Origin of the sequence: Klenkia soli (genome assembly GCF_900103975.1) — a bacterium.
GTDB lineage: Bacteria > Actinomycetota > Actinomycetes > Mycobacteriales > Geodermatophilaceae > Klenkia > Klenkia soli.
This window is the reverse complement of record NZ_FNIR01000006.1, coordinates 169,727-226,753: the sequence shown is the minus strand read 5'-3', so window position 1 is coordinate 226,753 and position 57,027 is coordinate 169,727. Positions and strand designations below refer to the sequence as shown.

Annotated in this window: 54 protein-coding genes, 1 tRNA gene and 1 pseudogene (2 of these 56 only partly in view); 16 read left to right on the top strand and 40 right to left on the bottom strand. The window is 75.0% G+C overall.

Going from position 1 to position 57,027, the window contains the following annotated elements; genetic code table 11:
* Positions 1-1,165: the 5' portion of a glycine--tRNA ligase gene (locus BLS67_RS11325; RefSeq protein WP_091244783.1), read on the bottom strand. 230 nt of this gene lie to the left of the window's left edge; only the first 1,165 of its 1,395 coding nucleotides appear in the window; it begins with the start codon at positions 1,163-1,165; its stop codon lies off the left edge, out of view.
* A gap of 63 nt (positions 1,166-1,228) precedes the next feature.
* Positions 1,229-1,489, bottom strand: coding sequence for an antibiotic biosynthesis monooxygenase (locus BLS67_RS11320; protein WP_165617546.1), 261 nt, complete (start codon positions 1,487-1,489; stop codon positions 1,229-1,231).
* A gap of 58 nt (positions 1,490-1,547) precedes the next feature.
* On the opposite strand from BLS67_RS11320, the gene BLS67_RS11315 reads away from it, so the two are divergent.
* From BLS67_RS11315 to BLS67_RS24080, 3 genes are all read left to right on the top strand, one after another.
* The gene (locus BLS67_RS11315; protein WP_242653998.1) at positions 1,548-1,889 is read left to right on the top strand and encodes an ArsR/SmtB family transcription factor; all 342 of its coding nucleotides are present in this window, start codon (positions 1,548-1,550) and stop codon (positions 1,887-1,889) included.
* Positions 1,889-2,287, top strand: a complete 399-nt coding sequence (locus BLS67_RS11310) for a Fur family transcriptional regulator (protein ID WP_091244778.1) — start codon at positions 1,889-1,891, stop codon at positions 2,285-2,287. The genes BLS67_RS11315 and BLS67_RS11310 overlap by 1 nt, the downstream gene beginning before the upstream one ends.
* A gap of 111 nt (positions 2,288-2,398) precedes the next feature.
* A complete protein-coding gene (locus BLS67_RS24080) occupies positions 2,399-4,231 on the top strand; it encodes a serine/threonine-protein kinase (protein ID WP_207500493.1) in 1,833 nt (610 codons plus the stop codon).
* 9 nt (positions 4,232-4,240) lie between these two features.
* Here the strand turns inward: BLS67_RS24080 and BLS67_RS11300 are convergent, their stop codons facing one another.
* Positions 4,241-5,059 carry a serine/threonine-protein kinase gene (locus BLS67_RS11300; RefSeq protein WP_091244776.1) on the bottom strand — a complete coding sequence of 273 codons (819 nt, stop codon included), beginning with the start codon at positions 5,057-5,059 and terminating at the stop codon, positions 4,241-4,243.
* 148 nt (positions 5,060-5,207) lie between these two features.
* Here BLS67_RS11300 and BLS67_RS11295 point away from each other — a divergent pair, with 148 nt between their 5' ends.
* Positions 5,208-7,277 carry a cation:proton antiporter domain-containing protein gene (locus tag BLS67_RS11295; protein WP_091244773.1) on the top strand — a complete coding sequence of 690 codons (2,070 nt, stop codon included), beginning with the start codon at positions 5,208-5,210 and terminating at the stop codon, positions 7,275-7,277.
* Positions 7,278-7,353: 76 nt separating this feature from the next.
* Here the strand turns inward: BLS67_RS11295 and BLS67_RS11290 are convergent, their stop codons facing one another.
* The 3 genes from BLS67_RS11290 to BLS67_RS11280 are packed head-to-tail and all read right to left on the bottom strand — an operon-like array spanning position 7,354 to position 10,806.
* Positions 7,354-8,808: an FHA domain-containing protein gene (locus tag BLS67_RS11290; protein WP_091244772.1), complete on the bottom strand. Its 1,455-nt coding sequence runs from the start codon at positions 8,806-8,808 to the stop codon at positions 7,354-7,356.
* On the bottom strand, positions 8,808-9,242 hold the full coding sequence (locus BLS67_RS11285; RefSeq protein WP_091244769.1) for a hypothetical protein: 435 nt from the start codon (positions 9,240-9,242) through the stop codon (positions 8,808-8,810). Before BLS67_RS11285 ends, BLS67_RS11290 begins: the two co-directional genes overlap by 1 nt.
* A gap of 34 nt (positions 9,243-9,276) precedes the next feature.
* Positions 9,277-10,806 (bottom strand): FAD/NAD(P)-binding protein, encoded by a 1,530-nt coding sequence (locus BLS67_RS11280; RefSeq protein ID WP_207500491.1) that lies wholly within the window; start codon positions 10,804-10,806, stop codon positions 9,277-9,279.
* Between the two features lie 175 nt (positions 10,807-10,981).
* Here BLS67_RS11280 and BLS67_RS11275 point away from each other — a divergent pair, with 175 nt between their 5' ends.
* Complete coding sequence (locus BLS67_RS11275; protein WP_207500489.1) at positions 10,982-12,559, top strand: serine/threonine-protein kinase; 1,578 nt, start codon at positions 10,982-10,984, stop codon at positions 12,557-12,559.
* Positions 12,560-12,588: 29 nt separating this feature from the next.
* On the opposite strand, the gene BLS67_RS11270 is transcribed toward BLS67_RS11275, so the two are convergent.
* Genes BLS67_RS11270 through era form a run of 3 tightly spaced genes read right to left on the bottom strand, consistent with a single transcriptional unit; the run spans position 12,589 to position 15,014 of the window.
* The gene (locus tag BLS67_RS11270) at positions 12,589-13,353 is read right to left on the bottom strand and encodes an isoprenyl transferase (protein WP_091244765.1); all 765 of its coding nucleotides are present in this window, start codon (positions 13,351-13,353) and stop codon (positions 12,589-12,591) included.
* On the bottom strand, positions 13,350-14,099 hold the full coding sequence (gene recO / locus BLS67_RS11265; protein WP_091244762.1) for a DNA repair protein RecO: 750 nt from the start codon (positions 14,097-14,099) through the stop codon (positions 13,350-13,352). The genes BLS67_RS11270 and recO overlap by 4 nt, the downstream gene beginning before the upstream one ends.
* Positions 14,100-15,014 carry a GTPase Era gene (gene era, locus BLS67_RS11260; protein ID WP_091244760.1) on the bottom strand — a complete coding sequence of 305 codons (915 nt, stop codon included), beginning with the start codon at positions 15,012-15,014 and terminating at the stop codon, positions 14,100-14,102.
* 60 nt (positions 15,015-15,074) lie between these two features.
* On the opposite strand from era, the gene BLS67_RS11255 reads away from it, so the two are divergent.
* Both BLS67_RS11255 and trpS read left to right on the top strand, forming a co-directional pair.
* Positions 15,075-15,671 carry a hypothetical protein gene (locus BLS67_RS11255; RefSeq protein ID WP_131801720.1) on the top strand — a complete coding sequence of 199 codons (597 nt, stop codon included), beginning with the start codon at positions 15,075-15,077 and terminating at the stop codon, positions 15,669-15,671.
* A 129-nt stretch (positions 15,672-15,800) separates the two neighbouring features.
* On the top strand, positions 15,801-16,847 hold the full coding sequence (gene trpS, locus BLS67_RS11250) for a tryptophan--tRNA ligase (RefSeq protein WP_091244756.1): 1,047 nt from the start codon (positions 15,801-15,803) through the stop codon (positions 16,845-16,847).
* A gap of 29 nt (positions 16,848-16,876) precedes the next feature.
* On the opposite strand, the gene BLS67_RS11245 is transcribed toward trpS, so the two are convergent.
* The 9 genes from BLS67_RS11245 to hrcA form a co-directional block, all read right to left on the bottom strand.
* Entirely contained in the window at positions 16,877-17,209 is a 333-nt protein-coding gene (locus tag BLS67_RS11245) for a cytidine deaminase (RefSeq protein ID WP_091244754.1), read from the bottom strand.
* Complete coding sequence (locus BLS67_RS11240; protein WP_091244750.1) at positions 17,206-18,663, bottom strand: hemolysin family protein; 1,458 nt, start codon at positions 18,661-18,663, stop codon at positions 17,206-17,208. Before BLS67_RS11240 ends, BLS67_RS11245 begins: the two co-directional genes overlap by 4 nt.
* Complete coding sequence (ybeY, locus tag BLS67_RS11235; protein ID WP_091244747.1) at positions 18,660-19,151, bottom strand: rRNA maturation RNase YbeY; 492 nt, start codon at positions 19,149-19,151, stop codon at positions 18,660-18,662. Before ybeY ends, BLS67_RS11240 begins: the two co-directional genes overlap by 4 nt.
* 3 nt (positions 19,152-19,154) lie before the next feature.
* Complete coding sequence (locus BLS67_RS11230) at positions 19,155-20,210, bottom strand: PhoH family protein (RefSeq protein WP_242653997.1); 1,056 nt, start codon at positions 20,208-20,210, stop codon at positions 19,155-19,157.
* Between the two features lie 87 nt (positions 20,211-20,297).
* Entirely contained in the window at positions 20,298-21,122 is an 825-nt protein-coding gene (locus tag BLS67_RS11225) for an enoyl-CoA hydratase/isomerase family protein (protein WP_091244745.1), read from the bottom strand.
* 19 nt (positions 21,123-21,141) lie between these two features.
* Positions 21,142-21,501, bottom strand: coding sequence for an HIT domain-containing protein (locus BLS67_RS11220; RefSeq protein WP_242653996.1), 360 nt, complete (start codon positions 21,499-21,501; stop codon positions 21,142-21,144).
* Between the two features lie 17 nt (positions 21,502-21,518).
* Entirely contained in the window at positions 21,519-22,274 is a 756-nt protein-coding gene (locus tag BLS67_RS11215; RefSeq protein WP_091244741.1) for a 16S rRNA (uracil(1498)-N(3))-methyltransferase, read from the bottom strand.
* Positions 22,271-23,413, bottom strand: coding sequence for a molecular chaperone DnaJ (gene dnaJ, locus BLS67_RS11210; RefSeq protein ID WP_091244739.1), 1,143 nt, complete (start codon positions 23,411-23,413; stop codon positions 22,271-22,273). Before dnaJ ends, BLS67_RS11215 begins: the two co-directional genes overlap by 4 nt.
* A 16-nt stretch (positions 23,414-23,429) precedes the next feature.
* Positions 23,430-24,476 carry a heat-inducible transcriptional repressor HrcA gene (hrcA, locus tag BLS67_RS11205; RefSeq protein ID WP_091244736.1) on the bottom strand — a complete coding sequence of 349 codons (1,047 nt, stop codon included), beginning with the start codon at positions 24,474-24,476 and terminating at the stop codon, positions 23,430-23,432.
* Here hrcA and BLS67_RS25055 point away from each other — a divergent pair.
* Positions 24,468-24,953, top strand: coding sequence for a type II toxin-antitoxin system VapB family antitoxin (locus tag BLS67_RS25055; RefSeq protein WP_479723815.1), 486 nt, complete (start codon positions 24,468-24,470; stop codon positions 24,951-24,953). The genes hrcA and BLS67_RS25055 overlap by 9 nt on opposite strands.
* A 163-nt stretch (positions 24,954-25,116) precedes the next feature.
* On the opposite strand, the gene BLS67_RS11195 is transcribed toward BLS67_RS25055, so the two are convergent.
* Positions 25,117-25,905 (bottom strand): endonuclease domain-containing protein, encoded by a 789-nt coding sequence (locus BLS67_RS11195; protein ID WP_242653995.1) that lies wholly within the window; start codon positions 25,903-25,905, stop codon positions 25,117-25,119.
* Between the two features lie 346 nt (positions 25,906-26,251).
* Complete coding sequence (locus BLS67_RS11190) at positions 26,252-27,256, bottom strand: LacI family DNA-binding transcriptional regulator (protein ID WP_091244733.1); 1,005 nt, start codon at positions 27,254-27,256, stop codon at positions 26,252-26,254.
* Between the two features lie 224 nt (positions 27,257-27,480).
* On the opposite strand from BLS67_RS11190, the gene BLS67_RS11185 reads away from it, so the two are divergent.
* Positions 27,481-29,256, top strand: coding sequence for a YhgE/Pip domain-containing protein (locus BLS67_RS11185; protein ID WP_091244730.1), 1,776 nt, complete (start codon positions 27,481-27,483; stop codon positions 29,254-29,256).
* 71 nt (positions 29,257-29,327) lie between these two features.
* Here BLS67_RS11185 and BLS67_RS11180 read toward each other — a convergent pair whose 3' ends face one another.
* From BLS67_RS11180 to BLS67_RS11165, 4 genes are read right to left on the bottom strand one after another with little or no spacing between them, the layout of a single operon-like run.
* Positions 29,328-29,933 (bottom strand): response regulator transcription factor, encoded by a 606-nt coding sequence (locus BLS67_RS11180; protein ID WP_091244727.1) that lies wholly within the window; start codon positions 29,931-29,933, stop codon positions 29,328-29,330.
* A complete protein-coding gene (locus BLS67_RS11175; RefSeq protein WP_091244724.1) occupies positions 29,930-31,051 on the bottom strand; it encodes a sensor histidine kinase in 1,122 nt (373 codons plus the stop codon). Before BLS67_RS11175 ends, BLS67_RS11180 begins: the two co-directional genes overlap by 4 nt.
* A 17-nt stretch (positions 31,052-31,068) precedes the next feature.
* The gene (locus BLS67_RS11170; RefSeq protein ID WP_091244722.1) at positions 31,069-31,812 is read right to left on the bottom strand and encodes an ABC transporter permease; all 744 of its coding nucleotides are present in this window, start codon (positions 31,810-31,812) and stop codon (positions 31,069-31,071) included.
* Complete coding sequence (locus tag BLS67_RS11165) at positions 31,809-32,696, bottom strand: ABC transporter ATP-binding protein (RefSeq protein WP_091244718.1); 888 nt, start codon at positions 32,694-32,696, stop codon at positions 31,809-31,811. Before BLS67_RS11165 ends, BLS67_RS11170 begins: the two co-directional genes overlap by 4 nt.
* Positions 32,697-32,793: 97 nt before the next feature.
* Between BLS67_RS11165 and recQ the strand changes: the two genes are divergently transcribed.
* A complete protein-coding gene (gene recQ, locus BLS67_RS11160) occupies positions 32,794-34,605 on the top strand; it encodes a DNA helicase RecQ (RefSeq protein WP_278247127.1) in 1,812 nt (603 codons plus the stop codon).
* Here the strand turns inward: recQ and BLS67_RS11155 are convergent.
* The gene (locus BLS67_RS11155; RefSeq protein ID WP_091244712.1) at positions 34,569-35,486 is read right to left on the bottom strand and encodes an oxygenase MpaB family protein; all 918 of its coding nucleotides are present in this window, start codon (positions 35,484-35,486) and stop codon (positions 34,569-34,571) included. The two genes, recQ and BLS67_RS11155, sit on opposite strands and share 37 nt — an antisense overlap.
* A 68-nt stretch (positions 35,487-35,554) precedes the next feature.
* Entirely contained in the window at positions 35,555-36,787 is a 1,233-nt protein-coding gene (gene hemW, locus BLS67_RS11150; protein ID WP_091244706.1) for a radical SAM family heme chaperone HemW, read from the bottom strand.
* Positions 36,788-36,827: 40 nt separating this feature from the next.
* On the opposite strand from hemW, the gene BLS67_RS11145 reads away from it, so the two are divergent.
* Together BLS67_RS11145 and BLS67_RS23790 are read left to right on the top strand one after the other, a co-directional pair.
* Entirely contained in the window at positions 36,828-37,601 is a 774-nt protein-coding gene (locus tag BLS67_RS11145; protein WP_165617545.1) for an enoyl-CoA hydratase-related protein, read from the top strand.
* A 38-nt stretch (positions 37,602-37,639) separates the two neighbouring features.
* Positions 37,640-37,792: a hypothetical protein gene (locus BLS67_RS23790; protein WP_165617544.1), complete on the top strand. Its 153-nt coding sequence runs from the start codon at positions 37,640-37,642 to the stop codon at positions 37,790-37,792.
* A gap of 124 nt (positions 37,793-37,916) precedes the next feature.
* Here the strand turns inward: BLS67_RS23790 and BLS67_RS11140 are convergent, their stop codons facing one another.
* The 5 genes from BLS67_RS11140 to BLS67_RS23785 form a co-directional block, all read right to left on the bottom strand.
* Positions 37,917-38,309 (bottom strand): GNAT family N-acetyltransferase, encoded by a 393-nt coding sequence (locus tag BLS67_RS11140; protein WP_091244702.1) that lies wholly within the window; start codon positions 38,307-38,309, stop codon positions 37,917-37,919.
* The gene (locus tag BLS67_RS11135) at positions 38,309-38,683 is read right to left on the bottom strand and encodes a PH domain-containing protein (protein ID WP_091244701.1); all 375 of its coding nucleotides are present in this window, start codon (positions 38,681-38,683) and stop codon (positions 38,309-38,311) included. The genes BLS67_RS11140 and BLS67_RS11135 overlap by 1 nt, the downstream gene beginning before the upstream one ends.
* Before the next feature lie 48 nt (positions 38,684-38,731).
* Positions 38,732-40,462: a selenocysteine-specific translation elongation factor gene (selB, locus tag BLS67_RS11130; RefSeq protein WP_091244698.1), complete on the bottom strand. Its 1,731-nt coding sequence runs from the start codon at positions 40,460-40,462 to the stop codon at positions 38,732-38,734.
* A 4-nt stretch (positions 40,463-40,466) separates the two neighbouring features.
* Positions 40,467-41,747, bottom strand: coding sequence for an L-seryl-tRNA(Sec) selenium transferase (gene selA, locus BLS67_RS11125; protein WP_091244695.1), 1,281 nt, complete (start codon positions 41,745-41,747; stop codon positions 40,467-40,469).
* A gap of 19 nt (positions 41,748-41,766) precedes the next feature.
* Positions 41,767-41,859 (bottom strand) — tRNA-OTHER (locus tag BLS67_RS23785).
* Positions 41,860-41,886: 27 nt separating this feature from the next.
* Here BLS67_RS23785 and selD point away from each other — a divergent pair.
* Together selD and BLS67_RS11115 are read left to right on the top strand one after the other, a co-directional pair.
* The gene (gene selD, locus BLS67_RS11120) at positions 41,887-42,882 is read left to right on the top strand and encodes a selenide, water dikinase SelD (protein WP_091244692.1); all 996 of its coding nucleotides are present in this window, start codon (positions 41,887-41,889) and stop codon (positions 42,880-42,882) included.
* 33 nt (positions 42,883-42,915) lie between these two features.
* On the top strand, positions 42,916-43,884 hold the full coding sequence (locus BLS67_RS11115; RefSeq protein ID WP_091244689.1) for a zinc-binding dehydrogenase: 969 nt from the start codon (positions 42,916-42,918) through the stop codon (positions 43,882-43,884).
* Between the two features lie 50 nt (positions 43,885-43,934).
* Here BLS67_RS11115 and BLS67_RS11110 read toward each other — a convergent pair whose 3' ends face one another.
* From BLS67_RS11110 to lepA, 4 genes are all read right to left on the bottom strand, one after another.
* Positions 43,935-45,689, bottom strand: a complete 1,755-nt coding sequence (locus BLS67_RS11110; RefSeq protein ID WP_091244686.1) for an MFS transporter — start codon at positions 45,687-45,689, stop codon at positions 43,935-43,937.
* On the bottom strand, positions 45,658-46,350 hold the full coding sequence (locus tag BLS67_RS11105) for an LppX_LprAFG lipoprotein (RefSeq protein WP_091244683.1): 693 nt from the start codon (positions 46,348-46,350) through the stop codon (positions 45,658-45,660). The genes BLS67_RS11110 and BLS67_RS11105 overlap by 32 nt, the downstream gene beginning before the upstream one ends.
* A 62-nt stretch (positions 46,351-46,412) precedes the next feature.
* Complete coding sequence (locus BLS67_RS11100; protein WP_091244680.1) at positions 46,413-47,057, bottom strand: MOSC domain-containing protein; 645 nt, start codon at positions 47,055-47,057, stop codon at positions 46,413-46,415.
* A 2-nt stretch (positions 47,058-47,059) separates the two neighbouring features.
* Entirely contained in the window at positions 47,060-48,898 is a 1,839-nt protein-coding gene (gene lepA, locus BLS67_RS11095) for a translation elongation factor 4 (protein WP_091245047.1), read from the bottom strand.
* Between the two features lie 217 nt (positions 48,899-49,115).
* On the opposite strand from lepA, the gene rpsT reads away from it, so the two are divergent.
* On the top strand, positions 49,116-49,376 hold the full coding sequence (gene rpsT / locus BLS67_RS11090) for a 30S ribosomal protein S20 (protein ID WP_091244677.1): 261 nt from the start codon (positions 49,116-49,118) through the stop codon (positions 49,374-49,376).
* A 74-nt stretch (positions 49,377-49,450) separates the two neighbouring features.
* Here rpsT and holA read toward each other — a convergent pair whose 3' ends face one another.
* The 4 genes and pseudogenes from holA to BLS67_RS11070 form a co-directional block, all read right to left on the bottom strand.
* A complete protein-coding gene (gene holA / locus BLS67_RS11085; protein ID WP_242653994.1) occupies positions 49,451-50,467 on the bottom strand; it encodes a DNA polymerase III subunit delta in 1,017 nt (338 codons plus the stop codon).
* 340 nt (positions 50,468-50,807) lie between these two features.
* A pseudogene (locus tag BLS67_RS24415) lies at positions 50,808-52,178 on the bottom strand (ComEC/Rec2 family competence protein); the annotation flags it as partial.
* An 807-nt stretch (positions 52,179-52,985) separates the two neighbouring features.
* Positions 52,986-53,618, bottom strand: coding sequence for a 5,6-dimethylbenzimidazole synthase (gene bluB / locus BLS67_RS11075; protein ID WP_091244675.1), 633 nt, complete (start codon positions 53,616-53,618; stop codon positions 52,986-52,988).
* 22 nt (positions 53,619-53,640) lie between these two features.
* A complete protein-coding gene (locus tag BLS67_RS11070) occupies positions 53,641-54,534 on the bottom strand; it encodes a ComEA family DNA-binding protein (RefSeq protein ID WP_242653993.1) in 894 nt (297 codons plus the stop codon).
* A 144-nt stretch (positions 54,535-54,678) separates the two neighbouring features.
* Here BLS67_RS11070 and BLS67_RS11065 point away from each other — a divergent pair, with 144 nt between their 5' ends.
* Complete coding sequence (locus tag BLS67_RS11065; RefSeq protein WP_091244672.1) at positions 54,679-56,202, top strand: hypothetical protein; 1,524 nt, start codon at positions 54,679-54,681, stop codon at positions 56,200-56,202.
* A 52-nt stretch (positions 56,203-56,254) separates the two neighbouring features.
* Here BLS67_RS11065 and BLS67_RS11060 read toward each other — a convergent pair whose 3' ends face one another.
* Positions 56,255-57,027, bottom strand: the 3' portion of a protein-coding gene (locus tag BLS67_RS11060) for a DegV family protein (protein WP_091244670.1). It continues 94 nt past the right edge of the window; only the last 773 of its 867 coding nucleotides appear in the window; the start codon falls outside the window, past its right edge; it ends in the stop codon at positions 56,255-56,257.

The following is a 57,027-nucleotide window of genomic DNA, read 5'->3' as shown; positions in this document are numbered from 1 at the left end:
GGTCGCGGGCCTTGGGCGACAGGTCGGCGTTGCGCGACAGCGGGAGGACGGCGGCCTTGACCGGGGCCAGCCGCGGGTCCAGCGCCAGCATGGTGCGGGTGTCGACGCCGCCCTTGGCGTTGGGGGCCTCGTCCTCGCGGTAGGCCTCGACCAGGAAGGCCATCAGCGAGCGGGTGAGGCCGGCTGCGGGCTCGATGACGTAGGGCGTCCAGCGCTCGTTGGTCGTCTGGTCGAAGTACGAGAGGTCGGTGCCCGAGTGCTCCGAGTGGGTCTTCAGGTCGAAGTCGGTGCGGTTGGCGATGCCCTCGAGCTCGCCCCACTCCGAGCCCTGGAAGCCGAAGCGGTACTCGATGTCGACCGTGCGCTTGGAGTAGTGCGACAGCTTCTCGGCCGGGTGCTCGAAGTGCCGCAGGTTGTCGGGGCTGATGCCCAGGTCGGTGTACCAGCGGGTGCGCTCGGCGATCCAGTACTCGTGCCACTCCTCGTCGTCGCCGGGCTTGACGAAGAACTCCATCTCCATCTGCTCGAACTCGCGGGTGCGGAAGATGAAGTTGCCGGGGGTGATCTCGTTGCGGAAGCTCTTGCCGATCTGGCCGATGCCGAACGGCGGCTTCTTGCGGGCCGCGCCCATGACGTTGGCGAAGTTCACGAAGATGCCCTGCGCGGTCTCGGGGCGCAGGTAGTGCAGCCCGGACTCGTCCTCGACCGGGCCCAGGTAGGTCTTCAGCATCATGTTGAAGTCCCGCGGCTCGGTCCACGAACCGGTGACCCCGCAGTTGGGGCAGCTGATCTCGGCCAGGCCCTCGGGGGCGCGGCCCTTCTTGGCCTCGAACCCCTCCTCGAGGTGGTCGGCGCGGAACCGCTTGTGGCAGTTCTGGCACTCGGTCAGCGGGTCGGTGAACACCCCGACGTGGCCCGAGGCGACCCAGGTCTGGCGCGGCAGGATGACCGAGGAGTCCAGGCCGACGATGTCCTCACGGCTCTGGACGACGGTGCGCCACCACTGCTTCTTGATGTTCTCCTTGAGCTCGGTGCCCAGCGGCCCGTAGTCCCAGGCGGAGCGGGTGCCGCCGTAGATCTCCCCGGCGGGGAAGACGAACCCCCGGCGCTTGCAGAGGTTGACCACCTTGTCGAGGCGGGCGGGGTCGTGCGGGGCGGTGCTCACGGAGGATCTCCATCCGGCTGGCGGTCGGCGGTTGCCCCGCAACGCTAGACGGGGCCCGCGACCTCATTCCGGGAGGTACACCCCGGGCTCGTCGAGCGCGTGCACCCAGACCGGTGCACCGGCGATCTTGACCTCGGCCGCGGACAGCGCCCGGCGGTAGGCGCCCACGCCGTCCCAGGTGGTGAGCAGCGCGTACAGCCCGTCGTCGTCGGCGGCCGCGCCGAACTCCCCGGAGCGGAAGCCGGGCCGGGCGCGCAGCGCGGCGAGCAGCACCGCCGCGTCGGCGAGCAGCGCCGTCCCGTCGTCGGTCCGGAACCTGGTCACCGCGAACACGGACACCTCCACGTTGACAATGGTTCTCACATGCAGGGACGATGGTGGCATGTCGGCCGCCCCGCTCCCGCTCCCCCGCCGGCACCCCGAGGACGTCGCCGCGGCCAGCGAGCTGCTGTCGGCGCTGGCCGCGCCCCTGCGCCTGTCGATCGTCGCCCTGCTCGACGAGCACGGCACGTTGTGCGTCCACCAGCTCGTCGACGCCCTCGCCGTCCCCCAGCCGTTGGTGTCCCAGCACCTGCGGGTGCTGCGCGGCGCGCGGCTGGTGGTCGGTGACCGCAAGCACCGCGAGGTGCACTACCGGCTGGTCGACAACCACGTGGGCCACATCGTCCGCGACGCGATCGAGCACGCCGCGCACTCCGCGGCCCCGTCGGTCACCATCGCCTGATGGTCCGCACCACGCGTCAGCGCACCGCCGTCGCCGCCGTCTTCGACGAGCTCGAGGGCTTCCACAGCGCGCAGGAGGTGCACGCCCGGCTGCGTGCCGGCGGTGACTCCGTGGGCCTGTCGACGGTCTACCGGGCCGTGCAGGCCCTGGCTGACGACGGTGAGCTCGACTCCATCCGCACCGACTCCGGCGAGGCGCTCTACCGCCGGTGCAGCACGCAGCACCACCACCACCTGGTCTGCCGCAGCTGCGGGCGCACGGTCGAGGTGGCCGGCCCCGCGGTCGAGCGGTGGGCCGACCGGGTCGCCGACGAGCACGGCTTCGCCGACATCAGCCACACGCTGGAGATCTTCGGCACCTGCGCCGCCTGCCGGAACGCCGTCGTCCCGGAAAGCTGATCACGGCGGGGTCACGGCCGTTGGCCGCAGGCCGCCCGGTCCCTAGACTCCCTGCGCGGTGGGCCGAGGAGTCCTCGCCGGATGTTGGGCCGGATCCTGAGGGGGCGCGCGGTGGAGTCCGAGCAGTTCGGGAGCTACCGCATCGAGGCCCTGATCGGGCGCGGCGGCATGGGCGAGGTCTACCGCGCCTACGACACCGAGCACGAGCGGACCGTGGCCCTCAAGGTGCTGTCCGAGCACCTGGCCGCCGACCGCGGCTACCGCGAGCGCTTCCGCCGCGAGGCGCACCTGGCCGCCCGGCTCAACGAGCCGCACGTGGTGCCCATCCACCGCTACGGCGAGATCGACGGCCGGCTGTTCCTGGACATGCGCCTGGTGCGCGGCGACGACGTCGCCCAGGTGCTCGCCCGCGACATGCGGTTCACCCCCGAGCGGGCGGTGTCGGTCGTCAGCCAGGTCGCCCAGGCGCTGGACGCCGCGCACGCCGACGGCCTCGTGCACCGCGACGTCAAGCCCTCCAACGTCCTGCTGACCGGCAGCGGCGACGCCGAGTTCGCCTACCTCGTCGACTTCGGCATCGCCCGGTCCACCACCGACTCCCAGGGCCCGTCGCTCACCCAGACCGGTGCGGCGCTGGGCTCGTTCGACTACATGGCCCCCGAGCGGTTCCTCGAGCGCGAGATCGACCTGCGGGTCGACGTCTACGCCCTGGCCTGCGTGCTCTTCGAGTGCCTCACCGGCCGCCGCCCGTTCCCCCGCGACGGCCTGGGTGCGCAGATGTTCGCCCACGTCAACACCGAGGTCGACCCGCCGTCCTCGCTGGTGCCCGGGCTGCCCGCCGCGCTGGACGCCGTCGTGTCCCGCGGCTTGGCCAAGGACCCCGACGCCCGGTACGCCAGCGCCGGCGAGCTCGCCGCCGCGGCCCGCGCCGCGCTGGCCGGGGCCGGTGGCCGACCCCGGCCCGAGGTGGTGGTGCCCCAGGCGCCGCCCACGACCATCCAGGACCTCCGCAACGTGCCCCCGCACACCGTCGGGTTCACCGACCCCTCCGGTGGCCGCGGTACCGGCGGGGGCACGGGCGGGGGCACCGGAGGGGGCTTCGCCCCGGTCGGGCCCGGCACCGGCGGCGGGTTCGCCCCGGTGGGCCAGGGCACCGGGGGCGGGTTCGCCCCGTCGCTCGGCGGCACGGGCGGCGGCTTCGGCCCCGGACCCGGGTCGTGGACCGGGGCACCCTCCTACCCCGCCGGTCCGGGCACCGGCGGTGGGTTCGGTCCGCCCACCGGCGGCGGGACCTGGGGCGGCCAGCAGCCGGTCCCGCCGCCGCGGAAGTCCTCCGCCGTGCTGTGGATCGCGCTGGCCACCACCGTCGTCGTCGCGGTGATGGTGGTCGTCGCCGTCGCGGTGACCCGCGGCGGCGGGGACGACGTCGTGGCCACCACCACGCCGACCACGACGGCGCCGTCCAGCGACGTCGTCACCGACTCGCCCACGGCCGTCGACGACCTCCTCGGGCGGCTGCCCGCCGACTTCGCCGTCGACGACTGCGACGAGTACGAGATCCCCTCCGACGGCGCCGACTCGGCGGTGGAGTGCGGTGCAGCCATCTCCGGCGGCCCCGACCAGTCCTTCTTCTACGGCTACCCCGACGAGCGCAGCCTGCAGGACGCCTTCGCCGGCGACGTGTCGCGGCTGGGCCTGGACCGGGTCGGCACGACCGACGGGTGCCCGGACAACCCCGGGTGGCTGGACTACAACGACTCCGAGGGCAACGAGGCCGGCTCGGTCGCCTGCTACCTGGAGGACGACGGCCGCGGGGTCATCTTCTGGACCCAGGACGACGCACGGGCCGAGGGGTACGTCGCCGTGACCGACGGCGCGAACGACCTCGACGACCTGTGGGACTGGTGGCAGGACGCCTCCAAGAGCGACTTCCAGGTCGGCTGAGCCGGCGGCTCAGCCCGCGAGCCGCCGCAGCATCTCGCTGACCTCGGCCGTCGTCCCCAGCCGTTGGCCCAGCGGCGCCAGGCAGGCCTGCACCACGGCTGCCTCGTCGGCGGTCATGCCCGGACCGAGCACCGGTTCGGCGGCCAACACCCTCCGGATGGCCAGCAGGGGCTCGTTGGCCGGCAGCTCGCCGTACAGCCCGACGCCGGTGAGCGCCCGGTGCAGCGTGGCGCCCAGGGCGAAGACCTCGCTGGCGCGCGAGGGGCGCTGGCCCTGCAGGATCGCCGGGTCGACGTACTCGACCGACGCCGCGCCGGCCATGCCGGTCATGGTGACCCCGGGGGCCAGCACCCGGCTGAGCCCGAGGTCGGACAGCTTGCCCCCGGTCTCGGTGACCAGCACGTTGGCCGGGGTGACGTCGCCGTGGGTCAGCCCGGCCTCGTGGAGGGCGTGCAGGGCCAGGCCGGCGTCGGCGACCGCGCGCAGCACCTCGGGCCGGGCCAGCGGCCGGGCCGGCGCGGCCAACGAGCCCAGCGGGCACCACTCCATCGCGTACAGGAAGCTGTCCTCGAGCACGGCGTCGTACACCCGCACCAGGTAGGGCGAGGAGACCTGGGCGAAGGCCCGCAGCTCGCGCACGCCCCGCTCGTAGGCCTGCTCGCTGTGCGTGCCGGTGAAGACCTTGACCGTGACGAACTCGTCGGCCAGCCCCAGCCGGGCCGGGGGCCGGGCCAGGTAGTAGCGGCCGTTGTTGCCCTCGCCGAGCAGGCGCACGACCGGGTAGTCGGCGACGTGCGCGGGCGTGCTGCTCCGGGTCGAGACGTCCATCGCCGGCTCCTGGGCTGAGGTCCTGGGCCACCCCCACGGGCGGCGGGCGAAAGGCTCCCACGTCCGCCCGGCCGTCGCTAGGCTCCGGCGGACGCGGAGACGGACCGAGCCGTTCCGCCTGCCCTGCGACCTGTCCCGGGAGCCGTCCGTGGAGCACACACCGGCCGAGGTCGTCGCCTACGTCTTCGTCGGCCTCGCCGTCATCGTCGTCGTGGCCCGCCTCGTCGGCCGGCTGGCCGTCCGCCTGGGACAGCCCGCGGTGGTCGGCGAGATCATCGCCGGCATCGCCCTGGGGCCCAGCCTGCTGGGGGCGCTGCCCGGCGACCTGGACCAGCTGCTCTTCCCGGCCGACGTGCGCCCCTACCTGAACGTGCTGGCCCAGCTCGGGCTGGTGCTGTTCATGTTCATCGTCGGCCTCGAGGTCGACCTGTCCTTCATCCGCGGCCGCGAGCGGATCGCGTTCACCGTCTCGGCCGCCTCGATCCTGCTGCCCTTCGCCCTCGGCATCGGGCTGGCCTTCCTGCTGCACCCCCGGCACGACGTCGTGGGCGGCGACGCGGTGGGGTTCGTGGCGTTCGCGCTGTTCCTGGGCGTGGCCATGTCGATCACGGCGTTCCCGGTGCTGGCCCGCATCCTCGGCGAGCGCGGCATGCACCGCACCCCCACCGGGGTGCTGGCCCTGGCCTGCGCCGCGGTGGACGACGTCTTCGCCTGGGCGCTGCTGGCCGTGGTCGTCGCGGTGACCGTCGGCGGCACCTTCACCGGCGTCGCCCAGATCCTGCTGCTCACCGTGGCGTTCGCGCTGGTGGTCTTCCTGGTGCTGCGCCCGCTGCTGCGCCGGCTGGTGGCCCGGTACGAGCACCACGGGCGGCTGACCCCGGACATGCTGGCGCTGGTGCTGGTCGGCGTGCTGGCCAGCGCGTTCGTGACCGAGGAGATCGGCATCCACTTCATCTTCGGCGCATTCCTGTTCGGGGTGGCCATGCCCCGCACGGGCGCCGCCGCGCTGAACCGCGAGGTGCTGGACCGGATCGAGCAGGTCAGCGTGCTCCTGCTGCTGCCGGTGTTCTTCGTGGTCACCGGGCTGGGCGTGGACATCGGCGGGCTGTCGGCGCAGAACCTGGTCGAGCTGGTCCTGGTGCTGCTGGTCGCCGTCGCCGGGAAGTGGGTCGGCGCCTCGGTGGCCGCGCGCTCGCAGGGGGTACCGCGCCGGCAGGCCACCTCGCTCGGCGTCCTGATGAACACCCGCGGGCTGACCGAGCTGGTCATCCTGAACATCGGCGTCGGCCTGGGCGTCCTCGACGGCACGATGTTCACGCTGCTGGTCCTGATGGCCGTGGTCACCACCGTGATGACCGCCCCGCTGCTGCGGGTCACCTATCCCCCGCGCGCCGTGCAGCGGGACATCGAGGCGGCCGAGCGCGCGGCGCTGGGGCTGCCCGACGCCTTCACCGTGCTCGTCGTGGTCGGCGACCCCGAGGCCGACGCCCCGCTGGTCCAGCTGGCCGGCGACCTGGCCGGGCACGAGCGACCCGCGCACCTGGTGCTCAGCCGGGTGCTGCCCGCCCGGCCGGGTCTCGAGGTCGCCAGCGGCCTCGGCCAGGAGCTGGGCCTGATCGCCGCCTCCGGCGACCAGCTGCGGCGGCTGTGCCGGCCGGCGGAGGAGCGCGGGCTGACGACGTCGGTCAGCGCCCGGTTCAGCGACGACCCGTGGCAGGTGGTCCGCGCCCAGGCCGCGACGACGGCCGCCGACGTCGTGCTCGTGCGGGCCGGGTGGGGCTCCCCCGGCGGGGCTCCCACCGCGGACGACGAGCTGGCCGCCGCCGTCGTCCAGGTGCACGGGGACGGCGCGGAGGACGGCGTCTGGCTGCACGTCGACGGTTCCCCCGACGCCCGCACCGCCGTCCGGCTGGCCGCGCAGCTCGTGACCGCGCGCGGGGTGCCGCTGGGTCTCGTGGCCGGCGACGGCTGGCGGTCCCGCCGGCAGGCCGACGGCGTCGCCGAGCTGCTGGAGAAGGCCGGGCTGACCGTGCACCGGGTGGCCGCCGCGCCGTCCACCGGCCTGCACCTGGGGCCCGCCGGTCTGGCCGGGGTCGCCGAGGACGGCGTGCTGCTGGCGGTGCTGGCCGGCACCGACGACCGGGACCGCGACCTCACCGAGACCGTCGCCGGGGTGGAGACCGCCCCCGCCCTGCCGCCCGGTGATCAGGTCACCTGATCACCGGGTCGCCGTCCACACCAACGGTGGTGAGGGTGGAACCACGGTGATCAGGTCACCTGATCACCGTGGGCGATCAAAAACCGCCGTGCGGCGACTGGAAGGCGAACTGGCGACCGCCGAGCCGGACCGCCGTCCCCGGGGTGAGGCGCACGGCCTGCCCGGGCACGAGCGATGACCACCCGGGTGCGCCGGCCGCCGCGACCAGCGTGCCGTTGGCCGACCCGGCGTCGATGACCAGGACGTCCCACTCGTGCAGCCGGACCTCGAGGTGGTGCCGGCTGACCCCGCCGGTGGTGTCGACGACCAGCAGGGGGCGCAGCTCCCCGGCCAGCACGCGCTCGTCGCTGTCGGGTTCACGGCCCAGGAGGTAGTCGGCGTCGAGGTTCACCGTGGCGCCGTTGTCGAAGACCAGCAGCCCCAGCGGCGGCCGGACCCCCTCGAGGAACACCCCGGTGCGCTCAGCCATGCGGATGCCGCACAGCGCGCAGAAGTGCACCCGGGGGTCGTTGAGGTGGCCCCGCGAGCAGAGGAAGCCGTGCACCCGCGGGCGGTCGTCGGCCTCCTCGGCCACCAGCGGCGTGACCGGCTGAGCCGAGCTCACCACGGGCAGCGGGGCGGCGACCGGCAGCGGCTCGGCCGGGGCGAGCAGGTTGGCCGAACGGGCCGGGGCGGGCAGCGGTGCCGGCGGCTCGCTGGGCCCGGCGGGCCGCGGGGGCGGTGCGCTGGACACCACCGGCGGGGTGGGGGCGTCGGTGGGCCCGGACACGGCACCGGGCGGGGGCAGCCGGACGGCGGTGGTGGAGGGACCGAAGGCCCCGGTGCTGCTGGGCGCGGCCACCGGGGACAGGACGGCGGCACCCCCGGGCACCGAACCGCTCTCCAGGTCGGCCAACGGGTGCGGCGACCCCCCGGGATCGGTGCCCGCGGACAACCGCAGCGCCGCGGGGGGCCAGTCGACGGTGCGCTCGAGCCGGGGGGTGCCGTCGGGCAGCGGGTCGCCCTCGTCGGCGGACAGCCGCAGGCCCAGCTCGGGCACCTGGGCCAGGGCGCTGCCGACCAGCGTGATGGCCAGGCCGTCCTCGGTGGCGGCGGCGACCGCCAGCGAGGGCATGGCGCTCTGCCCGTCCAGCCAGCCGCCCAGGGTCTCCTGCAGGCGTCGACCGGGGGCCCGGCTGCCCTCGGCGGAGACCTTGCGGCACAGCCCGACCAGCTCGGCGAGCCGGTCGGGGCCCGGGGCCCCGAGCGCGACGGGGTGCCCGGCCTGCCGGACTCCGGGTGACCTCCCCCAGCCGTCCAGCCCGGCGGAGGCGCGCGGTGCGGGCGGGGCCGACTCGGGCACGACGACCAGCAGCAGCCCGGGCATGCGCACGACCAGGTCGGAGCCGGGGACGACGGAGACGGCGACCTGGTCGAAGGCCGGCACGGTCGCGGCGCCGGCCGACGCCGGGGCGGGGAGGGCGGGCGCCGCCCGGCCCGGTGCCGGCGGTCCGGACCGGCCCGGGATGGGGGGCAGCGGGGACGACGGCATCAGACCAGCCGCCCGCCGTTGAAGCGCCAGTGCACGAACGGCACCCGTATCGGTCCGTTGGCGATGACGAACACCCACATCCAGGTCGTGACGAAGTGGACCAGGAAGGCCCAGCCGGGCAGCGAGCCGATCCACGGGATGGCCCCGCCGGCGAACAGGAACCACACGAGCAGGCCCTCGGGGACCATGGTCACCAGGCCGAACAGCGTGGGCCAGTCCTTCTCCCACCGGAACTGCTGGATGCCGTGGTAGACCAGCTCCCAGAGCACACCGAGCACCGTGACCACGAGCAGCACCGAGAAGGTGGCCCCGTACGAGGCGCCGAGGCCGACGCCGGTGGGCAGCAGCGGGGTGATCAGCAGGGTCCAGACGGACCCGACGACGACCAGCAGCGCGACCCGGGTCTGGATCCGGCCGTTCAGGGTGGGCAGCACGAAGGGCTCCGGGGTTCTCAGGGGTTCGGGCGGGTCAGATCTGCTGGTTGCGGAACCACTTCCACCACTGGCTGGTGGAGCGGCCGGGGCCGAGCTTGCTGCCGAACCCCTGCGCGTGCAGGTCGTCGGCGATCTCCTGCGCGGCGATCTGCAGGCCGAGGAAGGTGTCGACGCCCGGGAAGTAGCCACCGAGGGTGGCGCTGCCGGAGGCGTAGATGCGGCCGTTCCCGTTGCGGGTGCCGCGGACCTCGAAGGTGCGCTCGACGTCCAGCCGCCCGACGGGGTTGCGGCCGGCGCCCGAGTGGTCGAGCAGGTCGGCCAGCACCCGGTGCTCGCGGATGTCGGCCTCCAGGCCCGTGCAGTCGACCACCGCGTCGAACGAGCCCAGCTGCGGACCCTGGTCGCTGGCCACGGCCACCTCGACCAGCTCGCCGGTCTTCGTCATCCGGTCGATCTGCCCGATCATCACGCGGTACCAGCCCTGGGCACGGCCGCGGGACAGCTGCTCCTGCCAGTCCCGCCGCACCGGGGTGTTGGTGCCGCCCATCTCCTTGTACAGCCGGGCGCGCTCGGCGCCCTCGGTCTTGCGGACCTGCTGCTTGAGCTGGCCGCCCCACACCGACTTCGGGTAGTTGAACCCCTGGTAGGCCCAGCCGTCGGCGCCCTTGCGGCGCTTGAGGATGCCCGTGCCGTGCGGGGTGGCGGTGTAGGTGCGGAACAGGTGCACGATCTGGGTGTCGAGCCGGAACCGGTCGCGGTCGTCGATCAGCCGCTGCAGCACGCGCGAGGCGACGATCCCGCCGCCGCGGACCAGCACGACGCCGGGCTTGGCGCGCAGCTTCTCGTAGACGTGCTCGTGCGGCTCGTAGGCGTTGACGACGCTGCCGTAGTCGTTGGTCTGCTTCCGGTACTCCTGCAGGTCGTCGAGGAACTTCAGCCCCGGGTAGCCGACGGCCACGTGCACCCACTGGCTGCGGTAGGCGATCCGCCTGGTGGGCGCGGCGCCCTGCGGCGGGGTGAGGATCGTGAAGTACCCGCCGCCGGCCCGACGGCGGACCATGCGCACCTGGCCGCGCACCACCATCTCCGGGTAGCGGATGCGGTGCATCTCCTTCTCCATCGCGGTGAAGGCCGCCCCCGCCCTGGGCGTGTAGTAGTTCGCCCAGATCGGCTCGACCAGGACGTTCCACAGCTGCTTGAGGTCGCCCTGCAGCCCCTCGCGGAGGGCGTAGCTGGGGAAGCCCCAGATGTTGTCCGGGGTGGATGCGGAGTCCGAGCGCAGCCGCTCGGTGCGGGGGATCTGCGAGACGGTGGTCAGGTACTCGTAGCTCTGCCACGGCGTCTCGAGCGGCGTGAGGACCCGGATCGCCGAGGTGGGCACCCCGCAGATGCGCAGGTAGTCGGCGGTGACGAAGGAGCCGATGCCGCCGCCGAAGGTCACCAGCGGGACGTCGACGACGGGGATGCCGTGCTCGGCGAGCATGCCGTCGGTCCACACGTCGGTGGCCACCAGGCGGTCGCTGAGGTCACCCGCCACGGGTGGCGGGGCGAGGGGTTGGCCCACCGAGGGCACCTCCGGTACGTCGGGGCGGACGTCGTCCGGGGAACTGTCTTGCGCCTGGGTCCCGGTGTCAACGCCCCGCGGCACGGCACCGATCAGTTCCGGACCGCGTCGTCGCTCTACCATCGTCGCGACCCCCGCATCCCCCGGGCGTCGTGGCACGCTGACGAGGAGGCCCGTGGAGTCCGGTCGGTTCGGGCCCTACCGCATCGAGCAGCTGATCGGGCGCGGCGGCATGGGCGAGGTCTACCGGGCCCACGACACCGAGCACCGCCGCACCGTCGCGCTGAAGGTGCTGTCCTCCGGCCTGGCCGGGGACGACGGCTACCGCGAGCGGTTCCGCCGCGAGGCGCACGCCGCGGCCCGGCTGTCCGAGCCGCACGTCGTGCCGATCCACCGCTACGGCGAGATCGACGGCCGGCTCTTCCTGGACATGCGGCTGGTCCAGGGCATCGACCTCGGCGAGCTGCTGCACGCCCAGGGTGGTCTCGAACCGGCCCGGGCGGTGTCGGTCGTCGGGCAGGTGGCGAAGGCGCTGGACGCCGCCCACGCCGAGGGCCTGGTGCACCGCGACGTGAAGCCCTCCAACGTGCTGGTCACCGGCGAGCCGGGCGACGAGTTCGTCTACCTGGTCGACTTCGGCATCGCCTGGTCGACCACCGACACGCAGGGCCCGTCGCTGACCCAGACCGGCATGGCGGTGGGCTCGTTCGACTACATGGCCCCCGAGCGCTTCATGGAGCGCCCGATCGACGCCCGGGCCGACGTGTACTCGCTGGCCTGCGTGCTCTTCGAGTGCCTGGCCGGTCGACGGCCGTTCTCCGGCGACAACCTGGCCACGATGATGTACGCCCACCTGAACACCACCCCGCCGCCGGTGTCGGCGCTGCGGGTCGGGTTGCCGCCGGGCCTGGACGCCGTCGTCGCCCGGGGGCTGGCCAAGGACCCCGCCGACCGGTGGCCCAGCGCCGGCGCCATGGCCGCGGCGGCGCGGGCGGCACTGACCTCGGGCGGGGTGGCCCCGCAGCAGGAGGCCCGGTTCGCGCCCGGCCCACCCCCGCCGCAGCCGCAGGCCGTGGGCATGTCCGGCCCGGGCTGGTCGCCCGCGCCCGCCTGGGCCGGCCCCCCGGTGGCGCCGGTGACCGACCCCGGGCGGCCGACCCGTCGCCGGTGGGTGCCCTGGGCCGCCGCGGCCGCCGTCGCCGTGCTGGCCGCGGGCGTGGTGGGGTTCGTGCTCACCCGCGACGGGGACGCCGACCCGACGTCGTCCCCCACCACCTCGGCCGCCCCGACCACCTCGGCCGACGACGCGGAGCTGCTGGCGCTGCTGCCCAGCGCGATCGACGGCTGCACCCCGGCGGCCACCTCGGCCCTGGGGGAGGTGGCCGCCCTGGACTGCGGCGCGAGCCCGCTGCAGCCGGGCCCGTCGCGGGTCGAGGTGTCCCGGTTCGGCGACGCGGGCGCGGCCGACGCCGCGTTCCTCGCCCGGGTCGACACCGACGGGCTGACCCCGCTGCCCGCCCGCGAGACGTGCCCCGCCACGCAGGGCTACTACTACTGGCTCGACGACCAGCGGCAGACCGCCGGGCGGGTGGGCTGCCGCACCACCACCCGCGGGGACGCCGTCCTGTTCTGGACCGAGAGCGCCGGCCGGGTGCTGGTGACCGCGACGTCGAGCGGCACCGGTACGCAGGGGCTGGCCGACCTGGTCACCTGGTGGTCCGGCGACCGCACCACGACGACCTTCGCGGACTAGGAAAGGACCCGGGAGACTGGAACAGGGTTCTACGCGGAGCCGAACCGGCGCTGGCGCGAGGCGTACTCCTCGCAGGCCGCCCAGAGGTGGCGGCGGTCGAAGTCGGGCCACAGGACGTCCTGGAACACCAGCTCGGCGTAGGCCGACTGCCAGAGCAGGAAGTTCGACGTGCGGTTCTCCCCCGAGCTGCGCAGGAACAGGTCGACGTCCGGCATGTCGGGCTCGTCGAGGAACCGCGCCACCGTCTTCTCGGTGATCCTGCCCGGGTCCAGCCGACCGGCCGCGACCTCGCGACCGATGGCCGCCGCGGCGTCGGCGATCTCGGCCCGACCGCCGTAGTTGACGCACATGGTCAGGGTGAGGACGTCGTTGTCCCGGGTCAGCTCCTCGGCGATCTGGAGCTCCTTGATCACCGACCCCCACAGCCTGGGACGACGACCGGCCCAGCGCACCCGCACGCCGAGCTCGTGCATCTCGTCGCGGCGGCGCCGGATGACGTCGCGGTTGAAGCCCATGAGGAAGCGCACCTCCTCGGGGCTGCGCTTCCAGTTCTCGGTGGAGAAGGCGTAGGCGCTGATCGCACCGATGCCCAGCTCGATGGCGCCCTCGACGCAGTCGAACAGCGACGCCTCGCCGGCCTCGTGACCCCTGGTGCGGGGCAGCCCGCGCTGCTTGGCCCAGCGGCCGTTGCCGTCCATGACGACGGCGACGTGGTGGGGCACCTTGTCCCGCGGGATCGCCGGCGGGCGGGCGCCCGAGGGGTGCGGGTCGGGCGCCCGGACGGCGCGCTTCACGAGCGGTCCACCAGCGCCAGCGAGCGCAACCCGCGCTCGAGGTGCCACTGCAGCAGCGCGGCCACGAGCCCGCTCCCCTCACGTCGGTTGATGCCCTGGCTGGCCTCGGCGGTGGCCCAGTCACCGCTCAGCAGGGCCTCGAGCAGCCCCACGGTGACCGGGCTGGGCAGCGACGAGCCGGTCGGCCGGCACGCCGGGCACACCATGCCGCCGCCGGGCACCGAGAAGTGCCGGTGCGGTCCGGGCTCGGCGCAGCGGGCGCAGTCGGTGAGCGCGGGCTCCCACCCGGCCACCGACATCGCCCGCAGCAGGAAGGCGTCGAGCACCAGGCCCGGCGGGTGCGCCTGCTCGGCCAGGGCGCGCAGCGCCCCGATGACCAGCAGGAACATGCGCAGCGAGGGTTCCTTCTCCTCGGCGGTGAGCCGGTCGGCGGTCTCGAGCACCGCGGTGCCGGCGGTGTAGGCCTTGTAGTCGGCGACGATCTTCGGCCCGTAGGAGTGCAGCGACTCGGCCTGGCTGACGATGTCGAGGTTGCGGCCGGTGTAGAGCTGCAGGTCGACGTGGCTGAACGGCTCGAGCCGGGCGCCGAACTTGCTCTTGGTGCGCCGCACGCCCTTGGCCACCGCACGCACCTTGCCGGTGCGCCGGGTGAGCACGGTGACGATGCGGTCGGCCTCGCCGAGCTTCTGCACCCGCAGGACGACGCCCTCGTCGCGGTAGAGCGCCTTGGGGGTGTGGGCCGACACCTAGTAGCCCAGCCGCTGCAGCTTCTTGGGGTCGTCCTGCCACTCCCCCAGCACCGTGACGTGCAGCGACAGGTGCACCCGACCGCCGAGCAGGTGCTCCAGGCCCACCCGGGCCTCGCTGCCGATCGCCTTGATCGTGGCCCCGCCCTTGCCCAGCAGCATGGGCTTCTGGCTGGGCCGCTCGCAGTGCAGCAGCACGTGCAGCTCGGTGAACACGGCGTCGGGGTCGCGCGGGTCGGGCTTGCGGATGATCTCCTCGACGCTGACCGCCAGGGAGTGCGGCACCTCCTGGCGCACCTTCTCCAGCGCCGCCTCGCGGACCAGCTCGGAGATCTGCCGCTCGAGGTCGTCGTCGGTCAGCTGGTCCTCGGGGTACAGCGGCGGGCCCTCGGGCAGCATGCCGACCAGCAGGTCGGCCAGCAGGTCGACCTGGTCGTCGGCCACGGCGCTGACCGGCACGACCTCGCGGGCCTCGACCAGCTGGGAGGCCGCGACCAGCTGCGCGGTGATCGCCTTCTTCGACGCCGCGTCGGTCTTGGTCACCACCAGGACGACGGGGGTGCTCACGTTCTTCAGCTGGCGGGCGATGAACGCGTCGCCGGCGCCGACGGGCTGGTCGGCCGGGATGCAGAACACGACGACGTCGACCTCGGCCAGGGTGTCGCGCACGACGTCGTTGAGCCGCTGGCCCAGCAGGCTCTTGGGCTTGTGCAGCCCGGGGGTGTCGACCAGCACCAGCTGGCCCTCGGGCCGGTGCACCACCCCGCGGATGGCGTGCCGGGTGGTCTGCGGCCGGTTGCTGACGATGCCGACCTTGTCGCCGACCAGGCGGTTGGTGAGCGTGGTCTTGCCCGCGTTGGGGCGGCCGACCAGCGCGACGAAGCCGCTGCGGTACGGGCCGGGAGAGGTGCTCACCCCGACATCCTCCCACCGCGGTACGACAGCTCCCGGACGGCGGCTGGGACGATGGTCGCCATGGCCCGCCGAACCCGACGCCCGAACGAGGAGCCGCCCGCGGTGCGCGCCGCCCGCGACCGGGAGCGGCACATCAGCCAGGTCACCAGCTACGGGTTCCTCGCCCGCCGCGGCCCCAAGCGGTCGGTCACCGTCGTCCCGGCGCCGTTGCGGTACTGGCAGTACGTCGCGGTCAGCCCGGGGGTCGCGCTGGCCACCGTCGCCGCCGTCGTGGTCTGGCTGGTCGCGCTGGGGCTGATCAGCGGTTGGCCGGCGGCGCAGGACGAGGTGCCGCTGGCCGTCGGGCTGGGTCTCGCCGTCCTCGTGCTGGCCACCAGCCGGTTCACCGTCTCGGACGCCGCGGTGTCCAACGACATCGCGGGGCTGCGCCAGACCTCGTCGTTCGGCATCGTGCCGCTGGTCCTCGTCGAGGACGTCGTGGTCGCCCCCGCGCCGGCGGGCTGGCCGCGGGCCAAGCGGCGCGGGGGCTGGTGGCCCGGTCGCACCCGGGTCGTCGTCCGGCACCTGGGCACGGACGGCGTGCAGGACCGGGCCTTCACGATCTGGGTCCGCGACGCCGAGGCGTTCGCCGACGCCCTGGACCGCCCGCTAGCCTGACCGCGTGTTCGCCCGACCGACCACCTGGTGGCAGCTGCTCGCGCAGCTGTGACCTGACCCGTCCCGAGCTGCCCGTCGGCAGCTCGCAGGACCCCGCCACGGGCAGCTCCCTCCACCCAGGAGAGCACCGTGCACGACTCCTCGTTCCACCAGGCCGCCACCCGCTCCGCGGAGGTCGAGGCCGACCTGCGCCTGCACCCGGACCGGTACCGGGTGCTGACCGGCGACCGGCCCACCGGCGCCCTGCACCTGGGCCACTACTTCGGGACCCTGGCCAACCGGGTCCGGTTGCAGGACCTCGGTGTCCAGGTGCTGCTCGTGGTCGCCGACTACCAGGTGATCACCGACCGCGACGACCCCGGCGACCTGCGCGCGTCGGTGCTGGACCTGCTGGCCGACCAGCTCGCCGCGGGCATCGACCCGGCCCGCACGCCGGTCTTCGCCCACAGCGCCGTCCCCGCGCTCAACCAGCTGCTGCTGCCCTTCCTCAGCCTGGTCAGCGTCGCCGAGCTGGAGCGCAACCCCACCGTGAAGGACGAGGTCGAGGCCACCCACGGGCGCACCGTCTCGGGGCTGATGCTCACCTACCCGGTGCACCAGGCCGCGGACATCCTGTTCTGCGGCGCGAACCTGGTGCCGGTGGGTCGGGACCAGCTGCCGCACCTGGAGGTGACCCGGGACGTCGCCCGCCGCTTCGGGGCCCGCTACTCCCCCGTCTTCGAGGCACCGGACGCCCTGCTCAGCGACACCCCGCTACTCCTGGGGCTGGACGGCCACAAGATGAGCAAGAGCCGGGGCAACACCATCCGGCTCCGGGACGACGAGGACACCACCGTCCGGGCCGTCCGCGGCGCGCTGACCGACGGCCGGCGGGACATCACCTACGAGCCGGCCACCCGGCCGGGCGTGGCCACGCTGCTCGAGCTGGCCGCCCTGTGCACCGACCGCGACCCCGCCGACCTGGCCGTGGGGCTCGACGGTGCCGCCGCGCTCAAGGCGCTGGTCGCCGAGGCGGTGAACGAGCGGTTCCGCGGGCTGCGGGCGCGCCGCCGGGAGCTGGCCGCCGACCCGGGGTACCTGCTGGGGGTGCTGGCCGACGGCAACGCGCACGCGAACGCCCTGGCCCAGGCCACCCTCGACCAGGTCCGCGAGGCCATGGGCACGGTCTACCGGTGACGCCTCCCGATCACGGGATGGTCCGCGGATCAGGTGGTGGTGACGAGGGTGCCGTCGGGGGCGACGAGGTGGACCGGCGCGCCGGTGGTGAGGTCGTGGACGGCGGCCAGGCCGGCCTCCTCCACCGCGCCGGCGGCGGACACCACCGCGGCCGCCTCCAGGCCCTCGACGCCCGAGGACACCGCGGCGGCGACGGCGGCCTGCAGGGCGGACAGCTGCAACGAGGGCAACGCCACGGTGGCGGCGAGGTAGGTGCGACCGTCGGTGTCGCGGACGGCGGCCCCCTCGGGCGCCCCGGTGCGGCCGCGGGCCGAGCGGGCGAGGGTGACGAGCTTCTGGTCCTCGGGCTGCAGGTCGGTCACCCGGGCAGTTTCCCAGCCGCGTCCGGTTCGGCCTCCTCCGCCCCTGCCTCCTCGGCGGCGGCGGCAGCGGCGGCAGCAGCCGCCTCCTTCTTCTCCCGCTTGCGGCGGGCCCGCCGCTCGGCGCGCTCCTCCTCCTCGGGGTCGACGGCCGGCTCCACGGGTTCGGGCTCGTCGGCCTCGGCGGGCTCCTCGACCCGGCGCACCAGCATCGTGTCGATCTGGTTGCGTCGGCCGCCGGTGCTCTCGGCGAGCAGGTGCAGCTCGCCGACGACGGTCGCGGAGCCCTCGATCGGCACCCGGCCGATGGCCCGGGCGAGGAGACCGCCGACGGTCTCGACGTCGTCGTCCTGCGGGAGCTCGACGCGGAACAGGTCGGCGAGGTCCTCGACCGGCAGCCGGGCGGTGATCCGGTAGGACCCGTCGGGCAGCTCCTCGACCGGCGGCCGCTGCACCGCGTCGTGCTCGTCGTCGATCTCGCCGACGATCTCCTCGAGGATGTCCTCGATGGTCAGCAACCCGGCGAAGCCGCCGTACTCGTCGACCACGACCGCCATGTGGATCCGGCGGGCCTGCATGTCGCGCAGCAGCTCGTCCACCGGCTTGGACTCCGGCACGAACGCCGCCGGCCGCATGAGGTCCTCGACCCGGATGCGGCTGACGTCCTGGTCGCCCTGGGTCCGGCGGACGAGGTCCTTGAGGTAGACGACGCCGACGATGTCGTCGACGTTCTCGCCGATCACGGGGATGCGGCTGAACCCGCTGCGCAGCGCCAGGGCCAGCGCCTGCCGGACCGACTTGGTGCTCTCCACGAACACGACGTCGGGCCGGGGCACCATCACCTCGCGGGCGATGGTGTCGCCCAGGGAGAACACCGACTGGATCATGTCCCGCTCGCCGGTCTCGACCACGCCGCGCTCCTGCGCCAGGTCGACCAGCTCGCGCAGCTCGACGTCGGTGGAGAACGGACCCTCGCGGAAGCCCCGCCCGGGCGTGATGGCGTTGCCCAGCAGGATCAGCAGGGTCGACACCGGCCCCAGCACCCGGCCCAGCAGCCGGGTGGGGCCGGCTGCCCGCAGGGCGATCCGGTAGGCGTGCTGGCGACCCAGCGTGCGCGGCCCGACGCCGACCAGCACGTAGCTGACCACCGTCATCACCACCGCGGCCGTGACCAGGCCGGCGCCGACCTCGTCGAACTGGACGAAGAGGATGACGCCGACCAGCACCGCCGCCGTGGTCTCGCAGGCGATCCGGAGCAGCAGGAGGAGCGAGACGTGCCGCGCGCGGTCCTCGACCACCTGCAGCAGGGCCGCCGCCCCCCGGGCGCCGTCGCGGCGCAGCGCGTCGACCCGGGCCCGGGACAGGCCCTGCAGCGCGGCGTCGACGGCGGCGAACACCCCGGCGACGGGGACCAGCAGGAGTGCGATCACCAGGAGGGTGATCGCGGTGGAGCTCATCGCGGCGCGGTCTCCTCGCCGGTCACCTGGTCCCGCGGTGCGGCGGCGAAGGTGGCCAGCAGCTCGGACTGCAGGCCGAACATCTCCTTCTCCTCGTCGGGCTCCATGTGGTCGTAGCCCAGCAGGTGCAGCACGCCGTGGGTGGCCAGCAGCAGCAGCTCGTCGTCCATGGTGTGGCCGGCGGCGCGGGCCTGGCGGATCGCCACGGCCGGGCACAGCACGACGTCGCCGAGCAGCTCGGGACCCGGGTCGGGGTCGTCGGGCCGCTTGGTGTCCAGCTCGTCCATGGGGAAGGCCAGCACGTCGGTGGGGCCCTTCTCCCCCATCCACCGCTCGTGCAGGCTGGCCATGTAGTCGACGTCGACGCACAGCACCGACAGCTCGGCCAGCGGGCTGACGCCCATCTGGCCCAGCACGAACCGGCAGATGCCGGTCAGCGAGGTCTCGTCGACGGCGATCTCGGACTCGTTGGCGACCTCGACGGCCACGGGTCAGCTGCCCTTCTGCCGCCGCGGCCCGGAGCCGCGCACGGGGTCGGTGGTGCGGGGGGCGGTGGCGACGTCGTAGCGCTCGTAGGCCTCGACGATGTCGCCGACCAACCGGTGCCGGACGACGTCGGAGCTGGTCAGCTCGGAGAAGTGGATGTCGTCGACGTCACCGAGGATGTTGCGGACCACCCGCAGGCCCGACGGCGCACCACCGGGCAGGTCGACCTGGGTGACGTCGCCGGTGACGACCATCTTCGAGCCGAACCCGAGCCGGGTGAGGAACATCTTCATCTGCTCGGCGGTGGTGTTCTGCGCCTCGTCGAGGATGACGAACGAGCTGTTCAGCGACCGGCCGCGCATGTAGGCCAGGGGGGCCACCTCGATCGTGCCGCTCTGCATGAGCCGCGGGATCGACTCGGGGTCGACCATGTCGTGCAGCGCGTCGTACAGCGGCCGCAGGTAGGGGTCGATCTTCTCGCTGAGCGTGCCGGGCAGGAAGCCCAGCCGCTCGCCGGCCTCGACCGCGGGCCGGGTCAGGATGATCCGGTCGACCTGCTTGGTCTGCAGCGCCTGCACGGCCTTGGCCATGGCCAGGTAGGTCTTGCCGGTGCCGGCCGGGCCGATGCCGAAGACGATCGTGTTGCGGTCGATGGCATCGACGTAGTGCTTCTGGTTCAGCGTCTTGGGCCGGATGGTGCGACCCCGGCGGCTGATGATGTCGAGGCTGAGCACCTCGGCGGGGCGTTCGCTGCCCCCGGCGCGGAGCATGCCGACCACCCGCTGCACCTCGTCCGGGCGCAGCGTCTGCCCCCGGCGCACCAGGGCGATCAGCTCGTCGAACACCCGCACGGCGAAGGCGGTGTCACCGGGCTGCCCGGTCAGCGAGATCTGGTTGCCGCGCACGTGGACGTCGGCGGCGAGCTCGGTCTCGACCAGCCGCAGCAGCTCGTCGCCGGAGCCCAGCAGGGCGACCATGGCGACGGACTCGGGGACGGTGATCGACGTCCGGACCGGGTCGGTGCCCTCGGTCGGGGTGGAGCTCGGTGAGGTGTCGGGCAAGAACGCTCGACCCTGCCTTCCTGCGACGGGAGTGGGACCCCGGTGAGCTTACGCCGGGCGCGGGGGCCCGGCGTCCGCATTCCCGGGTCAGCGCCCCCGGTGGGTGGCCTTGCCCGGCCCGTCGGCCAGGAACGAGGCGACCGCACCGCGCAGGTCGTCGGTGTCGAACAGCGCACCGGAGACCGCCGGGACGACGTCGTCCGCTGCCCGCACGCCCTCGCGCACCGTCGTGGCCACGATGGTCTTGGTGGCCGCGTGCGCCACCGTCGGTCCGGCGGCGACCTGCCGGGCCAGGGCCAGGGCGGCGTCGGCGAAGCCCTCGACCGGCAGCACCCGGTTCACCACCCCCCAGCTGTGCAGGGTGGTGGCGTCGTACCGCTCACCGGTGAAGATCAGCTCCTTGGCGCGGGCGGACCCGGCCCGCTCGGCCAGCCGCTGCGGCCCACCCATCGACGGCGTCAGGCCCACGACGATCTCGACTAGCCCGAACGAGGCCTTCTCCGTGGCCACCAGCAGGTCGCAGGCCAGCGCGATCTCGAAGGCGGCGGTGAGCGTGAGCGCGTGCGCGGCGAACACCGTGGGCACCGGCAGGTCCTCGAGCGTCTGCTCGACGCGCAGCAACCGGGCCCACAGCTCACCGCCCACCCGCGCGGCGTCCGGGCCGTCGGCGACCCCGGCGAACACCCCGACGTCGACGCCGCCGGAGACGACCCGGCCCTCGGCCCGCACCAGCACCGCCCGGGCCCGGTCGGCCCGAGCCGGGTCCGTCACGCCGACCAGCTCGTCGACGCAGCGCTCGAGGGCGTCGAAGGTGGCGGCGTCGAAGAGGTTCAACGGCGGGTTGTCCAGCAGGAGGACGGCGACGTCGCCGTCCCGCTCGATCCGGACGGGGGCTGCGGTGCGCTCGGTCACGCACCGATCATGCAGCAGCTCAGCCGGGCGGCCAGCCGAGGTCCCGGCCGCCGAGCACGTGGCCGTGCACGTGGTGCACCGTCTGGCCGGCCTGCGGCCCGGAGTTGAACACCAGCCGGTACCCGGGCTCGGGCGCCTCGGCCGTGGCCAGGCCCTCCTGGACGGCGACCGCGTGCGCCGCGGCGACCACCTCGGCCAGCAGGCCCGGGTCGGCGCCGACCAGCAGCCCGGCGGTCGCGTGGTGGTCCTTGGGGATGACCAGCACGTGGGTGGGGGCCTGCGGGTTGATGTCGCGGAAGGCGAGGGTGCGCTCGGTCTCGTGGACGACGTCGGCCGGGATCTCCCCGGCGACCATCCGGCAGAACAGGCAGTCGGTCACCGGGCCGACCCTAGGACCTACCGCCAGCGCGTGCGGGCCGACAGGGCGGCGAGGGCGGCCGGGCCGGCGGTCGAGGTGCGCAGGACCTCGTCGCCCAGCCGGACGACGAGCGCGCCGGCCGCGCGGAAGGCGACCGCCTCGCCGTCGGTGATGCCGCCCTCGGGGCCGACGACGACCGCCACGACACCCTCGGCGGGCACCTCGAGGCCGGCGAGGGGACGGCGGGCCTGCTCGTGCAGCACCAGCGCCAGGTCGGTGTCGCCGAGCAGCCCGCACACCTCGCGGGTGCTCATCGGCCCGGTGACCTCGGGCACGCGCGGCCGGCGGGCCTGCTTGCTGGCCGCCCGGGCAGCTGCCCGCCACTTGGCCAGGCCCTTGTCGACCCGGTCGTCGCGCCAGCGGGTGACGCAGCGGGAGGCCGTCCACGGCACGATCCGGTCGACGCCGAGCTCGGTGGCCAGCTCCACGGCCAGCGGCCCCCGGTCACCCTTGGGCAGGGCCTGCACCAGCACCAGCTCGGGGGCCGGCGGGGGCACCTCGTGCCGGGCGAGCACCTCGACCTGCAGCCCCTCGGGCCCGGCCGCGGTGACGACGCCCTCGACCACGGTGCCCTCGCCGTCGGCGACCCGGACCCGCTCGCCCGCGGTCAGCCGCAGCACGTCGACGGCGTGCCGGGCCTCGTGGCCGGTCACCAGCACCGTGGCCGACTCGGGCAGCTCGTCGACCAGGAACAGCGGAGCGCCGTCCGGGACGAGGGTGTCCGGCTCGCTCATCGGCCGTTGAAGGCGTCGCGGACCCGGGAGAACAGACCGTTGTGCTGCGCCCGGCTGGCCTCGGGGTGGTCCTCGCCGCGGGCCGTGGCCAGCTTGCGGAGCAGCTCCTCCTGCTCGCCGTCCAGGCGGGTGGGGGTCTGCACGTCCACGTGCACCATCAGGTTGCCGCGCCCGGTGGCCCGCAGCCGGGGGGCCCCGTGCGCGCGCAGCGTCAGCACCGAGCCCGACTGGGTGCCGGCCTTGATGTCCAGCGGCTCGTCGCCGTCCAGGGTGCGCAGCGTGAGCGTGGTGCCCAGCGCGGCGGCGGTCATCGGCAGCGTGACCCGGCAGTGCAGGTCCTCGCCGTCCCGGGTGAACACGTCGTGCGGCCGCTCGTGGACCTCGACGTAGAGGTCGCCGGCGGGCCCGCCGCCGGGGCCGACCTCGCCGTGCCCGGTCAGCCGGATCCGCATGCCGTCCTCGACCCCGGCCGGGATCTTGACCGGGATGGTGCGGCGGGCCCGGACGCGCCCGTCGCCGGCGCACTGCGGGCACGGCTCGGGGATGGTCTGGCCGGTGCCCCCGCAGGTCGGGCAGGGCCGGGAGGCGACGACCTGGCCGAGGAAGGAGCGCTGCACGCTCTGCACCTCGCCGCGGCCGCCGCAGGTGGTGCAGCCGGTCGGGTGGGTGCCCGGGGCCGTGCCGGCACCGGTGCAGCTGGTGCAGAGCACGGCGGTGTCCACGGTGATGTCGGTCGTCGTGCCGAAGACCGTCTCGTCCAGGTCGAGGTCGACCCGGATGAGGGCGTCACCGCCGGCGCGGGTGCGGCTGCGCGGGCCGCGCGTGGTGCCGCCCCCGCCGAAGAAGGCGTCCATGATGTCGCCCAGGCCGCCGAAGCCGGCGCCGCCGCCGAACGGGTTGCCGCCGCCACCCCCGCCACCGGTGGAGAAGGGGTCTCCGCCGAGGTCGACGATGCGCCGCTTCTCGGGGTCGGTCAGCGCCTCGTAGGCCCGGCTGACCTGCTGGAACTCCTCCTTGGCCCCGGGGTCGGGGTTGACGTCGGGGTGCAGGTCGCGGGCCTTGCGGCGGTACGCGCTCTTGATGTCCTTGTCGCTGGCCCCCTGGGAGAGCCCGAGCACGCCGTAGTAGTCCGTTGCCATCTGGTGTTCTCAGTCCTCAGCTCTCGGCCAGCAGTTGGCCGACGTAGCGGGCCACGGCGCGCACCGCGGCCATGGTCCCGGGGTAGTCCATGCGGGTGGGCCCGACGACGCCGAGACCTCCGAGCGCCAGGTCGGCGGTGCCCCCGGCCGACCCGTAGCCCACGGAGACCACCGACGCACCGGTGAACCCCTCGTGCGCGTTCTCCTCGCCGATGCTCACCAGGACGTGGCTGGGGGCCACCTCGCCCATGAGGCGGAGCACGACGACCTGTTCCTCGAGCGCCTCCAGCAGCGGACGCAGGGTGCCCGGGAAGTCCAGGGCCCCGCCGCGGGTCAGGTTGGCCGTGCCGCCCACCAGCAGCCGGTCCTCACCGGGTTCGGCGAGGGTCTCGACCAGGGTGGCACTGACCGCGGCCACCAGCCCGCGCAGGTGCGCTGGCGCGGTGTCCAGCAGGTCGGCGACCTTGAGCCCTGCCTCGGCCAGCTTGGCGCCGACGAACGCCGCGTTGAGCAGCGTGCGCAGCTCGGCGACCGGGTCCGCGCCGGCCGGGGCGTCGGTGACCACGGGGATCTCGACCACCCGCTGCTCGACCCGGCCGGTGTCGGTGATGAGGACGACGAGCAGCCGGTTGCTGGCCAGCTGCACGACCTCCAGGTGCCGGACGGCGGAGCGGGCCAGCGTCGGGTACTGGATCACCGCGACGTTGCGGGTCAGCTGGGCCAGCAGCCGCACGGTGCGGGCCAGCACGTCGTCCAGGTCCAGGGCTCCGTCCAGGAACCGCTCGATCGCCCGGCGCTCGGCCGCCGACAGGGGCTTGACCTGCGAGATCCGGTCGACGAAGAACCGGTACCCCTTGTCGGTGGGCACCCGCCCGGCGCTGGTGTGCGGCTGGGTAATGTACCCCTCCTCCTCCAGCACCGCCATGTCGTTGCGGATGGTGGCCGGCGACACGCCCAGGTCGTACCGGGCGGCCAGGGCCTTGGAGCCGACCGGGTCGTTGGTGGAGACGTAGTCCTGCACGATCGCTCGCAGGACCTGCAGCCGGCGGTCCTCGTGGGCCACGTGCCACCTCCCGTCCGCTGGTCCGTCTGGCACTCACTGCTCCCGAGTGCCAGCGTTCAGCATACGACCGGGCAGGGTCGCCGTCGCGCACCGCGGAGCCCACTAGGGTGGGGTCGGTCGAGCTGCTCCGGGGTCCCGGGGTGCGGATCCGAGAGGAGTCGGGCACTGATCTTCAAGGCGGTGCGCGACGGGCGGCCCTACCCCGACCACGGGTTCTCCACCCGCGACTGGGCGATGATCCCGCCCCGCCAGATCAGGTTGGACACGCTCGTGACCACCAAGCGCCAGCTCGAGCTGGACGCCCTGCTGGCCGACGACTCCACCTTCTACGGCGACCTCTTCCCGCACGCCGTGCAGTGGCACGGCGAGCTGTTCCTGGAGGACGGCCTGCACCGGGCCCTGCGCGCGGCCCTGCAGCAGCGCAACGTCATCCACGTCCGCGTCCTGGACCTCGACTCCCTGATGCCCACGTCCTGAGCCCGCCCGCGGCCGCTGGATCGCTCCGCCGCGCACATCCGTCGCCGGTGCGCGTCCACGCCGCTCAGCGGTTGCGGTGACCCGTCTGGGCGCGCAGCCAAGCCACGACCGCGCCGGGAGACCGCTGCACCGCCCCCTTGCACCGCGCGGTCGGCACCACGGGTCACCGCAGGCAGTCGGCCATCGCGGCGGCGATGCGCAGCACGAGCCGCTCCGGGTCGCGCATGTCCGCGGCGGTGACGAAGAAGACCCTCCACCCCGCTGCCTGCAGTGCGTTGAGCCTTCTCCGGTCGTGGGCCAGGCGATCGACGTGGCCGGCACCGTCGTACTCGACCGCGAACCGCAGCTCCGGCCAGCCGAAGTCGACCCGGGCCACGAACCGCCCACCGCGGTCGCGGACCTCGACCTGGGCGACCGCGGGGGGAAGCCCGGACCCTCCCAGCAGCAGCCGCAGCGTGGTCTCGGGAGGGGAGCCGGCCAGCCCGTCGGCCGCTGACGCGGCACGCCGAGCCCGGGCCGATCCGGGGCCCGACCTCCTGGCCGCCTCGGCGCGCAGCGCCTCGAGCCCGGCCAGCCTGGCCGCCACGAACTGGTCCAGCACCCGGACGGCGGAGCCGTACGGCAGCCGTGCGGCCAGATCCACGGCGGTGACGACCGGCGACGTCACCTGCACCCCGTCGACCAACGAGACGGACCCGTCGGGCAGGTCCCGCCGACGGACCCGGATCCCCGGGACGGACCAGCCGCCCTGGGTGCTGGGCACGGTCAGCTCGACGGGCTCCCCACCCAGCGGACCGAGGTCGAGGCCGAGCAGCCGTGCTGCCGTCCGACCGCTGACCACGGCACCGGGGACCAGGGCGATCGCGGACCGAGCGCGGACGAGCAGCGTGAGCTCGGTGCCGGCCGCGACGTACACGTCGCGGTGGACCCGCAGCCAACCCGGTCCGGCCAACTCATGACGTGTGAGCAGCCCTGCGGTGACCGCGGCGCTTCCGCGGAACGGGCGGTGGCCGAGCTCGGGGACGCTGCGCGGTCGACGGGGCACGGCACCGGAGCATCGGCGTCGGCCGACCGCGGCGTGCCGCGCCGTCCACACCCACGGACGTCGTCCACAGATCGGCTGCACCTCTGGCCGGCAGCTTCGGGACCAGCTACTACGTGCGCACCCCGTCAGCGGGTGCGCGCCCGCACCGCCGCGAGGGCGCGGTGACCGGCCTGGGCGCGCTGCTCCTGGGCCGGTGCGCGCCCCAGCTGTCGGCCCGGGCGACGAGGCGGCCCGGGCGCCAGCTGGGCGCCGTTCAGACCGAGGAGCGCTCCACCAACCGGGCGACCGACGGTCCGGGGCCGGGCGCCTCCTCTCCCGCCAGCAGCGCGGTCACCACCGCCACCATGTACTCGGCGGTGCGCCCGGGGTCGAGGTCGACCATGGTCAGCGGCGGATCCGCGACGGCCGCGGCCGGGACGTCGTCCACCCCGACCAGCGCCAGGTCGGCCGGCACCGCGAGCCCCAACCGGTGGGCGCCGGCGAGCACCGAGAGCGCCGTCGTGGCGTCGTGCGCGCAGACCCCGGTCACCTGGGGCGCGACGGTCCGCCAGCCCGCGACGGCATCGGCGGCGGCCCGCGGTTCGGCCGGCACCACCGCCTGGACGGGGTCGGGCAGACCCAGCTCGCCGCACGCGTCGCGCAACCGGCGGGAGCGCAGCCGCACGTGCTCGGCGGTCCGCTCGTCGTCGGGCACCGCGTAGCCCAGGTGCCGGTGGCCGGCCTGCGCCAGGCGCTGCACCTGCAACCGGGCGACCTCGGCCTCGCGGGCGCCGGTGACCCAGCTGCCGATGACGTCGGACCCGGTGAACGAGGCCACCACCTGCACCCCGCTGCGCCGCATCTGCTCGGCGTCGTCGTCGGGGAGGTCCCAGGCCACCACCGCCGCCGGGGTGACGGCCGCCCAGGCGTCGACCCCGGGCCGGCCGGCGCTGAGGTGGGCGACCAGCTGCAGCCCGGCGCCGGCGAAGGCGCCCGCCAGCTGCACGGCCATCGCCCCCACGTGCGGGGAGAGCAGGAGATCGGCGGGCACGAGCAGGAGGACGACGTCGCTGCGGCCGCGGCTGAGCGCCCGCGCCTCGGCCGACGGGGTGTAGGCCAGCCGGTCGGCCGCCGCCCACACCCGCTGCCGGGTCTCCTCGGGGATGGCCTTCCCCGGGGTGTCGTTCAGCACGAAGCTGACCGTCGTGCGGGAGACGCCGGCCTCGCGGGCGACGTCGGCGCTCGTGACCCGGCGCGTGGTGCGTCCCGTCCCGCTCACCCTCGCTCCTCGCCGTCTCCGCGCGCCGGCCGTCGGCCCGCGTCAGCTTGGCACGGCCAGGCCGCCTGCGTCCCCGATGTCACCGGTCCGGGCACGTTCACCCGATCGAGTGGCACCCGGCCGTCTTGTGGCGCCCACCACGCTCACCTAGCGTGCGTAACCCGCGTTATTAACGCGCTTCACCAGCACGCTGCGTCGTCCGCGTGCCCACCGATCGGAGATCCATGGAGAACACCCGCCCGCGGCAGGGTGGCCGCCGGCTGACCGGCCCGGCCGTCCTGACCTCGGTGGCGGCCGCCGCGGCCGCCTTCCTCTGGCTGACCGGCACCATGTCGGCCGGGGCCTCGGACGTCTCCGCCGGGGCCGACCGCCTCAACTCCGGTCAGTCGGAGTTCGCCGGAGGGTTCGACCAGCTGGCCGACGGGGTGGGCCAGCTGTCCGACGGCGCGGGCCAGGCCCTGGACGGTGCGCAGCAGTACGCCGCGGGCGTCGGCGACTACACGGCCGGCGTCGGCCAGTACACCGCGGGCGTGACCACCCTCTCCACCGGTGTCACCGACTACACCGACGGCGTCGGCCGGCTCACCGACGGCGTGCGCGACTACACCGCGGGCGCGCAGCAGCTCGCCGACGGCGTCGACCAGCTCGTCACCGGCGCCGCACCGCTGGTCGACGGCACCCAGACCCTGGCCACGGGCGCTCAGGCGGCAGCCGACGGTGCCGGTCAGCTGGCCAGCGGCGCGAACAGCCTCAGCACGGGGGCCGCCGCGGTGGCCACGGGGTCGGGGAACCTCGCCGCCGGCGCCCAGCGCCTGGCGACCGGTCTCGGGGACGCGGTGGCCGGATCAGCCACCCTCCGCGCCGGCACGTCGGCCGTCGCCACCGGCGCCGCCGACGTGCAGGCCGGCGTCACGCGCGTCAGCGGAGGGGTCACCGACGCCAGGACCGGCGCCGGTCGGGTCACGGCCGGGATCACCGGCGCCGGCGGCGCGGTGACGTCCGCCGCCGGGTCGCTGACCTCGGCACGCTCGTCGGTCACCCAGGCCGCCACCGACGCGGCCGCACTGGACGTCCTGGTGCAGCGGGTGGCCAGCGGCGAGACGCTGACCTCGACCGAGCTGAGCACCCTCAGCACGCTGTCCTCGTCGGTGAACACCAGCCTGACGTCCGCCGGCACCACTGCCGGCACCGCAGCCGCCCAGCTCACCGGGGCACAGGGGGCCCTGGCCCAGACGGGCGCCGGCATGGCCACCCTGTCCGCCGGGCTGGACACCCTGCAGACGAAGATCGACGGGGAGCTCCTCGTCGGAGCGACCCGGTTGAGCACCGGCGCCGCCGCCGCGGCATCGGGCGCGGTCACCCTGGACACCGGCATCAACCAGGCCGGCCAGGGGGCGGGCACGCTCGCCACCGGCGCCACCACGCTGGCGACCGGTGCGTCCTCCGCTGCCTCGGGGGCGGCGACGCTGAGCAACGGCGCAGCCACCCTCGCCGCGGGCAGCGGCCGGGTGGCCCAGGGCAGCAGCGACCTCGCCGCGGGCGCCGGGCGGCTCGCCGAGGGCGGCGCGCGACTGGACGCCGGGGCCGAGGAGCTGACGTCGAACAACGCGGCACTGACCGACGGCGCCGCTCAGCTGGACTCGGGTTCGGTGCAGCTGGTCGACGGCGTCTCGCAGATCACCGCCAACAACCAGGCGCTGGCCGACGGGGCTGCCCAGCTCACCGACGGCGGCCAGCAGCTCACCTCCGGGCTGACCGACCTGGCCGACGGGGCGGCGTCCGCGCAGGACGGCACCGCCCAGCTCTCCGACGGGCAGCTGCAGCTCACCGCCGGGCAGCAGCGGCTGGCCGACGGCGCGTCCGAGCTGGACAGCGGCATCGCAGGCGTGGGTCCGCACCGGTGGGCCCTGCCGGTCGCCGTCCTGCTCGTCGTCGCCGCGCTGGTGATGGTCGCGTTCCGCATCCGGGCCCGCTCGAAGGCCGGGACCGCCGGGGTCTGAGACCCCCGACCGCGGACCCCGCTCGACACCCGTCGAGCGGGGTCCGCGCCGTCGTCCCCGGGATCGAGGCGCTACAGCCAGCCCTTGTCGGCCGCCACCCGCGCGGCCTCGACCCTCGTGCGGGCACCGGTCTTGCCGATGGCGTTGGACAGGTAGTTGCGCACCGTGCCCTCGGACAGGAACAGCCGGCCGGCGATGTCGGCCACGGTGGCGCCGTCGGCGGCCGCCCGCAGGACGTCGGCCTCCCGCGCCGACAGCGGCGAGGAGCCCAGCGCGAGGGCGGCCGCGGCCAGGTCGCGGTCGATGACCCGCTCCCCCGCCACCACCGACCGGATCGCGGCGGCCAGCTCGGCGACGGGTGAGTCCTTCACCAGGAAGCCCTGCGCGCCCACCTCCATGGCCCGGCGGAGGAACCCCGGCCGGCCGAAGGTGGTGAGGATGACCGCCTTGACCTGCGGCAGCTCGGCGGCCAGCGCCCGCGCCGCCTCGATCCCGTCGCACCCCGGCATCTCGATGTCCATCACCGCGACGTCGGGGGCGTGCTCGTGCGCGGCGGCCAGCACCAGGTCGCCCCGGCCGACGTCGGCGACGACGGTGATGTCCTCCTCCAGCTCCAGCAGCGCCCGCAGCGCACCGCGGACCAGCTGCTGGTCCTCGGCCAGCAGCACCCGGATCACGCGGTCACCGACGTGCTCGCCACGGCCGGCACCAGCGGCACCTCGGCCCGCAGCCGGTAACCGCCCCCCGGCCCCGCTCCCCCGGTCAGCACGCCGTGCAGCGCCCCGACCCGCTCGCGCAGGCCGGTCAGCCCCGAACCGGGCTCGGTGTCGTCGGCGGGGCCGCGGCCGTCGTCGGTGACGGTGAGCGCGGCGGAGACGCCGTCCTCGGTGAGGACGACGGTGACGGTGCGCGCGTGGCTGTGCCGCAGCACGTTCGTGGTGGCCTCGCGCACCACCCACCCCAGCGCGGCGTCGACCGGGCCGGCCAGCGACGGCACCCGGTCCGGGCCGCGGAAGGCGATGCCCGCGCCGGACAGCGCGGACCGCGCCTCGGCCAGCGCCTGCCCGCAGCTGACCTGGCGGTAGCCGCTGACGGCGTCGCGCACCTCGGCCAGGGCGCGGCGGGCGGTGGTCTCGACGTCGGCCATCTCCGCGGCGGCCCGGGCGCCGTCGACCGGGGCGAGCCGGCGGGCCAGCTCGCTCTTGAGGGCGATCAGCGACAGCGAGTGGCCCAGCAGGTCGTGCAGGTCGCGGGCGAAGCGCAGCCGCTCCTCGGCCACGGCGTTGCGGGCGAGCTCCTCGCGGGCCGCGGTGAGCTCGGCGTTGACGGTGAGCAGGTGCCGGGTGCCCCAGAGCGTCGCGGCGGTCAGCGGGCACAGCACCGGCAGGAACAGCGACGTCCAGTCCTGGTAGGACACGATCACGACCGCCGAGGCCAGCGTCGCCGCCCCGGTCACCGGCCACACCAGCCGCTCGGCCAGGCTGGCCGCGGCCGCCGCCGACACGTAGATCCACAGCCCCGCGTAGCTGGTGCCGAACCCGGCCGAGAGCGCCAGCGCCAGCACCAGGACGACGACGAAGTCCGGGCGCACGCCCCGCGCGTCGTTGAACCGGGCCAGCACGCTCATGTACGCCGCCGTGAAGGCCACCAGCGCGGCCCCGATCAGCACCCGGAGCAGCAGGGGCCGAGGGGTGAGCACGAGGTCGAGCACGGGGAAGACCTGGAAGACCAGCCACGGCACCGTCCAGGCCAGGCGCCGCCACAGGGGCGGGCGGGCGACGGCGACGGGCTCCACGGCGACAGTCTCCCCGCTCAGCCGGCGACGGCGTGCAACGGCCGCCGTGCGCCGACCGCGAGCGCCCCGCAGGCGAACACCAGGGCGAACCCGGCGAGCACCAGCACCGGCAGCACGAGGCCCCCGTCGCCGACCACGCCGCGGCCCAGCCCGGCGTACCAGTAGGACGGCGTCAGCTCGGACACGACGCGGAAGCCCGCCGGGAAGACCTCCACCGGGATCCACAGCCCACCCAGCGCGGCGAGCACCGTCGAGACGATGCCCATCGCGGCGCCGGCCGCCTTCTGCTCCAGGGCCAGGCCCAGCAGCATGCCCAGGGCGACGAACGCGGCCGACCCCAGCCACAGGGCGCCGACCAGCTCGACCCAGGTGCCCGGGCCCAGCCGGACGTCGTTGACGAACCGGCCGACCAGGGCCACGACCACCACGCTCGGCAGCACCAGCAGCATGCCCACGACGATGTCGACGACGACCACCTCGCGCCCGGGCACCGGCAGCACGCGCAGCTGCCGCAGCCAGCCCGAGGCCCGGTCGAACGACAGCCGGATGGTGGCGCCCAGGGCCGCACCCAACCCGCCGTAGGCCATCATCGAGACCATGTAGGTGCGGGCGTAGTCCTGGTACTCGGTGCCGCTGCCCACCTGCCCCCCGAACACCTTCGTGAAGAAGATGGTGAACAGCGCGGGCAGGACGACGGTGAAGAACAGGTACTCCCACGAGCGGAGCACGCGGCGGAGCTGGAACAGCAGCAGGTCGGTCATCGGGTGCCTCCGGTGAGGGTGAGGAAGGCCTGCTCGAGGCTGGCGCCGGCCACCTCGAGGTCGGGCAGGCGGTCGTGGGCGGCGAGCAGGGCCCGCAGGGTGGCCTCGGCGTCGGTGGTGGCCAGCTCGACCAGGTCGCCGGTGCCGCGGACGGCGGTGACGCCGGGCAGCTCGGCCAGCCCGGCGCGGTCGGTGCAGCCGAACCGCACGGTGCGGCCGGCGATGCGGGACTTGATCTGGGCGGAGCTGCCGTCGGCGACCACGCGGCCGGCGTCCACGACGACCACCCGGTCGGCCACCGCGTCGGCCTCGGCCAGGTGATGGGTGGCGAACACGACGGTGTGGCCGCGGTCGGCCAGGTCGCGCATCGTCGTCCAGAACGCCTGCCGGCCCTCGACGTCCATGGCGCTGGTGGGCTCGTCCAGCACCAGCAGCGGCGGGGTGCCCGCCAGGGCCAGGGCCAGCAGCACCCGCTGGCGTTGCCCGCCCGACAGCTGCTCGGTGCGGCGGTCCAGCAGGCCGCCGATGCCGGTGGTGGCCACGAGGTCGGCCGTCGGCCACGGGTCGGCGTAGCGGCCGGCGACCAGCCGCAGCACCTCGCCCACCCGCGACTCCGACGGCAGACCGCCGTGCTGCAGCATCGCGCCGACCCCACCGGACCGGACGGCGGTCAGCGGGTCGCGGCCCAGCAGCTGCACCGTGCCGGACGAGGGGCGGAAGAGCCCGAGCGCGGCGTTGACGGTCGAGGACTTGCCGGCGCCGTTGGTGCCCAGCAGGGCGACCGTCTCGCCGCGGTGGATGGTCAGGTCCAGGTCGTGGACGGCGGTCGTGCCGCCGTAGCGAACGGTGAGCCCCCGGATGTCCAGGGCGGGTGTCTCGGGCATGCGTCCAGCCTGGTCAGCGCGCCGTCGCAGCTGTAGTGCCGGACGTCGTCCACAGCACCTGACGGATGTCAGACCGGACCGCCCTACCCTCGCTGTCGTGAGCGAGCAGAGCCTGGAGGTGCTGAGCAGGGTCTTCGGCTACGACGCGTTCCGGGGGCCGCAGCAGCGGGTGGTCGACCACGTCGTCGCCGGCGGCGACGCCCTGGTGCTCATGCCCACCGGCGGCGGCAAGTCGCTGTGCTACCAGGTGCCGGCGCTGCTGCGCGAGGGCGTGGGCGTGGTGGTCTCGCCGCTGATCGCGCTCATGCAGGACCAGGTCGACGCGCTGACCGCGCTCGGCGTCCGGGCCGGGTTCCTCAACTCCAGCCAGGACCCCGACGAGCGCCGGGCGGTCGAGCAGGCGTTCCTCGCCGAGGAGCTGGACCTGATCTACGTGGCCCCCGAGTCGTTGGGCGGCGGCGAGTCCCGCACCGCCCGGCTGCTCGAGCGCGGGCGCATCGCGCTGTTCGCCATCGACGAGGCGCACTGCGTGGCCCAGTGGGGGCACGACTTCCGGCCCGACTACCTCGCGCTGTCGATGCTGCACGAGAAGTGGCCCGACGTCCCGCGGATCGCGCTCACCGCGACCGCCACCCCGCGCACCCACGCCGAGATCAGCACCCGGCTGCAGCTCGACGACGCCCTGCACGTCGTGGCCGGCTTCGACCGCCCGAACATCCAGTACCGCATCGCGCCGAAGAACGAGCCGCGCAAGCAGCTGCTCGACCTGCTGCGCACCGAGCACCCCGGCGACGCCGGCGTCGTCTACTGCCTGTCGCGCGCCTCGGTCGAGACCACCGCCGACTTCCTGGTGAAGAACGGCATCCCGGCTCTGGCCTACCACGCCGGCATGGACCAGCGGACCCGCGCGGCCAACCAGTCGCGGTTCCTGCGCGAGGACGGCCTGGTGATGGTGGCGACCATCGCGTTCGGCATGGGCATCGACAAGCCCGACGTCCGGTTCGTCGCCCACCTCGACCTGCCCAAGTCGGTCGAGGGCTACTACCAGGAGACCGGCCGCGCCGGGCGCGACGGGCTCCCCTCCACGGCATGGCTGGCCTACGGGCTGGCCGACGTCGTCCAGCAGCGCAAGATGATCGACGGCTCGGACGGCGACGCCGCGCACCGCCGGGTGCTCACCGGCCAGCTCGACGCGATGCTCGCCCTCTGCGAGACGGTCGACTGCCGACGGGTGCGGCTGCTGGCCCACTTCGGGCAGGAGAGCACACCCTGCGGCAACTGCGACACCTGCCTGGTCCCGCCCGAGACCTGGGACGGCACCATCCCCGCGCAGAAGCTGCTCTCGACGGTGCTGCGGCTGCAGCGCGAACGCGGGCAGTCCTTCGGCGCCGGCCAGTCGATCGACATCCTGCTCGGCAAGCGCACCGAGAAGGTCACCCAGCACGGGCACGACCAGCTGAGCACCTTCGGCATCGGGTCCGACCTCACCGAGCAGCAGTGGCGGGGCGTCGTCCGGCAGCTGCTGGCCCAGGGCCTGCTGGCCGTGCAGGGCGAGTACGGCACGCTGGCGCTGAACGAGGCCAGCGGGCCGGTGCTGCGGCGCGAGCGCGACGTGCCGATGCGGCGGGAACCCGAGCGGGTCGCCCGGGGTCGCACGCAGCGGGCCGCCAAGGCCGCGGTCGACCTGGCACCGGCGGCGGCACCGGCGTTCGAGCGGCTGCGGGCCTGGCGGGCCGCGACGGCGAAGGAGCAGGGCGTGCCGGCCTACGTGGTCTTCCACGACGCCACGCTGCGCCAGATCGCCACCGAGGAGCCGGCCGACGTCGCCGCCCTGGGCACGATCAACGGGGTGGGCGCAGCCAAGCTGGAGCGCTACGGCGAGGGCGTGCTGGCGGCGCTCGCCGGCTGAGCGCCGGCCGCGTGCGGCACCGGGCAGCCGCCCGGGAAGGTGCCCAGCGCGCTGACGTCGTAGCCGTCGGGGTAGCTGCGGATGGTGGGCAGCTGCCGGGCGTAGAAGGGCTCCGTGCGGGGTGCCGCGAACCGCAGCGCCCTCCCGCGCGCCCGCAGCCCGGCCCGGGTGGCGGCGGCCAGCACCGGGTTGGGCTTCGGGTAGCGGAAGGCGGCGAGCAGGGCGTCGTCCATGAGCGCGAACGAGGTCTGCCGGACCACCGAGGCCGGCAGCTTGTCGTGCGGCGGGAAGGTGCCCAGCAGCGCGAGGGTGGAGTCGGCGACGGCCCGGCCACCCTCGCTGAACGCGAAGTGCTCGGCCTCGTAGGCGTCGTGCACCCGGGCGAACTCCTGCCAGGTGCCGGGGACGTCCTTGATGCCCATGCGCGCCCCCAGCGCCTGGTAGTACTCGGCGCTGGCGATCTTCTCGACCCCGCTCATCGGCCGCCAGGCGTAGGTGTCCATCCAGCGGATCGGGGTGACGACGAAGGTGCACAGCACGTAGCGCATGTCGTCGTTGCTGATGTCGTAGGAGCGGTGCATCTGGTTCATCCGCCGGATCGCGGCCTTGCCGGTGCCGGAGTCCGGCCCGTGCTCCAGGACGGCGTCGAGGATCAGCCCGGTGTCGTCGTAGCGCTTCTGCACCCGCTCGGTGAACTCACCGGTGCGGCCGAGCAGCTCGCCGATGGTCGGGACGGCGTAGGTGCGGAACAGCGCGAAGCTGAGCGCCTGGTTCATGTCCCAGGGGAACTCGACGGTCGCCGTGAGCCGGTAGATCTCCAGGTGGTCGGCCACCGGGTCGAGCGACTCGATGCGCTGCAGGACGTCGTACCGCTTCCGCACTGGGGCCTCCTCGTCGAGCAGTCAGCCCTGACTGTGCCAGAGGTGACCCCGGTCGCACCAGCCCCTCCTCAGTCGGTCAGGTCGCGCACCAGGGCGTCGGCGAGCAGTCGGCCGCGGTCGGTCAGGACGGCGCGGCCCGCCTCGTGCGGACCGACCTCCAGCAGCCCCCGCGCGACGGCGTCGGCGGCGCGGGCGCGGCCGACGTCCGAGAGCGCGGTGAGCGGCAGCCCGTCGCGCAGCCGCAGGCCGAGCATCACTGTCTCCAGCGCGACGTCCTCGGGGGTCAGCCGCTCCGCGCCGGCGGCCGGGTGCTCGCCCGCGGCGAGCCGGCCGGCGTGGGCGGCGGGGTGCTTGACGTTCCACCAGCGCAGGCCGCCGACGTGGCTGTGCGCACCCGGTCCGATGCCCCACCAGTGCGCGTTGGCCCAGTACAGCTCGTTGTGCCGGCAGCGTGCGGCCCGGTCGGTGGCCCAGTTGGAGACCTCGTACCACTCGAGCCCGGCCCCGCGGAGCACCCGGTCGGCCTGCTCGTACCGGTCGGCGAGCACGTCGTCGTCGGGCATCGGCAGTTCGCCGCGGGCCACCCGACGGGCCAGCTTGGTGCCCTGCTCGACGATGAGGGCGTAGGCGCTGACGTGGTCGACCGGGGCGTCCAGCACGGCCTGCAGGGACAGCTCCCAGTCGGCGTCGGATTCCCCCGGTGCGCCGTAGATCAGGTCGAGGTTGACGTGCTCGAACCCCGCGGCGCGGGCCTCGCGGGCGGCCTCGGCGGCCCGGCCGGGGGTGTGCCGGCGGTCGAGGACGGCAAGCACGTGCGGGGCGGCCGACTGCATGCCCAGGCTGATCCGGGTGAACCCGCCCGCGCGCAGCACGGCCAGCGACTCCGGCGTCACCGACTCGGGGTTGGCCTCGGTGGTGACCTCGACGTCGGCGGCCACCGGGAACAGCTCGCGGGCCCGGGCGAGGACGGCGACCAGGTCGGCGGCGGGCAGCAGCGTGGGCGTGCCGCCGCCGACGAACACGGTGCTGATCTCCGGCGGTTCGGGCCCGAGCACCCGGGCGGCGAGCTCGAGCTCGGCGATCGCGGTGGCCGCGTACTCGCTGCGGTTGGCACCGGGCCCGAGCTCGTCGGAGGTGTAGGTGTTGAAGTCGCAGTAGCCGCAGCGGGTCGCGCAGAACGGCACGTGCACGTAGAGGCCGAACGGGGTGCGGCCGAGCACCCCGCGGGCGGCGTCGTCGAGCATCGACGGGTCGGCCGGCAGGGCTGGGGAGTCGCCGAGGATCGGCAGGGTGGTGGTCATCGCTGCGCCCAGTGTCCCCCGCCCGTGCAGGATGGGTCCCGTGACCGACTCGGTGCTGCACGTCGAGGTGTCCCGCGGTGTCGCCACCCTCACCCTCGACTCCCCCGCCAACCGCAACGCGCTGTCCCGCGCGATGCGCGCCCAGCTGCGCGACGCCCTGGCTGCGGCGCTGGCCGACGACGCCGTGCGGGTGGTCGTGCTCGACCACACCGGCCGGGTGTTCTGCTCGGGCATGGACCTCTCCGAGGCAGCCGGCGGCGCGGCCGAGGACCAGGGCGTGAACGAGTTCCCCGAGCTGCTCGGGACCATCTGGCACTCGCCCAAGCCGGTGCTGGCCGCCGTCCGCGGGCCGGCCCGGGCCGGCGGGGTCGGCCTGCTCGCCGCCTGCGACGTCGTGGTGGCCGGCGCGTCGGCCACGTTCGGGTTCGCGGAGGTGCGGATCGGGGTGGTCCCGGCGATCATCTCGGCGGTCTGCCGGCCCCGGATGCTGCCGCACGCGGTGCACCGGTTGATGCTCACCGGCGAGGTGTTCGACGCCGCCACCGCCGCGCAGACCGGGCTGGTCGACCTGGCCGTCGCCGACGACGAGGTCGACGCCACCGTGGCCGGGCAGGTGCGGGCGCTGGCCGCCGGCGCCCCTACGGCGCTGGCCGAGACCAAGCGGCTGCTGCGCTCGACGCCGACCGGCTCGCTGGCCGACCAGTTCGGCGAGCTGCTCGGGCTGTCCGCCCGGTTCTTCGCCTCCGCCGAGGGCCAGGAGGGCATCGCCGCGTTCCGAGAGAAGCGCCCGGCGTCCTGGGTCCCGCAGGACTGACCCTTGCCCGCACGCCGGCGCGGCGGGACCCTCACCGCATGACCGAGGACCCCCGGGCCCGCTTCCGCGACCTGCCCGCCCCCTGCCGTCCTGAGCAGCTGGTCGAGACCTCCGACGTGTCCCAGGTGGCCCCGCCCGAGCAGGAGGTGCCCGCCGCCTGGCGGTCCGCCCTGCTGGGCGCCGGCGGCTGACCGGCGGCCGGGTCAGGTCAGGTCAGGTCAGGTCGCGGACCAGGTACCGGACGGCGTCCTCCGCGTCGTGGTCGGCCCCGTACCGGTCGGTCCAGGTGTAGCGGTCGGCGTACGCCAGCCCGGTCTAGGCGAACCCGAGCCGCAGGTAGAGCCGGGCGGCGTCCGGGTTGTCGTCGCCCACCCCGATGCCGACCCGCCGGTGACCGCCGGCCGCGGCCCGGGCGCAGGCGGCCCGGACCAGCGCCGTCCCGTGGCCCTGGCCCTGCTCGTCGGGGTGCACCTGCAGGTTGCTGATCTCCGGCAGATCGCCGAAGCGCTCCCGGACGACGGCGTCCCGCGGTGCCCACCGCAGCAGCCCCGCGCCCACCGGCCGCCCGCCCACCTCGGCCACCAGCAGCGCGCACTCCCCGGACGTCTGCCTGGACAGCAGGAGGCCGTACACGCCGTCCGGCGCCTCCAACGCTGCGTCCAGCCGCTCGGCCTCACCGGGCACGGCGAGCCGGACGACCGCAGCCATCAGAGCGCGAAGCCGGCGATCATCTGGCCGAGCTGACGGATGTCGGAGTTGCCCTTGAACTCGAGCCTGACCTTGCCCAGACCGCTGAACCACAGGTCGAGCTCGGCGTCCAGGTCGAACGTCCCGGCCGTCTCCACCGAGAACGCCTGGATCTTGCTGTAGGGCAACGAGGTGAAGTCCTTCTTCTTGCCGGTCATGCCCTGGACGTTCACCGCGATCAGTCGCTTGTCTGTGAAGACCACGTAGTCGCGCATCGCCTTGTAGCAGGACACGACACGCTCCCCGGGGATCAGCAGCGGCGCCACCTCGGGGCCGAGGTCCTCGTTGCGGGCGGGGTTGAGCTTGAACACGGAGCCGTTCGAGAAGTCGATCACCTCGTCACGGTAACGACGGGTCTCGTTCCGCCGGCGCCACCACGCCGATCACCGGAGCCGCCGGGTGGCGTCGGGCAGCCGCTCTGTCACCCCGCGGGCGTCCAGCCACTCCGCCAGCGGGACGGCGACGCGACGCGAGGTGCCCCAGGCCTGCCGCGCCTGGCTGAGCGTGAACGGCTGGGGCACCGCGGCCAGTGCCCGCCGCGCCCGGTCCTCGACGCCGGGGGCGAGCACCACGCCGTCGGCGATCCGGACCAGCTGACCGTCCCGGACCGCTGCGGCGAGCTCGCGCGGACCCAGCCCGGCGGCGGCCAGCGCCTCGGTGTCCGGGGCGGCGAACGGCTCTACGGCGAGCCGGGCCAGGACGCCGGTCACCGCCCGCTGCACCGGCTCGGGCAGTCCGCTGTCGGTGGCGACCACCCGGCCGTCGCGCAGTGCCAAGGGCGGCCGCACCAGCCCGGCGACCAGCTCGGCGTCGGGCAGCTCAAGCGCACTGCGCAGCACCGCCGTCGGCGGCCCCGGCTCCAACGGCCGCAGCTGCCGGTAGCGGGCGACGACGGCCGGCACCCGCGCGGCCAGCTCGTCGGCCAGGCCGGGCGCCAGCAACCAGCGACCCACCTCGGTGGCCCCGGACGGCACCGGCCAGCCCATCGCGACGAACTCCGACCGGAGCACCACCTGGCGGCGGGCCAGGTCGGCATCGGCGTCCCACCCGGCGGTGAGGTCCGCGGCCCGCACCCGCGCCGCCCCGCGCCGGCGCAGCTCGGGCGGGTCGACGTCGGCCACGTCCGCGCCGTGCACCGTGCGGGTGCCGGGGTCGCGCAGCAGCAGCCGGTCCCCCACCCGCAGCGGCAGCGGTCCACCCAGCCGCAGCCGCACGGTGGCGTCGTCCAGCGGGCGCACCCGGGCGGCGACCGTGGCCGAGCCGACGTGCACCACGAGCTCGGCCGGCAGCCGCTGCGCCGGGTGGACGAGGACGACGTCCAGCTCGCCCGTCGACCGGAAGGCGTCGGGGGTCAGCAGCGCGTCGCCGCGGGAGATGTCCTCGACCGCGACGCCGCGCAGGTTCAGCGCCACCCGGGCGGTCGCCCGGGCCGCCTCGACCGGTTGGCCGAGGGACTGCAGCCCGCGGACGACGACGTCCCGACCAGCCAGCGCCAGCCGGTCCCCGGTGCGCACCGTGCCCGCCGCCAGGGTGCCGGTGACCACGGTGCCGGCGCCGCGGATGGTGAAGGTGCGGTCGACCCACAGCCGGACCGGCGCGGTGGTGTCCGGGGCGGGCAGCCCGGCCAGCAGCTCCTCCAGGGCCGCGGCGACCGCCGGCACGCCGTCACCGGTGCGCGAGCTGGCGGCGACCCCGGGGACGTCGCCGAGCGAGGTCTCGGCCAGCCGCGCCCGCACGTCGGCGAGCACCGGCGCGGGGTCGGCGAGGTCGGACTTGGTGACCACCAGCAGCGCGTCGCGCACCCCGAGGGCGTCGAGCACCGCGACGTGCTCGGCGGTCTGCGCCGACCACCCGTCGTCGGCGGCCACCACCACCAGCGCGGCGGGCACCGAGCCCACCCCGGCGAGCATGTTCCCGACGAAGCGCTCGTGGCCGGGCACGTCCACGACGGCGACCGTGCGACCGCCGGGCAGGGTGGTCCAGGCGAACCCGAGGTCGATGGTGAGGCCGCGCCGGCGCTCCTCCTCCCACCGGTCGGGCTGCATGCCGGTCAGCGCCGTGACCAGCGAGGACTTGCCGTGGTCGACGTGCCCCGCGGTGGCGATCACCTGCACGCTGTCACCGGCATGCGCGGACCGCCTGCACCAGGGTCTCGTCGTCGGCGGGGTCCAGGCTGCGCAGGTCCAGCAGCGTCCGCCCGTCGGCCAGGTACCCGACGACCGGCGGCGCGCCGAGCCGCAGCGGCTCGGCGCAGGAGGCCGGCAGCGAGACGGCGACGCTCGGCAGCTCGAACTCGGGCGCTCCCCCGCCGCCGACCCGGGCCCCGGCGTCCACGACGTGCGCATCCCCGCCCAGCGCGGCGACGACCGCCTCCGCCCGGGCACGCAGCACCTCGACCGGGACGGCGAGCATCCGCTGCACCGGCGGCTGCGGTCCGCGGAGCGTGGCCTCCAACGCCGCCAGCGTCGTCTTGTCGACCCGGAGCGCGCGGTAGAGCGGGTGGCGGCGCAGCCGCTGCACCAGGTCGGCGCGGCCCAGCACGAGGCCGGCCTGCGGGCCGCCGAGCAGCTTGTCCCCGCTGCACAGCACCAGGTCGGCGCCGGCGGCCAGGGTGGTCTGCAGGTCGGGCTCGTCGGGCAGCGCGGGGTGCGGGGCCAGCAGGCCGGAGCCGACGTCGGCGACCACCGGGACGTCGACGGCGCCGGCCAGCTCGGCGACCTCGACGGACCGGGTGAACCCGCGGACCACGAAGTTCGACGGGTGGATCTTGAGCACCGCGCCGGTGTCCGGGCCGACGGCGTCGGTGTAGTCGGCGAGGGCGACCCGGTTCGTCGTCCCGACCTCGCGCAGGCGGGCCCCGGTGGAGACGAGCAGGTCCGGGATGCGGAACCCGTCGCCGATCTCGACGAGCTCGCCGCGGGCGACCACCAGCTCGCCGCCGAGGCAGGTGGCGACCAGCGCGAGCGCGGCGGCGCAGTTGTTGACCACGACCGCGGCCTGCGCGGCCGGGACGGCGGCCAGCAGCGCACCGATCGCGCCCTCGCCGCGGGGACCGCGCCGGCCGGTGGCCAGGTCGAGCTCGACGTCGGTGGTGCCGCTGGCCGCGACCACGGCATCGACGGCAGCGGCGGACCAGGGCGCACGGCCGAGGTTGGTGTGCACCAGCACGCCGGTCGCGTTGAGCACCCGGTGCAGGGACGACGCGCTCACCGGCAGCGCAGCCACCACGGCGTCGGCGGCGGCGTCCGGCCCGACCTCGCCGGACCGGACCCGCTGCTGCACCTCCACCACGACCGACTTGACCAGCTCGCGGCCGAGTCGGGCGGCGGACGCCGCGACCCGCGGGTCGGCCAGCAGGACGTCGGTGCGCGGCACCAGCCGGCGGGGGTCTGTGGTCATGGCTCCCGGGAGTGGTCGGCGGAGGCGGACGGGAATCGAACCCGCCTGACCCGGATACCGGGCCACGTCGGCTTTAGAGGCCGCGGGGGTCACCAGACACCCTGACGCCTCCGCCGCCGAGGGTACGTACGGTCGAGCGGTGACTGCCATCCGCCTGACCACCTACGCCCACGGCGGCGGGTGCGCCTGCAAGATCCCGCCCGGCGAGTTGGAGGCCGTCGTCGCCGGCCTGACGCACACCGGCCCGCGCGACCCCGCCACCGAGCTGGTCGTCGGCCTGGACGACGGCGACGACGCCGCGGTGGTGCGGCTGCCCGACGGCCGCGGCCTGGTGCTCACCACGGACTTCTTCACCCCGGTCGTGGACGACGCCTACGACTTCGGCCGGATCGCCGCCGCCAACGCGCTGAGCGACGTCTACGCCATGGGCGGCACACCCGTGGTCGCGGTGAACCTGCTCGGTTGGCCGCGCGACGTGCTCCCCGCCGAGCTGGCCGCGGAGGTGCTGCGTGGCGGGCTCGAGGTCGCGCACGCCGCCGGCTGCCACGTCGGCGGCGGGCACAGCATCGACTCCCCCGAGCCCACCTACGGCATGGCGGTCACGGGCCTGGTTGACCTCGACCGGCTGATCCGCAACGACCGTGCCGCCGCCGGCGACGCCATCTCGCTGACCAAGCCGCTGGGCGTCGGCACGCTCAACAACCGGATGAAGGCCACCGGGGAGCCCTCGCCCGAGGCCGTCGACTCCATGACCCGCCTCAACGCCGAGGCCTCGGTGGCCGCGGTCGCGGCGGGCATCCGGGCCGGCACCGACGTCACCGGGTTCGGCCTGCTCGGCCACCTCTACAAGATGGCCCGGGCCAGCGGGGTCACCGCGGTGGTCAGCGCCGCCGACGTCCCCTACCTGGCCGGCGCCCGCCAGGCCGTCGCCGACGGCTACGTGTCCGGGGGCACCCGCCGGAACCTGGACTGGGTGCGCCCGCACACCGACCTCACCGCGGCGACCGACGACGACGCGCTGCTGCTCGCCGACGCCCAGACCTCCGGCGGCCTGCTGCTGGCCGGCGAGGTCCCGGGTGCACCGGTGATCGGCGAGTTCGTGGCCGCCGGGGAGTTCGCCGTCGTCGTCCGGTAGTGCTCCCGGTGAGCCGGCGTTAACGTCGCCGGCATGCTCGCAGCCTTCGTCTCCTCGCCCTCGCCCGACGACCCGCTCTCGGTCCTGGAGGTCGGGGACCGCCCGGCCCCCGAGGCCCGCGACGGCTGGGTGGTCGTCGACGTGAAGGCGGCCTCGCTGAACCACCACGACCTGTTCAGCCTGCGCGGGGTCGGGCTCCCGGCCGAGCGCATGCCGATGACGCTGGGCTGCGACGCCGCGGGCACCGACGCCGACGGCAACGAGGTGCTGGTGCACGCGGTCATCACCGGCACGCCCGGCTGGTCGGGCGACGAGACGCTGGACCCCAAGCGCTCGCTGCTGTCCGAGCTGCACCAGGGCACGCTGGCCGAGCAGGTGCTGGTGCCCGCGCGCAACGTGCTGCCCAAGCCGGCCGAGCTGTCGTTCGCCGAGGCCGCCTGCCTGCCCACCGCCTGGTTGACCGCCTACCGGATGCTGTTCACCAAGGCCGGGCTGCAGCCGGGCCAGACCGTGCTCGTGCAGGGCGCCTCGGGCGGCGTGGCCACCGCGCTGGTGGCCCTGGGCCGCGCCGCGGGGTACCGGATGTGGGTGACCGGTCGGTCCGAGGAGAAGCGGGCGGCCGCCCTCGCCCTGGGTGCCGACCAGGCCTTCGAGTCCGGCGCCCGGCTGCCCGAGCGGGTCGACGCCGTCATGGAGACCGTCGGCAAGGCGACCTGGTCGCACAGCGTGAAGTCGCTCAAGCCCGGCGGGGTCATCGTCACCTCCGGCGCCACCACCGGCTTCGACCCGTCGGCCGAGCTGAACCGCATCTTCTTCACCCAGCTGCGGGTCGAGGGCTCCACGATGGGCACCCGCACCGAGCTGCAGCAGCTCGTGCAGCTGTGCGCCACCACCGGTCTGCGCCCGCAGATCGACGTGGAGCTGCCGCTGGCCGACGCCCGCGAGGGCTTCGAGCGCATGCACGAGGGCCGCACCAACGGCAAGATCGTCTTCACCGTCTGACGCGCGCACCCCGGCGTGGATCAGCTGGGTTCAGCACCGCGCGTCCTGGCTCACGGGCGCCGGTGAGCCAGGACGGCCGTGGGTGAACCCAGCTGATCACCGCCGCGGAGCAGGACCACGGCCGCGACCGCCGCCAGAGTGGCGGCCACCGCGGCGCCGGCGAACACGGTGTGCAGCTGGGTGAGGACGGCGGCGTCCACCGCACGGTCGTACACCGCGCAGTCGCCCGGGCTGGTCGGGCAGCTGACCAGCGGGCTCGGGATGTCGCGGACCACCGCGGTGAACCGGCGCAGCGCGATCGCGGTCAGCAGCGACAGCCCGACCAGCATGCCCACGGTGCGGGCCACGACCACGAGTGAGCTCGCGCTGCCGTGCACCCGGGACGGCGTGACGACCAGCAGCACCGTGTTCACCGGGGCCACCGCCAGCCCGAACCCGAGCCCGGCTGCGACCAGGGCGACCGTGGAGGTCCAGCTGTCCAGCGAGGTGGCGTCCCACCGGGTCATCGCCACGAAGGCCAGGGCGGCCAGGGCCATGCCGCCGCCGGCGATCCAGCGCGGGGCCACCCGCCGGCACAGCCAGCCCCCGGCGACCGCGCCGATCGGCACGGCGACCAGCAGCTCGACCAGCACCAGGGCCGCACCCAGCTGGTCGGCCTCGGTGGTCGCACGGGCGAACAGCGGGACGTCGACCAGCGCCGCCACCAGCGCGACCCCGACCAGCACGTTCACCACCAGCGCACCCCACGCGCCCACCGGCCGCAGCTCGGTCAACGGCAGCAGCGGCTCCGCCGTGCGGCGCTCGTGCAGCACGAAGGCCACCGCGGCGACCGCCGCCACCGGGAGCAGCACCGGCCCGTGGGCGACGACCTGGGTGGCCGGGTCGGCGGCGGCGAAGGCCCAGACCAGGCTGCCCAGCGCGACCACCACGAGCACGGCACCGAGGACGTCGACCTCGCGGGCCAGCGCCGGGAGGCCGCGCAGGGGCAGCACCGGGTGCGCGGCGGTGGCCGACCGGACCAGCACGCCGGCGGCGCCGAGCACCGCGACGAGCACCAGCGGCGTCGTCCACCCGGGCCCGGCCACCGGAACCCAGGCCAGCCCGAGCGTGACGTCGGTGACCAACGCCTCGGGTTCGGCGAGCTGCAGCGCCAGGGCGCTCGCGGCCACGACGGCGAAGGCCACCCCGACGACGTCCCGACCCGGGCGCCGGGGACCCGAGGCCCGCAGCGCCACGGCCAGCCCCACGCCCAGCGCGAGGTTCACCCAGAAGATCGCCCGCCAGTCCCACACCGCCAGGATCGCCGCCCCGGCCAGCGGCCCGAGCACCGCCCCGGCCTCCTGCACCGCGCCGACCACACCGAGCGGCACGGCCCGGCGGTCGGGCGGCCAACGGTCGGCGACCAGGGCGAGCGTGGCCGGCACCAGGCCGCCGGCGCCGATGCCCTGCAGCCCGCGGCCCAGCACCGCCGGGCCCAGCGCCACCGCGGTCGCGGTCAGCAGCGACCCGAGGGCGAACAGCAGCAGGCAGCCGACAAGCACCGGGAGCCGGCCCCGGAGGTCGGCCAGCCGGCCCAGCAGCGGCAACGTCGCGGTGTAGCCGAGCAGGAAGCCCCCGATGATCGGGGTCGCCTCCTGCAGCTGGTCGAGCCCGACGCCGACCCCGGTGAGGATGTCGGGCAGGGCGAGGACGACGACGTAGGTGTCGGCCGCCGAGACCAGGACCGCCAGCGTCGCGAGGACGACGGTGGCCCGCCCCGGGACGGCGGCGACCTCAGCTGGTGGGCGGCGCGGTGATCTGGACATCGGCCCCGAAGTCGGACAGGACGATCGTGTAGCTGCCGGTGTCGTCGGCGGTGAAGAACGGCCCGGTCAGCTGCACCTGGCGGAGCTGACCGCTGTCGGTGGCGATCGAGAACACCGCCTGGACGTCCTGCTCGGGGTCCTGGCTGGTGAGCAGGTCGGCCACCAGGTCGCCGGGCAGGGTGCCGCTCACCTCGCGCACCACCTCGCCGTCGACCCGGGACTCGTCGCCCAGCTCGGGCGACTGCGCGGCGGTCAGCAGCTGGCTGATGCCGGTGTCGGGGTCGATCAGCGCCCCGGGGTCGCCGACGCCGATGGTGGCCGGGTCGACCACGCTGTAGCCGCTGGTCAGCGGCAGCTGGGCGTAGACCGTGCCGTCGACCGAGATGACCTCCGCGTCGATCGAGCTGCCGAAGGCCTGCACCTGCAGGGTGCCGCTGAACGAGGCGGGCCGGGCGATGTCGCCCTCGCCGCCGAGCAGGGCGCTGCCGCCGGCGGGCGCGCCGTCGCTGGTCAGCACGAAGTGGACGCTGCTGGCGTCGTCGAGGGTGGTCCTGGCCCGGGACAGCAGGTCACCGGCGGACTCGTCGGAGCTGCCCCCGCTGCAGCCGGCCAGGGTCAGGGCGGCGAGCACCAACGCCGCCGCCGTCGTCCGCAGTTGCATGCCGCCTCCTCGCAGGACTCCCCGTGAGGCCCGCGCGGACAGTAGCGCGCAGCTCCGACGGTTCAGCCCAGCAGCGCGGCGATGCGGCCCTCGAGCTTGGCGCGGTCCTTCTGCGGCACGGCGTCCAGAGCGGGGGCGACCTCGACGAGTCGGGACCGCTGGGTGGTCAGCGCGCGGAACAGCAGCCCCGCGGTGACCCCGTGGTCGGGCCGGTGCACGAGCTCGACCTCGTCGCCGGCACCGATCTCGCCGGTCTGCAGCACACGCAGGTAGGCGCCGCTCGCGCCGTGCGCGGTGAACCGCTTGACCAGGTCGGGGACGTCCCAGAAACGGGCGAAGTTCGCGCAGGGGATGCGGGGTGCGGTGACCTCGAACAGCGCGGTGCCGACGGCCCACTGCTCGCCGAGCACCGCGCCGGTGAGGTCGAGCCCCGTCGTCCGCAGGTTCTCGCCGAACGCGCCGGCCGGCAGCTCCCGGCCGAGCTCGGACTCCCACCACGCGGCGTCCTCGGCGGCGTAGGCGTAGACGGCCTGGCCCTCGCCGCCGTGGTGCTTGCGGTTGACCTGCTGGTCGCCGTCCAGCGTCTCGGGCAGCACCGCGACCCGCCCCGTGACCGACCGCTTGCGGATGCCCGACGTGCTCGGTCGCCTGCCCGGCAGCGGGTACAGGTCGTCCCCGGAGACGCAGACCGCCTCGACGCGCCCCACGGCTACTTCTTGGTGGGCTCGGCGTTGGAGAGCGCGGCGACGAACGCCTCCTGGGGGACCTCGACGCGGCCGACCATCTTCATCCGCTTCTTGCCCTCCTTCTGCTTCTCCAGCAGCTTGCGCTTGCGCGAGATGTCACCGCCGTAGCACTTGGCGAGGACGTCCTTGCGGATCGCCCGGACGGTCTCCCGGGCGATCACCCGGGCGCCGACGGCGGCCTGGATCGGCACCTCGAACTGCTGGCGCGGGATGAGCTCGCGCAGCTTGCCGGCCATCATCACGCCGTAGCCGTAGGCCTTGTCCTTGTGCACGATCGAGGAGAAGGCGTCGACGGCCTCGCCCTGCAGCAGGATGTCGACCTTGACCAGGTCGGCCTCCTGCTCGCCGGCCTCGGCGTAGTCCAGGCTCGCGTAGCCGCGGGTGCGGGACTTCAGGGCGTCGAAGAAGTCGAAGATGATCTCGCCGAGCGGCAGCGTGTAGCGCAGCTCGACCCGGGACTCCGACAGGTAGTCCATGCCGGTGAGCGAGCCGCGGCGGCCCTGGCACAGCTCCATGATCGTGCCGGTGTAGTCGCTGGGGGCGATGACCGTGGCGTTGACGATCGGCTCGAAGATCGCGGTCATCTTGCCGTGCGGCCAGTCGCTCGGGTTGGTGACGGTGTGCTCGCTGCCGTCCTCCATGACCACCCGGTAGACCACGTTGGGCGCGGTCGAGATCAGACTCAGGCCGCTCTCGCGCTCGAGGCGCTCGCGGACGATCTCCAGGTGCAGCAGGCCCAGGAAGCCCACGCGGAAGCCGAAGCCCAGCGCCGCCGACGTCTCGGGCTCGTAGACCAGCGCGGCGTCGTTGAGCAGCAGCTTGTCCAGCGCCTCGCGCAGCAGCTGGTACTCGCTGCCGTCGATCGGGTAGAGCCCGGAGTAGACCATCGGGTTGGGGTCGCGGTAGCCACCGAGGGACTCGGCCGCCGGCCGGTGCTGCAGCGTCACGGTGTCGCCGACCCGGGACTGGCGCACGTCCTTCACCCCGGTGATGAAGTAGCCCACCTCGCCGACTCCGAGGCTCTCGACCGGCTTGGGCTCGGGGCTGATGACGCCGATCTCGAGCAGCTCGTGGGTGACGTTGTTGCTCATCATCTTGATCCGCTCACGGCCGGAGATGCGGCCGTCGACGACGCGGACGTAGGTGATGACCCCGCGGTAGATGTCGTAGACCGAGTCGAAGATCAGCGCGCGGGCGGGGCCGTCGGCGTCACCGGTCGGGGCCGGGATCTTCTCCACGATCATGTCCAGCAGCTCGGGCACGCCCTCGCCGGTCTTGCCGCTGACCCGCAGCACGTCGTCGGGGTCGCACCCGATGATGTGCGCGATCTCGGCGGCGAACTTCTCGGGCTGCGCCGCGGGCAGGTCGATCTTGTTCAGCACCGGGATGATCGTCAGGTCGTTCTCGATCGCCAGGTACAGGTTGGCCAGCGTCTGCGCCTCGATGCCCTGCGCGGCGTCGACCAGCAGCACAGCACCCTCGCAGGCGGCCAGCGAGCGGGACACCTCGTAGGTGAAGTCGACGTGGCCCGGGGTGTCGATCATGTCCAGCACGTACTCGGTGCCGACGTGCTCACCGCTGCGCGGGGTCCACGGCAGCCGCACGTTCTGGCTCTTGATGGTGATGCCGCGCTCGCGCTCGATGTCCATGCGGTCGAGGTACTGGGCGCGCATGTTGCGCCCCTCGACGATGCCGGTCACCTCGAGCATCCGATCGGCCAGCGTCGACTTGCCGTGGTCGATGTGGGCGATGATGCAGAAGTTCCGGATGCGGGCCGGGTCGGTGCGGGCGGGTGCAGTCACAGTGCCCCCATCGTCCCACGCCGGGACGACGACGGGGCGCACCGCCCGGACGACGGGGACGTCCACGCCAGGACGTCGGCGCCCGTCCGATCGGGAGCACCATGCCCGCACCTGTGCGGGATGCGGGCGGGCTGGTATCTTGGCGAACCGGTCCGCGTTGCGCCCTGCGCCGCGGACGTGACGGCAGACTTTCCCCGAGAAGACCCGAGGCTCACGCGTGGCGAACATCAAGTCCCAGATCAAGCGGATCAAGACCAACGAGAAGGCGCGTCAGCGCAACGTCGCGGTCAAGTCCGCCCTGAAGACCTCGGTCCGGCGCTTCCACGCCGCCACCGCGGCCGGGGACAAGGACGCCGCCGACACCACGCTGCGCGCCGCCAGCAAGCTGCTGGACAAGGCCGCCAGCAAGGGCGTCATCCACAAGAACCAGGCCGCCAACCGCAAGTCGGCGCTGGCCAAGCAGGCCGCCTCGCTCTGAGGCACCCCGCCCGCTCGACGAGCCCCCCTCCCCGCACCGGGGACGGGGGCTCGTCGCGTCCCGGGGGGGGCGGCTCAGTACCGGGACGCCGGGCGGGCTCCACGCCCACCGCCGGCGGCAGCCCGCAGGGCCACGATCCGACGCACCGCCCGCTCCAGGGCGTAGTCGGCGCTGGCCGCCACACCCTTGACGTCGGCGTTGAGCCCGGCGGCCACCCCGATCGCCTGCTGCAGCGCCGGGATGGTCCACCCCCGGGCCTGCGCCTGCGCCTTCTTCACCTTCCACGGCGGCATCTTCAGCTGCCGGGCGAGGTCGCCGATGTTGGTCGTGCCCAGCGAGGCCACCCGCGCCGCGGTGCGCACACCGTCGGCGATGGCGTCGGCCAGCAGCACGTGCGGCACCCCGCGGTCCAGGGCCCAGCGCAGCATCTCGATCGACCCGGCGTGGTCGCCCACCAGCACCCGTTCGGCCACGGTGAACCCGGTGACCTCGGCCTGCCCCCGGTGGAAGCGGGCCACCGCGTCGGCGTCGATGGAGCCGCCGAAGTCCGAGACGAGCTGGCTGGCCGCCGCCGACAGCGACCGCAGGTCGTTGCCGACGGCCTCGAGCAGGGCGGTGGCGGCGTCGGGGGTGATCCGACCTCCGGCGCGCCGGACCTCGTTGCGCACGAACGTCATCCGGTCGCCGGCCGAGACCAGCTTCGCGCACTCGTCCTCGGCCGCACCGGCCTGCCGGTACGCCTTGAGCAGGGCCTCGTTGCGCTTGCCGCCGGAGTGCACCAGCACGAGCGTCAGCTCGGGGTCGGGGTCCTTCGCGTAGCTGAGCAGGGAGTCGACCAGCGCCGTGGCCGCCTCGTGCACCCCGGTGACCACGACGAGCCGGTGGCCGCCGAACAGCGAGGGCGCCAGGACGTCGGCGAGCTGGCCGACCGGGAGACCGAGGGCCGCGAGCTCGTGCTCCTCGGAGTCGGGGTCCAGCCGGCGGACCGCGGCGCGGACCTCCGACACCGCCCGGGCGCGCAGCAGCTCCTCCTCGCCCACGACCAGGCGCAGCCGGGACAGCGGGGGCGGTGGAGCAGCGGTCGGCGGCACCGGGCCATCGTGTCACGCAGGTACGACCTCCCGGCCCGTCCGGGAGGACCGGAGCCGGACCCGCCACGGCCCGCTGGACCTCGTCCACGCCACGGGCGGTCACCCCCCAGTCCCCGGCCTGCCCCACCACCGCGAGGTCGCCCTCGGTGTCGGTGCGGTGCACCTGCATGCCGTCGGCCACCAGCCAGTCCAGCAACCGGCCGGTCGGGTGGCCGTAGTCGTTGTCCGCGCCCACCGAGATGAGCGCCACCCGCGCCCCGGTCGCGGCCAGGAAGTCCGGGTCGGCGTCCCCGCTGCCGTGGTGCGGGACCTTGAGCACGTCGACCCGCAGGTCCAGCCCGGCAGCCAGCAGCCGCGCCTCGGTGTCGGCGCCCAGGTCACCGGTGAACAGGATCCCGATGCCCCGCTGGGTCACCCGGGCCAGCATCGACAGCGCATTCGGGTCCACCCCGGCCCGCGCGGCGGGGGCGGCCGGGGCGAGCACCTCGATCGTCGCCGTCCCCACGGTGCGGGTGGTGCCGGCCGTCAGCGTCGTGAGCTGCCCGCCGGCCGCGGCGACCGCGCGGCCCACGGCGCCCAGCCGGTCGTCGGTCGGCGCCAGCAGACCCGTGGCGACCTCCCCCACCTCGCGTCCGGCCAACGCACCGGGGAGACCGGTGACGTGGTCGGCGTCCAGGTGCGAGAGCAGCACCAGCGGCAGTCGGTCGACGTCGAGGCGGGCCAGGCAGTCGTCGACCAGGGACGGGTCCGGGCCGGCGTCGACCAGCACCGCCTCGCCAGGTGCGGTGGGCAGGACCAGGGCGTCCCCCTGACCCACGTCGCAGGCGACCAGCACCGTGCCGGTCACCGGCCAGCCGTCGGCGACCTGGCGGGCCGGCCAGCCCAGGGCCACCGCGCCGACCACCACGGCCAGCGCCAGCGGGCGGGTGCGCGGCCACCGGACCAGGACGGCGGACCCGGCCACCAGCAGCCCGACCAGCAGCAGCGCGCCTCCCGTCCCCGCCGGCCAGCCGGCCGCGCCGTCGGGCACCGCGGCTGCCCGGTCGGCGACCAGCACCAGCCACCGCGTCGGCCACCCGGCCGACCACACCAGCGCGTCGGTGAGCGCCGGGCTGACCGGGCCGGCCAGCACCGCGAGCAGCCCGAGCACGGTCGCGGGTGCGACCGCCGGCGCGGCCAGGAGGTTGGCGGGCAGCGACACCAGGCTGACCAGGCCCGAGAGCCCGGCCACCAGCGGCGCGGTCACCACCCCGGCGGCGGCGCTCACCGCCAGGGCATCGGCGAACCAGCCCGGCATCCCGCGGCGCCGCCAGGCACGGGACCAGCCGGGCGCCAGCAGCACGATCCCGGCGGTGGCCGCCACCGACAGCGCGAACCCCCCGTCCCGGGCCAGCGACGGGTCGACCAGCAGCAGCACGCAGACCGACGCGGCGAGGGCGGGGACGGCCACCCGCGACCGGCCCGACGCCAGTGCCAGCAGCGTGACCGCCCCCATCGCGGCGGCCCGCAGCACGCTCGGGCTGGGCCGGGCCAGCAGGACGAACCCGACCAGCCCGAGCATCCCCGCCACGGCCTGCCACCGCCGGTCGACGCAGCGGCGGCGCAGGGGCCACAGCAGCAGCGCCAGCACGATGGCCACGTTCGCGCCCGACACGGCCGTGAGGTGACCGAGCCCGGCCCGTCGGAAGTCGGCGGTGACCTGCGGCTGCATCCCGGTGGTGTCGCCGACCACCAGACCGGGCAGCAGCCCGGCCTCGTCGGCCGGCAGCACCCGGGCCGCCGAGTCGGCCAGCCCACCGCGCAGCTCGCCCGCGACCTGCTGCGCCGCACCGGCCGGGACCGCCGGTTCGGGCGGGCCGCGGGAGGTGAGCACCGCGACGACGTCGTCCCCGTCCTCGGCGGGGCCGACCTCGACGCGGACGTCGACCTGGGCACCGGGCAGGGTGCCGGCCCAGTCCGCCGCCTCGCCGAAGACGAGCACGGCGGCCGGGCGCACCGCGGGTCCACCGCTGATCGCGGTCACGGTCCCGTCGACGAGCACCCGGGCCGGTCCGAGGCCGCCGGCGAGCGCCCGCGGGTCGTCGTCCACCGTCAGCCGCACCGTCGTGGTCGCGCCACGGTCGGCCAGCGCGACGAGCGGGGATGCGGTCCGGTCACCGGTCCGCACGGCCCCGGCCGATGCGGCCACCGCGACCCCGGACAGGAGGGCCACGACCGTCCACCGCACGGCGCCGGGACGTCGCCGCCGCAGCACGAGCGCGGCCACGACCGCGGCTGCGCCCAGCCCGGCGTTGCCCGCCACCGGGAGCCACGGGACCAGCAGGGTGGTGGCCCAGGTACCCAGCGCAGGCGGCACGAGCCGCAGGTCGGTCCAGGACCACCGGTCCTCGAGCCGTCGCCGCTGCACCCGCACCCCGGGGACGCTAGGGAGCTCCCGCGGCCCCCTCCGCCGTCCGGGACCACCTGTGGACGGCGCGGCCCGGTGTGGACGACGAGCAGCCGACCCGCGCCCGACCTGCTACGCGCGCACACCCCACCGGTCGGCGTGGACGGACTCGGCGAGGGGACGGCGGGCACGCCAGCCGTGCCGCTCGAGGTCGGGCACCTCCTGCAGCGCGGTCACCGGCCCGACGCACAGCCAGGCGACCGGCCGGACGTGCTCGGGGATGCCGAGCAGCTCGCGGAGGAACGGCTCGCGGTAGAAGGACACCCAGCCCACGCCCCACCCCTCGGCGGTGGCGGCCAGCCAGAGGTTCTGCACCGCGAGGCAGGTGGAGTAGAGCCCGGTGTCGGCGATCGCGTGCCGGCCCAGCACGGCGGGTGCACCCCGGGTCGGGTCGTAGGTGACCACCACGCCCAGGCTGGCGCCGAGCACGCCCTCCACCGAGATGCGGGAGAACACCGTGGCCCGCTCGGCGTCCAGCTCCGCGTCGAAGGTCTCGCGCTCGGCCGCGACGTGCGCCTGGAACCGGGTGCGCAGGGCGGTGTCGCGGACCAGGACGAAGTCCCACGGCTGCGTCATGCCGACGCTGGGGGCGGCGTGCGCGGCCCCCAGCACGCGCTCGAGGGCGGCGGCGTCGACCGGCGCACCGGTGAACTCACGCCGGACGTCGCGCCTGCGGTGGATGACGTCGTAGAGGTCAGCGTCCATGCCGCCATCCCACACGAGGGGGTCAGACGGTGACCAGCGGGGAGATCTCGGCGTACAGCGAGGGCCCGATGCCGCTGACGTCGTCCAGCTGCTCGACCGTGCCGAAGGGTCCGTGCTGGGCGCGGTGGTCCACGATCCGCTGCGCCAGCACCGGGCCGATGCCGGGCAGGGCGTCGAGGTCGGCCACGGTGGCGGTGTTCAGGTCGACCAGGCCGGACGTCGTCCCCGCGTCCGTCCCTCCCCCCGCACCGCCGGCCGCCCCGGGCACCCCGACGGCGACCTGCTGCCCGTCGACCAGCAGGGCCGCCCCGTTGAGCGCTGCCGGGTCGGCCTCGGGCAGCAGCCCGCCCGCAGCGGCCACGGCGTCGGCCACCCGGGAGCCGGCCGGCAGCGTGACCAGGCCCGGGGACACGACCTGCCCCACGACGGCGACCACCAGGTCGCTGCTGGCGGAGGGGACGGCGGCTGCGGGGGCGGACGTCGGGGAGCCCGTGCTCGCGGCCGGCACCGCGGTGGCCACGCCGTCCCCGCTGACCGGTTCGACGTCGGGCCGCCCGATCCAGCTCCACCCCGCCACGGCCACCGCGGCCAGCACGGCCACCACCCACAGCGTGCGGGCGCCGTGCGGGCCGGGGTCGATCCTCGCCGAGGGACCGGAGGCGCGGTGCCGGCCGCTCCCCGTGCGTGCGGTCGCCCGGTCCGGCTCGGCGGGTGCGTCGTCGGTGGACCAGCTGTCGGGGTCCTCGTCGTCCGCCCAGGCGTCCCCCGCTGCGGGGGTGGTCCCGGGCCCGGGCACCGGGTCGTCGTCGGGCAGCCACCCGCGTGCGGCCGCGCCGTCGTCGAGCAGCGCCCGCAGGCGGGCCCGGATCACGTCGGCGTCGTCGGCCCGGCGGGAGGAGAACAGCACGGCGGGCACGCTAGGTCCCCGCCGGCCTCCCGAGAGGGCCTCCGGCACATCTGTGGACAGGGCTCCCGGTTGTGGATGGCAGCATGCACGCCCGTGCGGTCCCAGGTCAGTGTGCGGTCGTGTCCCGGCCGTCTGCACCGAACGCCTGCCGTCGTGCTGGCGGCGGTCGTCGGCCTGCTCGGCGCGATCGCGGTGGAGCTGCTGCCGGTGGTCGGGGGCGACCTCGTCGCCCAGCGCTGGTGGCAGTCCTGGGCCGCCTCCGCCGGTGGGCAGCCGGTCGACCTGGGCTGGTACGCCGGCTCGCCGGCCTTCTCCTACAGCCTGCTGGCCCCGTGGCTGCTGGCCCTGGTGGGCCCGGCGGTGGCGGGGGTGGTCAGCACGACGGTGGGGGCGTCGGCGACGACGGCCCTGCTGGTGCGGGCCGGAGCGGTCCGGACCCGGGTGGTGGGGGTCCTGGCGGCCCTGGCGTTCCTGGCGAACCAGCTGTCGGGCCGGACGACGTTCGCGACGGGGACCGCGGTGGGGCTGCTGGCCCTGGTCGCGGTGACGACACCGACCACCCGCACCACGACCCGGCGGGTGACGGCCGGGGTGCTCGCGGCCCTGTCGGGGGCGCTGAGCCCGGTCACCGCCGTGCTGCTCGGCCTCGCTGCCGTGGCGTGGTGGGTGGCCGCCGGGAGGAGGTCACGGCCCGGGTGGGACGTGCTGGCGGTGCTGGCCGGGGCAGCGGTGCCGCTGGCGGGGATGCTGGCGCTCGACGCAGCCGGGGGGCCGATGACCGGGAGCGCGCACCAGATGCTGGCCGCGACCCTGGCCGCGCTGGTGGTGCTGGCCGTGGCGGCGCGCCGGGCCCCGGTGGTGGCGACCGGGGCGGCCCTGACGGCGGTGCTGCTCCTGGCGACGTGGCTGGTCCCGGACCCGGTGGGCTCGAACTCGACCCGCATGGTGCTGCTGTTCGCGGTACCGGTGCTGGTCGCGGTGCCGCGCCGACCGGCCCTGCTGGTGGGTCTGGCAGCAGTGCTGGTGACCTGGCTCCTGCCCCCGCTGGTGCCGCGGGACCTGAACCCCCGGGACACGACGACCCTGGACCGGACGAGCGCACCGATGCTGGCGGAGCTGGCGCGCCGGGGCCCGGTGGGCCGGGTGGAGGTGGTGCCGCTGGGCGACCACTCGGACGCGGCGATGGGTCAGCAGGTCCCGCTGGCCCGGGGGTGGACCCGGCAGCTGGACGTCGCCCGCAACGGGCTGTTCTACGACGGCTCGCTGGACGACGACACCTACCTGGCCTGGTTGCGGGCGCGCGGCGTCTCCTACGTCGCCTTGTCCACGCAGCGTCCCGACTGGGCCGCCCGGGGCGAGGCCGCCCTGGTGCGTGCGGGCGTGCCGGGCCTGGAGCGGGTGTGGTCCGACGACACCTGGTCGCTCTGGGCCGTCGACGGCCCCGGGGTGGTGCTGGCCGGGCCGGCTCAGGTGGTGGACAGCGGCCGGCGGGAGCTGACCGTGTCCGTCGACCGGCCCGGCGACGTCCGGCTGTCCCTGTACTGGGACGAGCGCCTGACGCTCGTGGGTGAGGGCTGCCTGGCGCCCGGTGACGCCGCCGGCACGGTCGACCTGCGGGCCACGCGGGCCGGCACCTACACCGTGACCAGCGGTTGGCTGCCGTCCGGGCACTGCTGAGGCCCCAGCCCGGTCGGCAGCACCGGGTCCGCGGCCGGGGCCGGCGCCGGGCTCAGCCCCCGGGCGCGGGGTCGACGCCGGGGGCGACGACGACGCCGAGCGCACCGGGCCCGACGTGCGCCCCGAGCGCGGCGCCGAGCTCGCTGACGTGCAGCTCGCGCAGGTGCGGGACGCGCTCGCGCAGCTGGTCCGCCAGCGCCTCGGCCCTGGCCGGGGCCGCGAGGTGGTGCACGGCCAGGGCGACCGGCCGGTCGCCGCACAGGTCCACGACCCGCTGGACCAACCGGGCGACGGCCCGCGAGGTCGTGCGCACCTTCTCCAGCACCACGATCTGCCCGTCCTGCACGTGCAGGACGGGTCGCACCGCCAGAGCCGTGCCCAGGACGGCGGCCGCCGGTCCGATCCGCCCGCCGCGGCGCAGGTGGTCGAGGGTGTCCAGGACGAACAGGGTGCTGGTCGCGTCCGCCGTGCCCTGCGCGAGGGCGGCGACCTCGTCGGCCCCGGCGCCCGCCGCCGCGGCCCGGGCCGCGGCCAGGACGGCGAAGCCCGTACCCATCGCCGCGGTGCGGCCGTCCACCACGGTCACGATGTGCTCGCCCACCTGGTTCGCGGCGGTGCGGGCGGCGTCCCAGGTCCCCGACAGCTCCCTGGACAGGTGCACCGACACGATCCGGTCGGCACCGGCCTCCAGCCGCCGCCGGTAGGCGGCCACGAAGTCACCGGGGGTCGGACGTGACGTGGTGACCTGCTGCCCCCGCACCGCGAGGGTGCGGGCCACCTCGGCCGACCCCACGTCGAGGCCTTCGCGGCCGGACCGACCGGTCA

Bases quoted from the DNA above. Each gene is read 5' to 3' on its own strand.
- BLS67_RS11290 (WP_091244772.1), bottom strand. From the start codon at position 8,808: ATGCCGTCGTCCCCGCTGCCCCCCATCCCGGGCCGGTCCGGACCGCCG.
- bluB (WP_091244675.1), bottom strand. From the start codon at position 53,618: ATGGACGCTGACCTCTACGACGTCATCCACCGCAGGCGCGACGTCCGG.
- BLS67_RS23790 (WP_165617544.1), top strand. From the start codon at position 37,640: ATGACCGAGGACCCCCGGGCCCGCTTCCGCGACCTGCCCGCCCCCTGC.
- BLS67_RS11170 (WP_091244722.1), bottom strand. From the start codon at position 31,812: ATGACCGACCTGCTGCTGTTCCAGCTCCGCCGCGTGCTCCGCTCGTGG.
- BLS67_RS11165 (WP_091244718.1), bottom strand. From the start codon at position 32,696: ATGCCCGAGACACCCGCCCTGGACATCCGGGGGCTCACCGTTCGCTAC.
- BLS67_RS11185 (WP_091244730.1), top strand. From the start codon at position 27,481: ATGGAGAACACCCGCCCGCGGCAGGGTGGCCGCCGGCTGACCGGCCCG.
- BLS67_RS11240 (WP_091244750.1), bottom strand. From the start codon at position 18,663: ATGAGCTCCACCGCGATCACCCTCCTGGTGATCGCACTCCTGCTGGTC.
- hemW (WP_091244706.1), bottom strand. From the start codon at position 36,787: ATGACCACCACCCTGCCGATCCTCGGCGACTCCCCAGCCCTGCCGGCC.
- BLS67_RS11115 (WP_091244689.1), top strand. From the start codon at position 42,916: ATGCTCGCAGCCTTCGTCTCCTCGCCCTCGCCCGACGACCCGCTCTCG.
- BLS67_RS11110 (WP_091244686.1), bottom strand. From the start codon at position 45,689: ATGTCCAGATCACCGCGCCGCCCACCAGCTGAGGTCGCCGCCGTCCCG.
- selA (WP_091244695.1), bottom strand. From the start codon at position 41,747: ATGACCACAGACCCCCGCCGGCTGGTGCCGCGCACCGACGTCCTGCTG.
- BLS67_RS11140 (WP_091244702.1), bottom strand. From the start codon at position 38,309: ATGGCTGCGGTCGTCCGGCTCGCCGTGCCCGGTGAGGCCGAGCGGCTG.
- BLS67_RS11315 (WP_242653998.1), top strand. From the start codon at position 1,548: ATGTCGGCCGCCCCGCTCCCGCTCCCCCGCCGGCACCCCGAGGACGTC.
- BLS67_RS11300 (WP_091244776.1), bottom strand. From the start codon at position 5,059: ATGGACGTCTCGACCCGGAGCAGCACGCCCGCGCACGTCGCCGACTAC.
- BLS67_RS11215 (WP_091244741.1), bottom strand. From the start codon at position 22,274: ATGAGCGAGCCGGACACCCTCGTCCCGGACGGCGCTCCGCTGTTCCTG.
- dnaJ (WP_091244739.1), bottom strand. From the start codon at position 23,413: ATGGCAACGGACTACTACGGCGTGCTCGGGCTCTCCCAGGGGGCCAGC.
- BLS67_RS11310 (WP_091244778.1), top strand. From the start codon at position 1,889: ATGGTCCGCACCACGCGTCAGCGCACCGCCGTCGCCGCCGTCTTCGAC.
- BLS67_RS11255 (WP_131801720.1), top strand. From the start codon at position 15,075: ATGGCCCGCCGAACCCGACGCCCGAACGAGGAGCCGCCCGCGGTGCGC.
- BLS67_RS11105 (WP_091244683.1), bottom strand. From the start codon at position 46,350: ATGCAACTGCGGACGACGGCGGCGGCGTTGGTGCTCGCCGCCCTGACC.